This window comes from Sphingobium sp. GW456-12-10-14-TSB1 (genome assembly GCF_059424385.1).
In genome coordinates this window covers 1,919,334-1,975,489 of sequence record NZ_JBWKZI010000001.1, presented here as the reverse complement: position 1 = coordinate 1,975,489, position 56,156 = coordinate 1,919,334, and the positions used below count along the sequence as shown (strand labels likewise).

Below are 56,156 nucleotides of genomic sequence, written 5' to 3'. Positions count from 1 at the left end.
CGCAATGCAGGACAGACTGGAACGAATGCTGAAATATAAGGAACCCGATTTTCAGGAACGCAGGGCACTCGCCACACAGGCGCGTGACAAGGCACTTGCCAAGTTGCGGGCCAAGCCCCCGGTTGATCCGGAGCTGGCGGCCCAGCGGGCTGCCGCGGCACAAGCCAAGGCGGCTGCCGAACTGGAAAAGCGTCAGCAGGCCAAGCTCGCCCGCGAAGAAGAACGCGCCGCCAAGGCGGAACGCGCTCGTCTGGAGGCGGAAGCTGCCGCTGCTGCGATCAAGCCGGTATTGACCGACGAAGAGCGCAAGGCCGCGCGCGATGCGCGCTATCAGGCGCGCAAGAGCCGTAAAGGCGCGCGGTGACGGCCTGGCCCGGTCGCGCCCCTCGCGCGGCCGACACCCTATATGATCGCTTGGTCCGGCATGGTGCCGGGCGCGATCCAACTCATATGTTACGCGGCACTGGCCGCAAGGAATCATTTTGCATACCCATTCAAACAAGACTCAACGCCGTACCCTTTCGATGTTCGACAGGAAGCGGCCCTTTCATCCCGGCCTGACGCCGGGTGGCACCCTGTCCACGGTTCAGCTCAAGCAGATCGTTGCGGATATGGTGGGCTGATATTGGAATTGTCGGGGGAGCGCCGATTGGCGCTCCCTTTTTTCTGTCATTCACAAAGGAGGCCCTATGAGCCGTACAGCAATCCGTCCCTTCCTGATCAGCAAGGATGAAGAAGGTCATTTCCGCCTCACCGTGCGCGAAACCCGCTATAATTCGCAAGGCTATCCGCTGACCTCGTCGCTGCTTCAGGACGAGAAGTTCAAGACTGCCGCCGCCGTCCGCGCCTTTGCACGCGACGCGTTCCGGGCAGAAGCCGGTCAGTTCGCGACGAAATAATCGGCGGTTTTCAGGGTTGCTGGGCGTCGCTTGGCGGCGTTCCCGGCGCTGGCGCAATCTTCACCGTTTCAAAACGGTCCATGCGCCGCACCCCGGCCAGTCCGGTCGGCGCTGGCGGTGCAGGCATGGCGACCGGCACCCGCCGACGCATACAGTCACGCTTGTCGGCGCGCGGGGTCTGGTCGCAATTCCACAAGGCCCGCTGCAACCCACTCTGCGTGTCGTGAATGTAGGAAAACCGCATCGCGGCCAGATTGGCCAGCGTCAACGGCAACTCCTTCGGCGCGTCATTTGCCGTCCACCCCATGATCCGGCATTGGGATCGCCCGGCGCAAAAGGTGCGGGCGCTTTCGGGCCAGCTGTCGGGTTTGCTGCCGCGTGGTAACTCCACCAGGAAACTCCGCATGTCAGCCAGGGCGATCAGCCTGACGCCGCCCACGCTCTTGCCGATCTGATCAAGACCGATCGCCTGCCGTGCCTGCGCGGCGATCGCGTCGGCGCTGTCGGCCATCGGCGTGATGGCGCCCGGCAGCAGCCGGGTCGCCATGCTGTGCGCAGGGGACAGGCGCGCAATCCGGCCGATCAGCGGCTCACCGCCATCGATGGTGCGCGTGCGAAAGGCTGGCGGTGTCCCCCACCAGCCGCGCCACCGGAAAAAAAGATGCGTCCCCACCCGCGTCAGCTTGTCCAGGCTGCCGCTCCAATAGGGCACCACCCAATCGGTATGATAATGGGTGGCATAGCCCACCGGCTTGAACACGTCGCCTGCCAGCGCGCCGCGCGCAATGGCGCGCGCCCTGTCCCATGCGGCCGGGGAGGGGGTGCGGGCCAGCGCGCCGTCGCAGCTGAAGGTGAACTGGCAACCCGTGGTGCGTTCCTGCCCCTGAAAGACGACGCCGCACACCGTCTTGGGAAAGGCGGGATGGCGCACGCGATTGAGGACGACCTGCGCGACGGCGCGCTCGCCCACGGCATCGTCGCCCGCTTCATAGATTTGCGCCGCGGCCAGGCAATCCACGGCGCGGGCCAGATCCGTCTCGGACCCTTCGAACCGGAATGGCCGCGCCGCCGGGTTGGCCAGCCGGGAAAAGGGGATGGCGGCATTGAGCGCCCGCGCGCGGTCGGCGGGCAGGGCATAGACCGCCACTGGCTCCACCGGCGGCGGCGGGCTGGGTGGCCGCACCCCGTGGGATAGACCCCTCCGGGCAAAATGCGCTTCGCCCGCCTCGCGCGGCGCGCGCGCTTCCCACCCCGCCACAGCGGCAGGCAGGCCAGCGAACAGCGCCAGCCAGACGATCCACATCCAAGGACGCGGCTCGCTGGAAACAGAGTCACCCGTCATTGCGTGATGATCATTCCGGCAGGAAATCGGGCACCGACAGATAGCGTTCGCCGGTGTCGTAGTTGAAGCCCAGCACCCGGCTGCCCGCTGGCAAATCCTTCAGCTTCTGCGCGATCGCCGCCAGCGTCGCGCCCGAAGAAATGCCCACCAATATGCCTTCCTCGCTGGCCGACCGCCGCGCATATTCCTTGGCGTCGGCGGGATCGACCTGGATCACCCCGTCCAGCAATTGCGTGTGCAGGTTCGCCGGAATGAAGCCCGCGCCAATGCCCTGAATGGGGTGGGGGCCGGGCTGGCCGCCGCTGATGACATGCGACAGGGTCGGCTCGACCGCATAGATCTTGATCCCCGGCCAGGCCTTTTTCAGCACTTCGGCCGTGCCGGTGATATGCCCGCCTGTGCCGACGCCGGTGATCAGCACGTCGATCGGCGCGTCGGCGAAATCGGCCAGTATCTCCTGCGCCGTAGTGCGGGCGTGGACCGCGATATTGGCCGGGTTTTCAAACTGCTGCGGCATCCAGCTACCGGGCGTCTGCGCCACCAGTTCCAGCGCGCGCTCGATCGCGCCCTTCATCCCCTTTTCGCGCGGGGTCAGGTCGAAACTGGCGCCATAGGCCAGCATCAGCCGCCGCCTCTCGATCGACATGCTTTCGGGCATGACGAGCACCAGCTTGTAGCCCTTGACCGCCGCGACCATGGCCAGGCCAACGCCGGTATTGCCCGATGTCGGTTCGATGATGGTGCCGCCCGGTTGCAACTCGCCAGACGCTTCGGCGGCCTCGATCATGGCCAGCGCGATCCGGTCCTTGATCGACCCGCCCGGATTGGAGCGTTCCGACTTGATCCAGACTTCCGTGCCTTCGGGCGCATCGCCAAACAGCCGGTTCACCCGGACATGCGGGGTGTTGCCGATGGTTTCGAGTATCGTGGCAGCTTTCATGGGGCTTTCTCCTGGCTGAGGTCCGCCGCCCTTATGTCGGGTGGGTCGAAGGTGCGTGCAAGGCGCAATTCGGGAAAGAGACGCGCCCAGAACAGCGTGATGACGATAGCACCGATACCGCCACCAATGACAGCGGCAACCGGCCCGACCAGCGCGGCCAGAAATCCGCTTTCCGCCTCGCCCAGTTCGTTGGAGGCGGAAATGGTCAGTTGCGACAGGCTCGATACCCGCCCGCGCATCGCGTCCGGCGTGTGAAGCTGGACCAGCGACTGCCGCACGAACACCGAAATCATGTCCGCCGCGCCCAATATCACCAGCGCGCCGATGCCGAATTCCATCGCGATGCTGCGCGGCAGGAAGGCGGTGCAGCCAAATGCGATCGTGGCGATGCCGAACAGGATGACCGCGCCCAGCATCTTGATGCCGACTTCATTCCTCAATGGCCGGAACGAAAACCACAGCGCCATCAACCCCGCGCCGACCCCCGGCGCTGCGGCCAGATGGCCCAGGCCCGCCGATCCCACATGCAATATGTCGCGCGCATAGACCGGCAACAGCGCAGTCGCCCCCGCCAGCAGCACCGCGAACAGGTCCAGCGTGATGGTCGCCAGCACCAGCCGGTTGGAACGCACATAGCTCAGCCCGTCGATCATCTGGCGGATCGGGTGGCGGGTGACGTCGCGCGCGGCCTGCGGCACCGGGCCGATCAGCATCATCGCGCCGAGCGCCACCCCATAGAGTATCGCAGCCAGCGCATAGGCGCCCCAGGGCGTCGCTGCATAGGCATAGCCGCCCAGCGCTGGCCCCACGATCGACCCGGCCTGCCACACCACGCCCGATATGGCGATGGCGTTGGGCAACACCTCGCGCGGCACCAGATTGGGGGCCAGCGCGCCATAGGCCGGGCCGTTGAACGCGCGGGCGATGCCGACGATGACGGCGATGCCGAATATCAGCGGCAGCCCGACCCATCCCTCGAACGTCGCGAAAGCCAGCAATCCGGCCGCTGCGGTCAGCATCGTCAGCGTCAGCCGGGTGATCATCCGCCGGTCATAATGGTCCGCGACCCATCCGGTCAGCGGCGTCAGGAAAAACAGCGGCAAAAATTGCGCCAGGCCGATCAGCCCCAACTGCGCCGAAGCCCCCGCCGTCGTCATGGTCTCGCGCGCGATATTATAGGCCTGCCAGCCCAGCACGATCATCATGCTATATTGCGCCAGCACCGCGGTCATCCGACCGATCAGATAGGCCCGGAAATCGCCGAAATGCAGCGGATGGCGATGCGGGGAGGGGGCTGTCATGCCACCGGCTTTAGCCGCTGTGCGGGCAAACAGGCAACCATGGCGCGGGGCGATGGGCGCAGCTTTTCTTGGCCGCGCCATGCCATGGCTTTTGCCGTCTCCCTCCATCGTCCGTTCGCCCTGAGCTTGCCGAAGGGTTGAAAAGGACAAGGCTTCGACAGGCTCAGCCCGAACGGCGGCTGGCAGGCTATGTCAATGACCTTACTTGAACAGGCTGCCCAAAATTCCGCGCACCAGCCGACCCGCAATCCCGCCGCTCGACGATTTGCGGCTCGATCCGCCGAACACCGCGCGGCCCAGTTCGTTGGCGACCTGCCGCCCGACCGATGAGCCAGCCGCGCGCGTCGCCGACTGGATCGCCTTGTCCAGCGCGGACGGCTTGGCCGCCTCGCGCGCGGCAGCGGCGTCGGCGCGGGCCTGCGCCTTGATCTCCTGTTCGCGCTGCTTGGCCTCCGCCTTGGCCTGCACGGCGGCGGTCCGCTCGGCTTCGTCCTGCGCCTTCTTCGCGGCGGCGGCGGCAGCGGCGGCATTGCCGCGCGCGGCCAGTATCTCCTCCGCCGATTCGCGGTCGATCGCCTCGTCATATTTGCCCGCAACCGGGGAAATCGACTGGATGATCGCCCGCTCCTTGGGGCTTACCGGGCCAAGCCGCGATCGCGGCGGCGCGATCAGCGTGCGCTGAACGATGCCGGGCGATCCATCCTCCTGCAACAGCGACACCAGCGCCTCGCCGACCTTCAATTCGGTAATCGCCGTCTCGACATTCAGGTCGGGATTGATGCGGAACGTCTCTGCCGCCGCCTTGATCGCGCGCTGGTCGCGCGGCGTGAAGGCGCGCAGCGCGTGCTGTACCCGGTTGCCCAATTGCCCGGCGACATCCTCTGGTATGTCTATCGGGTTCTGGGTCACGAAATAGACGCCCACGCCCTTGGACCGGATCAGCCGCACCACCTGCTCGATCTTGTCGGTCAGTGCCTTGGGCGCATCGTCGAACAGCAGATGCGCCTCGTCGAAGAAGAAGACCAGCACCGGCTTGTCCGGGTCGCCCACTTCGGGCAGCGTCTCGAACAATTCGCTCAGCAGCCACAACAGGAACGTCGCATAGAGTTTCGGGCTCTGCATCAGCTTGTCGGCGGCCAATATGTTCACATAACCGCGCCCTTGCTCATCCACCTTGATCATGTCGTGGATGTCGAGCGCTGGTTCGCCAAAGAAATGCGCGCCGCCCTGGCTTTCGAGCTGGAGCAATTGCCGCTGGATCGCGCCGACGCTGGCCTTGGTGACATTGCCATAACGCGCCGACAGCGTGTCGGCATTTTCCGCGCAAAAGCTGAGCATCGCCTGCAAATCGCCCAGGTCCAGCAGCAGCAGCCCTTCCTCGTCGGCATATTTGAACGCGATCGACAGCACGCCTTCTTGCGTTTCATTAAGGCCCATCAGCCGCGCCAGCAGCAACGGCCCCATTTCGCTGATGGTCGTGCGGATCGGATGGCCCTGTTCGCCATACAGATCCCAGAAGATCGCCGGATTGTCGGCATAGCTATAATCGGAAAGGCCGATCTCGGCCGCCCGCGCGACCAGCTTGTCGGCATTTTTGGCCGTCGGGGAACCGGCCATGGCGATGCCTGACAGGTCGCCCTTCACGTCGGACAGGAACACCGGCACGCCCAGCGCGGAAAAACTCTCGGCAATGCCCTGCAACGTCACCGTCTTGCCAGTGCCCGTCGCCCCGGCGATCAGGCCATGGCGATTGGCCCGGCGCAGGTTGAGCAACTGGCGGACGCCGCCATCCTTGTCCGGCGCGCCAAGACCAATGAAAATGCCGTCGCTCATCCCCGTTCCTTCCCCATAAAAAAGCCGTCATTCCCGCCTGCGCGGGAATGACGGAAACATTTTCACTATCCTCCAGCCGTCAAGGAAAGAGGAATGTTCATAAGGCGCTTATTTATCGCGCAGACGCACCGGCAGGAAAATCGGCTGCTGGCCGCGGCGCAACACCTGGAGCAGGATGGCGTTGCGGTTCTGCGCCGCCACCGCTTTCACTTGCGCGTCCAGTTCGGCCTGGCTGGTGATCGGGCGATTATTCGCGCTGATGATCACGTCGCCACGCCGCAGCCCCTTGGCCCCGGCATCGGTCGATCCGTCAACGGCAGTAATCACCACGCCGCGCGTATCGGCGGCCACGCCCAGCTGACGAATGATGCCGGGCGTCAGCGGGATCGCCGAAATGCCCAGCGACTGCTGCGCTGCCTGGCCCGGATTGGAATCCTGCTGGCTGAAATCCTCATCCTGCTGCGGGGCGAAGCTGGACAGCTCCTCTTCCGACGGACGTTCGCCCACAACGGCGGTCACCGTCTGGCGCTGGCCATTGCGCATCAGGACGATCGGCACCTTGCTGCCGATCGGCTGGTTGGCGACGATGGAGGACAGGTTCTGGTCCGGGTTAACTTCCTGACCATTGACCGACACGATGACGTCGCCCGCCTTGATCCCGGCCTTGTCTGCGCCCTTGCCCGGCTCGACGCCCTGGACGAATTCGCCGCGATTCTTGGCCAGGCCCAGCGAATCGGCCAGATCCTCGCCCAGCGGGCTGATCTGGACGCCCAGATAGCCGCGCTTGACGCTCTGGCCCTGGCGCAGGGTCGCGACGATCGGCGCGGCCTGTTCGGACGGAATGGCAAAGCCGATGCCGACATTGCCGCCCGACGGCGACAGGATCTGGCTGTTGATGCCGATCACATTGCCGCGCATGTCGAACATCGGGCCGCCGCTATTGCCCTGGTTGATCGACGCATCGGTCTGGATGAACTTCTCGTAACCGCCTCCCGTGCTGCGATGCACGGCGGAGATGATGCCAGCCGTCACCGTGCCCGACAGGGCGAAGGGGTTGCCGATCGCAACCACCCAATCGCCGACCCGCGCCTTGGTGCTGTCGCCGAACTTGACGAAGGGCAGGGGCTTTTTCGCGTCGATCTTCAGCACCGCCAGGTCGGTCGCGGGATCGCGGCCCACCAGCTTGGCGGTATATTCTTCCTTGTTGGTCAGCGTGACCGTGATCGAATCGACGGTCGCGCCTTCCGCGCCTGCCGACACGACGTGGTTGTTGGTGACGATATAGCCATCAGCCGAAATCAGGAAACCCGAACCCAGCGACTGGGCCTGCCGGGTCTGGGGGCGTCCGCCCGGCGCCTGGCCGAACAGGTCGCCAAAGGGGGTGCCGGCAAAGGGATTTTGCACCGCGACCCGCTGCTTGGTCGAAATATTGACGACCGCCGGTTGCAGCTTTTCGACCATATCAGCCAGGCTCGCGGGCGCGCCCGCCGGGGCAGCAGCCTGCAATCCTTCATTCTGCGCGGTCTGCGCCCCGACATTGGGGGACGTGATGGCAATGGCGGTGCCGCCCAGCAACAGGGCGCCGGTAATGGCATAAGCGTAACGCACTCGTGACGGTCCTCTCATGATCTTCAGGAAATGGAAGGCGGGACTCTCAAACAGAGAGCCGGTCATGCGCCGCCTTGCCTTAACCCTCATTGAATGATGCTGGTTCCGAAATGATCCGCAGCATCGGTGAACCCTTATTTGCGTCCCTGAAACTGTTGCAGAAACTCGTTATTGGGCGACAGGATGATATTGGTCTGTCCGGTCCGGTCGGGTGAGAAAGTATAGCGATAGCTCTGCATCGCCCGATAGAAATCATAGAAGGACGGGTCTTTGCCGAAACTTTCGGCATAGATGCGCGCGGCATTGGCGTCCGCCTCGGCGCGGATGATCTGCGCCTGCTTGGCACCCTGCGCCCGGATCGTCAGCGCTTCCTGCTCGCGCGCGGTGCGCATCCGCGTAAAGGCGCTTTCCAGCGGCGTGCCGTCGGGCAGGTCGGCGCGCTTGATCCGCACGTCGACAATCTCGGCCCCATATTGGCGCGCGACCCGGTCCAGCCCGGCCTCGATATTCTGCATCACCTGGCCGCGTTCGGGGCTGAGCAGCGCGGCGAAAGGCCGCTTGCCCAGTTCGTTGCGCAACGCGGAACCCAGGATCGGGCGCAGCGCGTCCGACACCCGTTCCTCATTGCCAGCGGCAATATACATGCGCAGCGGATCGACGATGCGATACCGGGCAAAGGCATCCACCTGCAAGCGCAGCTGGTCGGTGGACAGCACCTGCTGTCGCTCCATCTCGACCGAAAGCACCCGCTTGTCGATCCACACGATCTGGTCGATGAACGGCCAGCGCCAGATAATGCCAGCGCCGGTATTCCCGAACGTCTCGTTGGGCTGATAGCGGTTGATGATGTCCTTGGGATCGCCAAAGCGCACGATCACGCCCTGCCGGGTTTCCGGTACGATCGTCACCGTGCTGCCGACCAGGATCAGCAGGAACAGCGCGATCAGCGCAATCGCGATGGGTTGGCGCAATATGCCCCGCATCACTGGCCTCCCGTGCTGGCGGCAGAGCCGGTGGCCGGGGTCGCCTGCGCGCGGCGCTTGATTTCAGGCAATGGCAGATAGGGAGTCACATTGCCGCCTTCGACGATGGTCTTGTCGACGTTCGACAACACGCCCTCCATGGTTTCATAATACATGCGGCGGCGGGTCACGTCGGGCGACAGGCGATATTGTTCATAGACCTTGTCGAACGACGCGGCCTCGCCCTGCGCCTTGGCCGTCACCTGCTGGGCGGCGGCGCGCGCTTCGTTCAGATAGGTTTGCGCGGTCTGCTGCGCTGCCGACACGGCCTTGAACGCATCGTTCACCGCGCTTGGCGGATCGGCCTGCTTGATCGCGACGCCCTGAATGCGGATGCCCGAACGATAACCGTCCAATATTTCCTGCATCCGCTGCTCGACCTGCTGCTCGATCGCGGTGCGCCCAGCGCCCAGCGCATCGTCCAGGCTGACGCTCGCCAGCACGGCCCGCATCGCGCTTTCGGCGACTTCGCGCACGGCTGCGTCCGGGTCCGACAACTGGAACAGATAGAGTTCGGGGTTGCGGATGTTCCAGCGCACGGAATAGGCCAGATCGATGATATTCTGGTCGCCCGTCAGCACCAGATTCTCGCTTTCCGCGCTGGTCGATCCGACGTCGATGGTGCGGATTTCCTCCACATCCACGATCGACACCGTCTCGAACGGCGCAGGCAGGGTCAGGCTGATGCCCGGCGACAGGGTGCGGCTATATTTGCCAAGCAGGGTGACGACGCCCCGTTCCTGCGGGCCGACGCGATGAAAGCTGGTCAGCACCAGCCATAATATCACCAGCAGCGCGATCGCGGCGGGCCACAACGCCTTGCCATTGGCACGCGGGGGCAGGCCGCCAAAGCCGCCGCCACCGCCGCCCTGGCCAAAGCTTTCGCGACCACGGCGCAGCAATTCGTCGATGGCCGACGGGCCTTTCTGGCCGGTGGGTCGATTGGGCTGGGTCCATGGGTTGCGCGGGCCGCCGTCGCCGCCCGACCCCTTACCGTCATTGCCGTCCGGCCCGTCGCTCTTACCGCCCCAAGGCCCTTGAGCCATGCTCATGATGCCGGGCATCCACCCGAAAATTCTTTTCATGGCCCTTCTATAGGAAGGCTTATCCACGAAAAACAGTGCCAATGGCTGCGATTATTTCCTACAGGGCGTCGCCATGACCGATATCGCCGATTTTACCGCCCGCCTGACCGCCCTGACCGATGGCCGCGCCAGCGCCCCGCGCGTCAGGGACGGCGTCATGACCCTTGCGCTCGACGTGGGCGGGCTTGGCCCCGACCAGCGGGACGCGATCCTTGCCGCGATCCGCGAGGGCGGGCTGACCGTGCCGGGCGTCACGGACGTCCGCATCGCCCAGACCGCCGAGCGCCGCCCGCTGCGTATCATCGCGGTGGCATCGGGCAAGGGCGGGGTGGGCAAATCCACCCTGTCGGCCAATCTGGCGGTGGCGCTGCATCGGCTGGGCCACAAGGTCGGTCTCGTCGACGCCGACATTTACGGCCCGTCCCAGGCGCGTCTGATGGGCAGCGAGGACCAGAAGCCCCAGGCGCGCGAAAAAAAGCTGATCCCCGTCACCGGCGTTGCGGGTATTCCGATGCTGTCGATGGCGCATCTGGTCGAACCGGGCAAGGCGCTGGCATGGCGCGGGCCGATGGTGGGCAATGCCCTGTCGCAACTGATCGACGCCGACTGGGGCGACACGCAATTGCTGGTGGTGGACATGCCGCCCGGCACTGGCGACATTCAATTGACCATGGTGCAAAAGCATAAGCCGGCGGGCGCGGTCATCGTGTCCACGCCGCAGGATCTGGCCCTGATCGACGCGACCCGCGCCGTCAGCCTGTTCGCGCAGGTCGGGGTGCCGATGATCGGCCTTGTCGAAAATATGGCGGGCTATGCCTGTCCCCATTGCGGCGAAATTTCCGACCCGTTCGGGCAGGGCGGGGCGGAAGCGGCGGCGAGCGAAATGGACATGCCCTTTCTGGGCCGCGTCCCGCTCGCCATCGACATCCGCCGCCAGTCGGACGCGGGCGATCCCCCGGCCGCTGGCGAAGGCATTCATGCCGACGCCTTCCGCACCATTGCGCAGAGGGTGGCCGACTGGCTCGGCCGCACGGTTTGACTGTCCTACAGCGGGGCCAGGCTGTATGATCGGACTGGCATTGCGATAGGATCAGGCGCGCGCAACATTATGTCGCATTTGCCGGGAAATATGCGAAGCTAAGCGATAATCCTCCGTCCCCGGGAACGCCCCTGCCGCCTGCTTCGTCATAGCCGCAAAGGAGAATAGCCATGCCGCTGACCGCCCCTCAGGATATTGCCGACCTGCTCAACGCAACCCGCACCATCGCCCTGGTCGGCATATCCGACCGGCCCGACCGCGCCAGCAATCATGTCATGCAAGTCCTTCAGGACCATGGCTATCGCGTCCTGCCGGTCAACCCGCAGATTGCGGGCGAGCATGTTCATGGCGAATTTGTCTGGGCGCGCCTGTCGGACATTGGCGTGCCGATCGACATGGTCGACATCTTCCGCAACAGCGCGGCTGCTGGCGAAGTCGTGGACGAAGCCTTCGCCGCCGGGGCCAAAGCGGTCTGGATGCAGTTGGGTGTCATCAATGAAGCCGCCGCCGCCCGCGCCGAAGCCGCTGGGCTGAAGGTCGTGATGGACCATTGCCCGGCGATCGAAATCCCGCGCCTGGGCATCGCGCCGATCGCGGCGGAATAACGCTTTCCAGCCTGCGCTGCCCTCTCTATCAGGCGGCTATGGCGCGCTTCCCGCGAAAGAAAACAGGCCCGATCAAGGGCATTGACCGGCGCACGCTGCTGGTCGGCGGCGGCGCGGCGGCCGGGCTGCTCATCGCCTGGGCTGCCTGGCCGCGCCGCTATGCCCCTAACCTCAATGCCGCGCCCGGCGAAACGATCATCAATGCCTTCCTGAAGATCGATCGGTCGGGCCAGATCATCGTCATCGTGCCGCAGACCGAAACGGGGCAGGGCGTCACCACCCTCCTGCCCCAGATCGTCGCGGACGAACTGGGCGCGGACTGGCGCACCGTCGCGGTGCAAAGCGCGCCGGTCAGCCCTCTCTACGCCAACAGCCTGCTGGCCCGCGAATGGCTGGCGAATGACTGGACCCGGTTGCTGGGCGACGCGGGGGATTGGGCGCTGGGCCAATATGCCACCCGCAACGCGCTGATGCTGACGGGCGGCGGCACCTCCGTCCCGATGTTCCACGACGCCTGCCGCGACGCCGGGGCCGCTGCCCGCATCCTGTTGTGCAAGGCGGCGGCGGCGAACTGGGACATCCCCTGGGAAAGCTGCGACATCCAGAACGGCCTCATATCCGATGGCGGCGACCGGCGGATGAAGATCGGCGATGTGGTCGAACAGGCGGTCGGCTTCGACCTGCCCGCCATCCTGCCGCTGCGGCAGGGGCAGGACGGGCGCCTGTCGGGACAGGATCTGCCCCGGCTCGATACCCCGTCAAAGATTGACGGCAGCCATAATTTCGCCGCCGACATCCGCCTGCCCGACATGGTCTATGCCTCGATCCGGCAGGGGCCGATCGGCGACGCGATCCTTGCCGGGCTGGACGAACGGTCCGCCAGCGGCGTCACCGGCTTTATCAAGCTCATCCGTCAGGATCGCTGGCTGGCCGCCGTCGCCACCAACTGGTGGGCGGCGAACAAGGCGCTGGATCTGGCCGATCCCATATTCACCCTGCGCGGCACGCCGGTCAGCAGCGCAACCATCGACGACGCGCTGGAGGCCGCCTTTTCCGGCGCATCGGGCCGCCGCCTCTATGCGCAGGGCGACCTGCTGCCGGTGTTCGAAGGCGCGACGATCCTGGCCAGCGAATATCAGGTCGACGCCGGGTTGCATCTCGCTCTCGAACCGCTTTGCGCCACCGCTCGTGTTAGCGATGACGGCGCGGAAGTCTGGCTGGCGACCCAGGCGCCCGGCCTTGCCCGCGCCGCCATCGCCGATGCGCTGGGCCTGCCCGAAACCGCCGTCGCCCTCTATCCGCTCCATGCCGGCGGCAGCTTCGGGCGCAAGATGGATTGGGACGCCGGGGTTCAGGCCGCGCTGATCGCCCGCGATTTGGGTCGCCCGGTACAACTGCTCTGGTCGCGGCTGGAAGATGTGATTCAGGATCGCCCCGCTGCGCCAGCCCATGCCCGCATGGCGGCAAAGCTTGGCCGCAACGGCGCGATAGAAGGCTGGCTGGCCAAGGTTGCGGCCCCCTGCGCCATGACGCAGACCTGGGCGCGCATTGCCGATGGCGCGCCGCCGCACGAAGCGGCCGCTGCATCGGCGGACAAGGCCAGCCGTCTGGCTGTCGCGGGCATGGTGCCGCCCTATGCCATCCCCAACTGGGCGGTGGATCATTATCCTTGCGATGTCGGCCTTCCGCTCGGCTTCACCCGCAGCAACGCGCATCTGCACAGCGCCTTCTTCACCGAAAGCTTCGTGGACGAACTCGCCCATCTGGCGGGGATGGAGGCCATGTCCTTCCGCATCCAGATGCTGGGCGGCAACCCGCGCCTCGCCCATTGCCTTTCCACCGCTGCGGCCATGGGCGGATGGCAGGGCGGCATCGCGGGCAGCGGGCAGGGGATCGCCACCCATATGATGAACGGCGCCTATGCCGCCGTGATGGTGGAGGCCGCCGTGCGCGGCAACCGGCTGAGCGTGGGCCGCATCATCGCCGCCGTCGATGTCGGTGATCAGGTCAATCCCGACATTGCCCGGCAACAGATAGAAGGCGGGCTGATCTATGGCCTTGCCTATGCCATGGGCGCATCCGTCCCCTATGAACGGGGCCTGCCGACCCGCGCGATACTGGGCCGCATGAACCTGCCGCGCCTTTCCGACATTGGCGAGGTGACGGTGGAACTGATCCGCAGCACCGCGCCGCCCGCTGGCGTGACGGATCTTGCCGCGCCGCTGGTCGCGCCTGCCATCGCCAACGCCCTGTACACATGGACAGGTCAGCGTTTGCGCAGCCTGCCGCTACTGGGAACGACATGACCCTGCCACCGGACCATCCCGCCATCCCCGCGCCCAAAGTCGGCGTCCTCCTCATCAATCTCGGCACGCCCGACGCCCCCGACGCGAAATCGGTGCGGCGCTATCTCGCCCAATTCCTGTCCGACCGCCGCGTGGTGGAAATCCCGCCCTTGATCTGGCAACCGATCCTGCGCGGCGTCATCCTCACGACCCGGCCCAAAAAATCCGCCCATGCCTACAGCCAGGTCTGGACCGATCAGGGATCGCCGCTCGCCTTCCACACCCGCGATACCGCCCATGCGATGCAGGCGGCGATGGGTGAGGGCGTGGTCGTCGACTGGGCGATGCGCTACGGCAATCCGTCGATCGCCTCGCGTCTTGCCGCCATGAAATCGGCCGGATGCGATCGCATTCTGCTCGGCCCGCTCTATCCGCAATATAGCGGCGCGACCACCGCGACCGCCAACGACGCCGCCTTTGCCGCGCTCCGGGCCATGCGCTGGCAACCGGCCATCCGCACCCTGCCGCCCTATCATGACGACCCGGCCTATATCGCCGCGCTCAAAATCTCGATCGAAGACAGCATCGCAAAACTCGACTTCTCCCCCGACGCCTTGCTCGCCAGCTTCCATGGCATGCCCGAACGCACCCTGCATCTGGGCGATCCCTATCATTGCCAGTCGGTCAAGACCGTCCGCCTGCTGCGCGAAGCCCTTTCGCTGCCCGTGCATATGAGCTTTCAGTCGCGTTTCGGGCGGGCCAAATGGCTGGAGCCGGAGACCGAATCCACCCTCGCCAAATTGGTACAGGACGGTGTCCGAAACATTGCTGTGGCAACACCGGGATTTTCGGCGGATTGCCTTGAAACTCTAGAGGAAATCGCCCTGCGCGCGAAAGAGGTTTTTTTGTCCGTAGGGGGTGAAAATTTTGCCTATTTGCCCTGTCTAAACGCGTCTGCCCCGGCTATCACTTTGTATCAGAGGCTGTTGGGCCGTGAGCTTTCGGGCTGGATAAACCAGGCCGGTTAAGTAGGGAAGGATGCGCATATGTCGAGAGTAGCGATCGTGACGGGCGGGACACGCGGCATTGGCGAGGCGATCAGCCTGGCGCTGCGTGACATGGGCTATACTGTGGCCGCCAATTATGCCGGCAATGAAGCCAAGGCGCAGGCCTTTACCGAAGCCACCGGCATCGCAGCCTTCAAATGGGACGTCGGCGATCATCAGGCCTGCCTGGATGGCTGCGCGGCGGTAACTGATGCACTTGGGCCGATCGATATCGTCGTCAACAATGCAGGCATCACCCGCGACGGCGTGCTGGCCAAGATGAGCTTTGACGACTGGAATGAAGTCATGCGCATCAATCTGGGCGGTTGCTTCAACATGGCCAAGGCGACCTTTGCCGGCATGCGTGAGCGCGGCTGGGGCCGGATCGTCAATATCGGGTCGATCAACGGGCAGGCGGGCCAATATGGCCAGGTCAATTATGCCGCCGCCAAATCGGGCATCCACGGCTTTACCAAGGCGCTGGCGCAGGAAGGGGCGAAAGTCGGCGTGACCGTCAACGCCATCGCGCCGGGCTATATCGACACGGACATGGTTGCCGCGGTGCCGCCTGCCGTGCTGGAAAAGATCGTGGCGAAAATCCCGGTCGGACGTCTGGGCCAGGCGCATGAAATCGCGCGCGGCGTCGCCTTCTTCTGCAGTGAGGATGGCGGCTTTGTGACCGGCAGCACGCTGTCGATCAATGGCGGCCAGCACATGTATTGATGATGACGGGCGACGCCTCGGATGGGCCGGATGATGGTCCCTTGGCGTCGCCCTTTGCCCCGCCGGTCAAGCGCAGCGTGACCATTGCCGGGCACCAGACCGCGATCAGTCTGGAACCCATATTCTGGGACGCCTTGCGCGATCATGCGCAGCGCGACGGCCTACCGCTCAACGCCCTTATCGCCCGCATAGACCTGGCCCGCATGGGCGCGCCTGATCCGCCCAATCTGGCGAGCGCGATCCGTTGCTGGCTGTTCGCGCGGGCGATTTGCGACAAAGATAATAATTATTCGCAATAGCGTTGACTCTGAGAAAGGTTCGCAATAGCAGCATCCCAACTTCAAAGGGGATTTGCTGCATATGTCCAACTCACTGTCACGCTCGTCCTTCCTGGCCCTTGGCTGCGTCAGCGCCATGGCCTTCGCGACGGGCGCCCACGCCCAGGAAGCGCCCGCCCCAAAGCTGGGCGGCATGACCGTCACCGACACGGCGATCGATGAATCCCAGGTCAAGGTCGAGAAGGCGGAATCACCCAAATATGTCCGCCCGCTGCTAGACACGCCCCAGACGATCACGGTGATCGGCAACCAGACAATTCAGAAGCAAAATCTGCTGACGCTGCGCGACGTTCTGTCCACCATTCCGGGCATCACCTTTGGCGCCGGCGAAGGTGGCGGCGGCTACGGCGACAGTATCAACCTGCGTGGTCAGAGCGCCAATACCGACATCAGCATCGATGGCGTCCGCGACAGCGCGCAATATAGCCGCACCGATCCCTTCAATGTCGAACAGATCGAAGTCACCAACGGCTCCAACTCCGTATTTGGCGGTTCCGGTGCGATCGGCGGCAATATCAACATCGTGACCAAGCGGCCCAAGGGCTATGACGAAACGCTGGTTCAGGCAGGCGTCGGCACGTCCGACTATTATCGGGCGACCATCGACAGCAATGTCCGCGCGTCCGATTTCATCGCCGTGCGCCTGAACGCCATGTATCATGAAAATGACGTGCCGGCCCGCAATGTCGATCGCTACAAGCGCTGGGGCGTCGCGCCGTCGGTCAAGCTTGGCGTCGATGGCCCGACCTCGCTGACATTGCTCTACACGCATCAGGAAGACAAGAATACGCCGCTCTACGGCGTGCCTTATTACAAGAACGCGCTCTATGACGGCATCCTCCCCGGCGCGCGCTATAGCGGCTATTATGGCTACAGGAATCTGGATCGTCAGGATCAGACGATTGATCAGGCGACCGCCATCTTCGACCATCGTTTCAGTGATCTCCTGGCCGTTCGCAACCTGTCGCGCTGGCAGCGGGTCGAACAGAAGCTGATCGTCAATCCGCCACAGGGCACCTATTGCCTTGCCAACGGCCAGACCCAGACCGGCGTGGCCTGCGCTGCGGGACAGGTGCCCGGCACCTATTATCCCAGCGGCCCGCGCGGCGGATTCCGCAACTCCGTCAACGACACGCTCTATAACCAGCTCGATCTGACCTTCACCATTCCCGGCGGCCATTCGCTCGTGCTCGGCACGTCGATGCTGCAGGAAGACTATGCGCTGGATAACGGCAACGTCCTGCGCAATGCTGGCGGCGCGCTGCCCAACCCGGTGCTCGATCCGATCAGCATCAGCAATCCAAACGCCATCTATACCGGCCCTGTCAACGCGATCCGTTCCGGTCATCAGGATGGCGACCTGTTCAACATCGCGGCCTATGCTTTCGCCGCGGTCAAGATCGTCGATCAGCTCGAAATCAACGGCGGCGTCCGCTACGAACATAATCGCGCCCGCTTCCGTGCGGATACGATTGCCACACCGGCAGCAGGTGGCGCCTATACCACTGGCCGGTCGCAGAACGCGACCGACAACCTCTTCTCCTACCGTATCGGGCTGGTCTACAAACCGGCGGAAAATGCCAGCCTTTACGTCGCTTACGGGAACAGCAAGAACCCCACGGCAACGACCGTCCGTGCTGGCTGCGGGCTGGCGGCGGAGGCCAACCTGTTCAACGACCCATGCGAGGCAAAGCCCGAACAGGCCGTCAATTACGAGGTTGGCGGCAAGATCGACCTGTTCGATGCAAAGCTGCAACTGACCGCCGCGGTGTTCCGCAACGAACGGACCAATTACCGCGTCGCCAGCAACGATCCGCTAATCGGGAACCTGCCGGTCAACGACGGCCGCAACCGGGTGAACGGCATCACCTTGGGCGCAACCGGGAACATCACCGACGCCTGGACGATCTTCGCCAACTACACCTATCTCGACACCAAGGTGATCCAGAGCATTTCGGACTATCAGAAATCGCAGGGCGTGGTGGATACCCAGGCGGGTAATCCGATGACCAACAATCCGAAACATTCGGGCAGCCTGTTCACCACCTATACGCTGCCCTTCGGCCTCGAACTTGGCTATGGCCTGACCTATCAGGGCAGCTGGTATCTCTCGAACATCACTGGCGCGACGATGTACAAGTCGGACGATTATCTGGTCCATCGCGCGATGTTGTCCTACCCCATCACGGAAAAGCTGAGCGCGCAGCTCAATGTCCAGAACTTCACCAACGAAAAATATTATACCAGCATCCGCAACAATGGCTGGGCCAATCCCGGCGAAGGCCGTTCGTGGGTGCTGACGCTGGGTTATAAATTGTAAACTCCGTTCCCCCGGCATTTGTCCCTTGCCGGGGGCGAGCGGGCGGGCGGCGATACACTCCATCCTCCTCGGGTCGCCGCCCGTCCGCCAATAAGTAAATAACGCAATTGATTCGCATTATGGTTCGCGTTATCGAGATAGGCATCGGATCAAGGGAAGGAAGGCGCTGCCATGCTCCATGCTGCAAGTCGGCCAGCCGACGATTTCCCGACCGACCTGTCGCATGATTTTGATCGCCCGTCCGCCATCGGCCTTGCCCGATCGCAACCGGAGGAACGGCCAGCGCCCGGTCGCTATGGCGCAGGCTCGCGCCCCAATATTCCGGTCATCGCGGCCATCCTGATCTTCCATGTCCTGCTGATCGCCGCGCTGGTCCAGGTCCGCAGCCATGTCCAGCGGATGCAGGAAGCCAAGCTGACGGTGGTCAATCTTTCGCCACCCCCGCCACCGCCGTCCGCCGAAACACCGCCACCGCCGCCGTCGACTCCGGAAATCGTGACGCCGCCGCCGATCGTTCAGACGCCGGTGCCGCCGGTCCAGACTGTGCAGACCACGCCCGATCCGGTGCCGGTGCCCACGCCCCAACGCGCTGTCGTGGCCGTGCCCACTCCATCACCGGCTGCCGTTTCGCCAGCCCCGCCCAGCCTGATCCAGGGCGGTGACCTGAGCGCCCAGATGATCGCGGGCAAGCCGCCGCGCTATCCCATCGAAAGCCGTCGCAAGCGGGAGCAAGGGACGGTCGTGCTGACCCTGACACTTGGGATCGACGGCGCGGTCGACAGCATCGCCATATCGCAGAGCAGCGGCTTTGCCCGGCTGGACGAAGCGGCGCGCGACGCGGTGCGCAAATGGCGCTGGTCGCCGGTCGTCCGCAACGGTCAACCGATGCGGGTCAAGGGCGTGGTCGAAATTCCCTTCGTCCTGCGCAGCGAAGCAGCCTGAAACGCGGCCCCAGTCATGCTCATTGCCATTCCCGACCTGATCGACGCCGCTGGTGTCGCCGCGATCCGCGCCCTGATCGACGGCGCGGAATGGGTGGACGGTAACGTCACGTCCGGCCCGCAATCCGCTTTGGCCAAGCATAATCTGCAATTGCCGGAAGACGCGCCCGCCGCCAAGCAGGCCGGGCAGATGGTGCTCGATGCGCTGGGCCGATCGCCCCTGTTCATAGCTGCCGCGCTGCCGCTCAAGATTTTCCCGCCCTTGTTCAACAGCTATGCGGGCGGGCAGGCGTTCGGCGTCCATGTCGACAATGCGGTGCGCATTCAGGCCGGGACCGGCTTTCGCGTCCGGTCCGACCTGTCGATGACTGTCTTTCTGGAAGAGCCGGACGCCTATGATGGCGGCGAACTGACGATCGAAACCAATTTCGGGGTGCAGAGCGTCAAGCTGCCTGCGGGCCACGCCGTCCTCTATCCTTCATCGTCGCTGCACCGGGTCGAGCCGGTCACGCGCGGGCGGCGCGTGGCCAGCTTCTTCTGGCTCCAGTCGATGATCCGTGACGATGCCGCGCGGCAAATCCTGTTCGATCTGGATCGCAGCGTACAGGAACTGGGCGGGACGCTTGGGCAGGAGCATGGGGAGGTGATCCGCCTGACCGGCGTTTATCACAATCTGCTGCGCCGCTGGGCCGAAAGCTGACGCTTAATTGCCGTCCGCGTCGACGGTGAATATCATCGGCTTGCCGCGCGATGCAGGCTCCCATCCCGCCAGCAAGGCGGCGCGGATGCCCCTGGTGACAATGGCGTCGTTGATCTGGAGGCGGCCGCGCTGCAAGCCTTTGAGCAGGCGTTTGGGCGGCGGAAATTCCAGCACCGCGCCGCGCTGGCAATCCTGCTGTGACAGGGCGATGGTCATGCCCTTCCAGCCCTCGGCATCGCTCCATTGCGGCTCGCGCCGGAGTTCCCATTCATATATGTCGCCATCGACGGAGACGGTTCCGGAAAGATTGTGCATGGGCGTCCGCATAGCAGCCTTGGCGTCAGGCACCACCCTTCATTCCAGCATCCTGGTGAGCGCGGGGGTCATATATTCCTGCGCGCCATCGTCTGTCCGCAGCACCAGCCGGGCGGGCAGGGCGTGGCGCGTGGCCAACGCCATGCCCTGCGCCGGGCCCATAACGGTGATCGTAGTGGCCCATGCGTCCGCCAGCATCGCATGTTCATGCAATACCGTAACGGATGCCACCCCCTGGGGGATCGGGGCGCCACGCGCCGGGTCGATACTGTGCGACAGGCGCGCATCGCCTTCCATGCGGAAGCGGCGATAGTCGCCCGATGTCGCGACCGAGAGGCCACATAGCGCGATGCGCAGCACGGGTATCGCCAGACCCGGCGGAGGCTCCACATCGACCCACCAGGGCTGCATGTCGGGCTTCACGCCGTCGCCGCGCAACTCGCCGCCGATTTCGATGAGGAAATTGGCGACCCCCAATGCCCGCAACCCAGCCGCCATGGCATCGACCGCAAAACCCTTGGCAATGCCGGAAAAATCAAGCGCGACATGGGCGATGCGGCGGGCCTCGTCGCCATCCAGTTCGATCGCCTGCCATGGCGCGCTATCGATCAAGGGGGCGGGGCGCGGACGGGCGGCGGGACCAAAGCCCCATTGATCAACCAGCGCGCCGATCGCCGGATCGAAGGCGCCGTTCGACAGCCGCGCCATGCCCAGCCCGGCCCGCAGCACCGTCAGCATGTCCGGCGGCAGGGTCATCCAATCGCCCACCGGCGTTCGGTTGAACCGGCTGATCGCGGAGTCTGCCTCCCAATTGCTCATCTGGTCGATGATGCGGGCCAGACCATCCTCGATCGCGGCCTGGCAATTGGCGGGCGGATCGACCAGCATGGCGGACCAGCTGGTCCCCATGGTCGGTCCGCCCAACGTCACGATACGGCCCGCCCGCGCTCGCCCGGCAAGCTGGTCGGGCGACAGGTCGGGCGGGATCGCGGTTCGGACTGCGTGGGTCAGGGCGCCAGCACTTCCAGCGTGCTGACATAGGATGCCCGCCGCTGCGGCGGACCGGCGGGGCGCGCAGGCGCAGGCGATGCGCCCGGTGCGCCGGCACCAGGGCCGCCGGGGCCATCACCCTCGCGCCCGCCACCGACACTGGCATTCAGCCAGTACATGCCCGGCTGCGGCCATGTGATCGCGACCTTGCCATCCTGATCGGCGACCAGGTCCATCTGGCCCAGCGCATCGCGATAACGGATGCCGCCGGGGATAACGGTGACCTTCAGGCCTGCCGCCGGCTTGCCGTCGAGCAGAAACTGGAAGCTGGCGGTTTCGCCCGACACCAGATCGTTGGGATGGGTCACGGGCACCAGTTCGATGCCCGATCCGGTCGGCTTGAACACCCCGGTGGTGGGCGCGCCCAGCGTCACGAAAATCTCGTTGCGATTGGACGCTTCAGCGACCTGCACGTCGGTCGCGCCCGCCGGAATGACACTGGCCAGCTTGTCCTTGGTCGTGCCGCGCGGCAGCCGTTCCTGCTTGCCGTTCAGCCTATAGCTGCCCATCATATTGGTCGACACGCTGCCGATGCGGTAGGTGCCCGGCTGGGTCAGATGCACGTCGAAGGTCGACCGATATTTGCCGGTCGCGGCATTTTCGATCTTCCCGATGCTGCCGTCCGGCTGGGTTACGACGATGCCGTCGGTCCGCATCGGCACATGCTCGAAATAGAAAAGATCGTTGGACACGGCAGCATCGACCGTCACCCAGCTTTCGCTGCCCGACAGGGTGGTCGAGGATGGCATCATCCACTGGCGGTGCGCCTGCGCCGCGGCGGGGAGCATAAGGGCGGCCAAGGCGCCCGCGATCATCAGTCTGGCTTTCATCATCTTATCCCCTATTTGCCGAAATTCAGGGCGACGGTGCCCAGTTCCGCATTGCCCTGCGCCTTGACGGTGCTGCCGGGCTTTGCCGGCCAGGCGAAGGGCAGGCGGACGACTTCGCGACCACCCACTTCGCGTGCCGCTTCCACGATCAGCGTGTAATTGCCGGGGCTGAGCGCGCCGAGCGGACCCTTGCCCGCGACAAAAGCGATCTTGTTGTCGCCGGGTGCGCGGGTTGCACCCGTCACGCCATCGGCTGGAAAGCTCATCGTCCGCCCCGAAGCGCGCCACCATTGCCGCACGTCGCGCAGCCATTTGGTGCCTTCCCCCTTTTTCATGTCATAATCATACCAGACCGACAGGGTGCGCGGCGTCGCCCCCTGTTTTTCGATCCAGATCGCGACATAGGGGCGGTGATATTCAGCCACCGACAGGCGCGGTATGCCGACCGAGAGGTTCAGCGTCTGCGCGGTGGCTGGCGCTGCAATCGTGCCTAGCGCGGCGGTGCCGGTCAGCAGCAGGCGATGGCTGATCTGCATGAAAATTCCCCTTAATGGATGAAGATGATGGCCAGCACTGCCGGCAGGGCCAGGCCGATGGCGACGAGCGGCCAGGTGCTGGGGCGCTTCTTCGCGTGCAACTGGAGCAGCAGCAGTCCGGTCAGCGCGAACAGGAAACAGGCGACCGAGAAAATGTCGATAAACCATTTCCACACCGTGCCGGTATTGCGGCCCTTGTGCAGATCATTGAGATAGCTGACCCAGCCCCGGCTGGTTGCTTCGCTGGTCACCGTCCCGTCGTTCCGGTCGATCGAGACCCATCCATCGCCGCCGGGGCGGGGCAACGCGAGATAGATTTCGTCGGCAGACCATTCCGCCTCGCCACCGCCGCGCTGCCCGGTCGTCTTTTCAACCCAGGCCGCGACCGGCGCAGGCAGCGGCTTTTTGGCATCGGGCGCATCATCTGGCGCAATCAGCTTGCGCAGATCGGTGGGCAAAGTCGCACTTTTCTCGATCGTCTGGGGCGATCCTTCGACATCGGCGGCATGGTTGAGCGTGATGCCGGTGAAAGCGAAAAGCAGCAGCCCGATCAGGCTGATCGCCGAACTGATCCAGTGCCAGCTATGCAGCTGCTTGAGCCAGAAGGATTTGGCGGACTTCTTCTTCTGCTGCTGCTTAAGGCGGGCGGTTCCGTGCATCGGATGGGTGACTGGTCCTGCGAGGATGGATGTCGACCGCATACCGCGAACGATTCGCAATTGCAAATGAGTCGCAGGAAGAATTTTGTATCAAAATGTATGGTGAGTGGCGGGGGACTGCTTAGCCTTCGCCGTTCGGTTCCACCAGCGCAATGTCCATGTCAGCGAGCGCCAGCCGCAGCAATTCGGCCATGCCCGCCCGCGCCGCTGCCGTGTCGCGCGCGGCGATCGCCTGAAACACGGCGCGGTGATCGGGCAGGGGATCGCGCGGCAACAATTTCTTGCGATGCTTGAAGGTCGTGGTCCAGCTCACCGCTGCGCCTACGGAACTGGCCAGCGCCTCCAGCGCGTCATTGCGGGTCGCGGCCAGGATCATATTGTGGAAGCGCTGATCAGCAGCGCGGCCTTCCGGGGTGGAAAGGCCATAGCGCCCCATATCGTCGAGCGCCGTTTCCATCACCGCCAGTTGCTCGTCGGTGCGGCGGCGTGCGGCAAATTCCGCTGCGGCTGGTTCGATCACGCCGCGCAGTTCGAACAGGTCGCGGATGAACCGAGAATCCGGTTCGCCCGCGAACATCCAGGCGAGCATTTCGGGGTCCAGCACATTCCAGCGATTGCGCGGCAGGACGCGGGTACCGGCCTTGGGGCGGCTTTCCAGCATTCCCTTGGCGATCAGGATGCGGACCGCCTCGCGATAGGCGGTGCGCGAAACGCCCAGGCGGTCGGACGCCTCAATCTCGCCTTCGAACAATTCGCCGGGCTGGTAGCGGCCAGTCAGGATAGCGGTGCCCAGATCGCGCGCGATCGTCTGGTGGATACGCAGCCCGCTCTCTTCCGATCCGACCTTGCGCCCGCTAGCCACTATATTCTCTCCCGTTTCAGTCCTCGAATATCGCCGTAGGACAATGCCGTCCACAAAGGAAGGCATCAGCTACCAGCCGCAGCGGCACGATGTCAGCATCAATCGTGCGCGTGGCGACCAAATCGACGAACCGGCGATACATGGCGGGATATTCCTCGTCCGGGGCTTTCATCTGAACTTCCCCGTCCAACCGCAGCATATTGCCGCCTTCGGACAGAAGCAGGCTGCCATTATCGGTATCGACCGCAATGTCCCATGTCTGCGGCCCGGTTTGCCGCCAGTCGAACACAGTGTCGATCGGGGCGCCCGATGCGGTCGCCATCGCCAGCGTCGCGCCGATGGGAGCGTCCTTGTTGGATGGCACTTCCAGGCTGGCTGACAGCAGGGTGACGGGTTCGGGCACGATTTCGGTCAGGATCGACAGCGCATTGATGCTTGGATCGAACACGCCGAAGCCGCCGGCCTCCCATATCCAGGGTTGGCCGGGATGCCAGTGACGGACATCTTCGCGCCACTGGATCGAAATGCGCTCTATCCTGCGCTGCGCTATCCACGCCTTCGCCTGCGCCACGGCGGCGGCATAGCGGCTGTGCCAACTGGCATAGAGGGTGACATTCTGCGCCTTGGCCAGCGCGATCAGCGCCTCCACTTCGGACACGGTCGCGCCCGGTGGCTTTTCCAGAAACACATGCTTGCCCGCCAGCAGCGCCTGCCGCGCGGCATGATAGCGGGCCTGGGGCGGCTGGCACAGGATGACAGCGTCCAGATCCGGCTCGCCCGCCAGCATCGCGCCGAGGTCGGGATAATTATGCACCCCGTCCCCTTGCGCGTTGCGGCTGGCGATGGCGACCAGATCGATGCCAGCCGTCCTGGCCATTGCGGGCAGGTGCTGGTCGCGCGCGATTTTGCCCAGCCCCACCAGACCTGCCCTGATAGTCATGCCGCGACCACCAGCTTGCCGTCGATCCGGCGATTGAGGCCGAGCGGATTGGACGCCTGCAAGGCCGCGGGCAGCAGCGCGTCCGGCACGTCCTGATAGCAGACAGGCCGCAGGAAACGCATCATCGCCAGCGTGCCGACCGATGTGGAGCGGCCATCGGCGGTCGATGGGAAGGGGCCGCCATGGACCATGGCATGGGTCACTTCGACGCCGGTGGGCCAGCCATTGGTCAGGATACGCCCAACCTTGCGCGACAGCACGGGCAGGAGCCGGGCTGCGTCGGCGCTGTCCGCGTCCGTCAGTTGCAGCGTTGCGGTCAACTGGCCTTCAAGGCCCGCGATCGTGGCGATGACTTCATCGATGCTGCTGCACCGGATCAGCACCGACGAAGACCCGAACACTTCTTCCGCCAGCAGCGGGTTCGCGCCGAAGGTCGCCGAATCGGTTGCAAAGAAAGCGGCCTTGCCGCGATTGCAGCCTTCCGCTTCCGTGCCGCGCGCGATGGTGGTGACGCCCTCCGCGCTTTCCAGAGCTGCAACGCCCTTTTCATAGGCGTCGTAGATGCCGGGGGTCAGCATGACCTGCGGCGCAGCACCGGACAAGGCTTCCGCCGCCGCCGCAACGAATGTGTCGAGGTCCGGCCCGTCCAGCGCGATGACCAGTCCGGGGTTGGTGCAGAACTGCCCCGACCCCATGGTCAGCGACCCGACAAAGGCCGTCCCCATCGCCGCGGCCCGGTCGGCCAGCGCACCGGGCAGCAGGACGACGGGATTGATCGAGGACATTTCGGCATAGACCGGGATCGGCTCCGCCCGTTCGGCCGCGATCTTCATCAGCGCGACACCGCCGCCGCGCGATCCGGTGAAGCCCACCGCCTTGACGCGCGGATCGGCAACCAGCGCGCCGCCCAGCGCCCGGTTGTTGCCGGGCAGGTAGGAAAACACGCCTTCATGCAGGCCGCACGCCTTGACCGCCGCCTGGATGGCGCGGGCGACCAGCTCGCCCGTGCCGGGATGGGCGCTATGCCCCTTCACGATGACAGGCGACCCTGCGGCGAAGGCCGAAGCGGTGTCACCGCCCGCGACCGAGAAGGCGAGCGGGAAGTTGGACGCGCCGAACACCGCGACCGGGCCGACCGAATGGTTGACGCGGCGCAGGTCCGCACGCGGCAGCGGCGCACGGTCGGGCATGGCGGGGTCGATCGTTGCGTCAAGCCAGTCACCCAGCCGCACATAGCTGGCGAACAGGCGCAACTGGCCTACGGTGCGGCCGCGCTCGCCTTCCAGCCGCGCCCGCGGCAGGCCGGATTCGGCCATCGCGGTTTCGATCAGCAGGTCGCCAATGGCGACGATCTGGTCAGCGACGGTTTCCAGGAAAGTGGCGCGGGCGTCGGGGGCCAGCGTCGAAAAACTGTCAAACGCCGCGTCGGCAAGCGCGGCGGCTTCCGCGACATCGTCCGGCATGGCGCTGGAAAAGGCGACGCTGCCCTTTTCGCCGGTGGCCGGGTGGATCGCATGGAATGGATCGCCGCCCTGACGCTCGCCTGCACCGACGAGAATGGCTCCGTTGAACATAATAGTCTCCATATTCATGAAATAGGGGGTCAGTGATTGTCGCGTGGCAGGCCCATGGTCTGGGCAATGCGCTGATATTTCTCCGCCCCTTCAAGGATCGCACCCGTATTCATCTGCCCCACGACGGCGCGCTGGATTTCCTGCCAAGGGGTTTGCGATGCGGGATATTTATAGCCGCCTGCGGCCACCAGCGCTGCACGCCGCGCTTCCAGTTCCTCTTCGGAAATCAGCACGTTAACGGTACCGGCGTTCAGGTCCATCCGCACCCGGTCCCCCGTTTCCAGCAGCGCGAGGCCACCCATAGCCGCCGCTTCGGGCGATGCGTTCAGGATCGACGGGCTGCCCGACGTGCCGGACTGGCGCCCATCGCCGATGCAGGGCAGGGCCGATACGCCCTCGGTAATCAGATAGGCAGGCGGGCGCATGTTGACGACTTCGGCTGCGCCGGGATAGCCGATCGGCCCCGCGCCGCGCATGAACAACAATGTCTGGTCGGTGATGCCGACCGACGGATCGTCGATGCGGCGATGATAATCCTCCGGCCCGTCAAACACGACTGCCAGCCCTTCAAAGGCGTTGGGATCGTCCGGGTTGGACAGATAACGGTCGCGGAATTCGGCGCTGATGACGCTGGTTTTCATGACGGCTGCGTCGAACAGGTTGCCCGACAGCACCAGGAAGCCTGCATCCTCGACCAGCGGCTGGTCATAAGGGCGGATGACCTTCTCATCCTCTATTTCCACGCCCCGGCAATTGTCGCCCATGGTCTTGCCGTTGACGGTCATCGCGCCTTCATGGATCAGCCCTTGCGCGATCAACTGCGCCACCACAGCGGGAACGCCCCCGGCGCGATAATAATCCTCGCCCAGATATTCGCCTGCAGGCTGGAGATTGACCAGCAAGGGAATCTTGTGCCCGACGCTCTCCCAATCCTTGAGCGGCAGGTCGACGCCGATATGGCGGGCAATCGCCGCCAGATGAATGGGCGCGTTGGTCGATCCGCCGATGGCGCTGTTGACCATGATGGCGTTGTGGAACGCATCTCTGGTCAGAATGTCGGATGGCTTGAGATCCTCATGCACCATCTCGACGATGCGCTTGCCGGTCAGATAGGCGGCTTCCTGGCGATCGCGATAAGGGGCGGGAATAGCGGCCGAACCCGGCAGCATCATGCCCAGCGCCTCGGCAAGCGAGTTCATGGTCGATGCCGTCCCCATGGTGTTGCAATAGCCGGTCGATGGCGCGGACGACGCGACGAGCTTGATAAAGCCTTCATCGTCGATCTTGCCCGCCGCCAGCAATTGCCGCGCTTTCCATACGATGGTGCCGGACCCGGTGCGCTCGCCCTTGTGCCAGCCATTCAGCATCGGGCCGACGGACAGGGCGATGGCGGGAATGTTGACGGTCGCAGCCGCCATCAGCAGCGCAGGCGTGGTCTTGTCGCAGCCGGTGGTCAGGATCACCCCGTCGAGCGGATAGCCGTACATCGCTTCGACCAGCCCCAGATAGGCAAGGTTGCGGTCCAGGCCCGCCGTCGGGCGCTTGCCGGTTTCCTGAATCGGGTGGACCGGAAATTCCAGCGCGATCCCGCCCATTTCGCGAATACCGTCGCGCATGCGTTCGGCCAGCACCATATGATGGCGGTTGCAGGGCGAAAGGTCGCTGCCGGTCTGGGCAATGCCGATGATCGGCTTGCCGCTGCGCAATTCCTCCAGGCTCAGCCCGAAATTCAGATAGCGTTCCAGATAGAGCGCTGTCATGTCGATATTGTCGGGGTTGTCGAACCAGGCGCGACTGCGCAATTTGAAGGCTGGCTTGGACGAATCACTCATTGGGCATCCTGACACTTGATGGACTATGGCACGTTGACGCGCTTGGCCTCCTGATATACTCAGACAAATAGGAATTCAAGAAGCTGTGTCGAGAACAAGTGAGGCGGATCGAGATTTTTACGAAAGCCGGTCCGCGATGAGCGCGTATCGGGTCATCGGCGATTGGGGAACGAGCAATCTGCGCCTGTTCCGGGTCGAGGACGGACGGATCGTCGCGCGCCGCGACGGGCCGGGCATCGCTGTCGCCGGGCGGAATGCGGAAGCCGCCTTTGTCGATACGGTCGCCCCCTGGCTGGCCGATGCCATGCCGCTTTCCGTCACCCTGTGCGGCATGGTTGGCGCGCGCGATGGCTGGGTAGAGGCTCCCTATGCTGATTGCCCGTCCGATGTGGAAGCCTGGCGCGCAGCCGCCACAGGCTTTGACTGGCGTGGCGTGCCGATCGCGATCATGGCGGGACTGGCCTGTACCGGCGCGGATGGCGTCCCCGACGTCATGCGTGGCGAGGAAGCGCAGATTTTCGGCGCCTGCGTGCGTGATCCGGCACTGGCGCAGGGCCGTCGCCTGATCGTGCTGCCGGGCACCCACAGCAAATGGGCCTTGGTAGAGGATGGCCGGGTGCTGGCGTTCCGCACCGTGCCCACCGGCGAACTGTTCGCCTTGCTGCGGGACGGATCGACTTTGGGGCCAAAGGATAGCGTCGGCGATGCCGCCGAAGAGGCTGCGGGCTTTGCCGAAGGGCTGGCGCGGGCGGGGGAGGGGGCTGTGCTGGCCGGACTGTTCGCCGCGCGGGCGATGCGGCTGCGTGCCGGGCGATCCGCCGATTGGGCGCTGGGCTATTTGTCGGGCCTGCTGATCGGGGGCGAAATAGCCGAAGCGCGTGCATTGCTGCGCGCGGACCATGGCGTGACGCTGATCGGCGATGCGCGCCTGTCGGATCGCTATGCCCGCGCGCTGGCCGTGCAGGGCGTGGAATCGCACCGTCTGGATGGCGACGCCTGCGCGCTGGCCGGACTGGGTTATGCTGGAGATATGTTGGTATGACGATGGACGATCTGTTGGCCGATGGCGCCCCGCCGATCGCCGCCATCCTGCGCGGCATCCGCCCGGACGAGGCGCTGGACGTAGCCGCGGCGCTGGTGGAGGCGGGCATCCGCATCCTTGAAGTCCCGTTCAACTCGCCCGACCCCCTCGTCAGCATCGGCGCAATGCAACAGGCCTTTGGCGACCGCGCGATCATTGGCGGGGGCACGGTGCTGAGCGTCGAGGCGCTGGAACAACTGCATGGTGTGGGCGGGCGCATCATGGTGACGCCCAACACCAACCCCGCCGTCATTGCGCGCGGTGCAGAACTGGGCCTTGACCTGCTGCCCGGCTTCATGACCCCCAGCGAAGCCTTTGCCGCGATCGCCGCGGGCGCGCGCCGGATCAAACTCTTCCCCGCCGCCCGGCTCGGCCCGGCCTATGTGAAGGCGATCAAGGATGTGCTCCCCAAACATATCGGCGTCTGGGCCGTGGGCGGCACCGGCGCGGACACGATCGGCGAGTGGCTGACGGGCGGCTGCGAAGGGATCGGCGTGGGTGGTGCGCTCTACCGCCCCGGCGACGATGCGGCGCTGGTTCGCGCGCGCGGGCGCGATCTGGTCGCGGCCTGGAAAGCCTGTCTTTGACGTCTGGGACAATCTGTCCCGATCGTCCGGCTTGAAACGCCATCGGCTTGGGGGCATGGACCGGCTATGGCCAATCCCTCTCCCCGCCCGGTGGCGATCGCCCGCTGGTTGCTGTTCGTCGCTGCGCTGGTGTTCTTCATGGTCGTGGTCGGCGGCATCACCCGCCTGACCGAATCGGGCCTGTCGATCACCCAGTGGAAGCCGATCACCGGCGCCATACCGCCGCTGACCCATGACCAGTGGATGGAGGCCTTCCGCCTCTATCAGCAAATCCCCGAATATCAGCAGATCAACCGGGGCATGAGCCTGTCCGATTTCCAGTTCATCTTCTTCTGGGAATGGCTGCACCGGCTGCTGGGGCGGCTGATCGGGATCGCCTTCGCCTTGCCGCTGGCATGGTTTGCGTGGAAACGCGCCATTCCGGCGGGTTACGGCCCCCGGCTGGTGGCGCTCCTGGCGCTCGGCGGATTGCAGGGGGCAATTGGTTGGTGGATGGTCAAGTCGGGCCTGACGTTGCGCACCGATGTCAGCCATTACCGGCTGGCGGTACATTTGCTGACGGCGCTTTTCATCATCGGCGGATTGATCTGGACCGCGCTCGATCTGCTGGCATTGTCGCGCAACAGCGGCGCCCGTCCGGCACGATTGCGGCCGCTGGCGCTCGTCGCGCTGCTGGCGCTGTTCGTGCAACTCATGTTGGGCGCTTTCACGGCCGGTCTGGATGCGGGCTATGTATCCAGCACTTGGCCGCTGATGAACGATCATCTGGTGCCGGAAGGGATCAGCTGGATGGGTTCGCTTTGGGCCACCGTCTCCAGTGATCCCTATCTCGTCCATTTTCTCCATCGCTGGTGGGCCTGGGGCGCTGCCGTTGCGCTCATCCTGCTGGCCCGGCAGGCCAGGCGCGCCGGACAGCGCGCACCCTCGATCGCGATCAATGCGGCGGTCGGTACGCAGATCGTGCTGGGCATCGCGACCGTGCTGAGCGGCATCGCCCTGCCGCTCGCCGTGCTGCACCAGGCGGTCGGCGCTCTGGTCGTGGCGTCGGCAGCCTGGGGCGCGCATGCCATTGGCACCCGACGCATATGATGGCGATGCGTGCAGCGGCGCTCTCGCTGGCGCTGCTGGTGCCAGGGGTGGCGCAGGCCGAAGCGATTGCCATCCCCTTCGCGCCGCCGGTCGATCGCAATCTCACCTATCGGATCGAGCAACACCGCCCCGTCGAAGGCAAGGTCAGCCGGTTCACCGCGACCCGCGACCTGCGGTTCGACAAGGTTGCGGACGGCTATATCCTCCACGCCACCTTGCGCACTATCGACAGCGATGCGCCTGCTTCGGGCGCTGAACCCTATGCCGCCGCGCTGACGCCGCTGATCGGGGTGGAGCATCGCTTTCATGTCGATGCCAGGGGACAGATTACAGCGCTCGACAATATGGATGCGGTCTGGGGCGCGGTAGAGGCCGGGTTGGCAAAGATGCAGGCGAGCTTTGCGCCAGACACCCCGCGGCACAAGGCCGTGCTGTCCGTACAGGCCTTGCTGTCGGGCCTGTCGCCGGAAGGGCGGCTGGCGTTGCTGGCGGGCGAGTTGCGACCGATCTTCCTGTTTGCTGGCGACACGGTGGAGGATGGCGCGGGGCGCGGCGTGCGGACGGTCGCTGGCGCGCCGCTTGGCCGTCCGGTCCCGGTCGAAGGCGTGCTGCGGGTGACGGCGCGGTCGGATGCCGCGCTCGATCTGGATGAACAATTGGCTGGGCAGGGGATCGTTGTCGGCGTTACTTACCACCTGTCGCGGCGCACCGGCCTGATCGAGCAGCAGCAACGCAATCTGGCGCTGGGAACGCGCGCGGTGACCGAAAAGCGGGATTTAACGCCTGCCGATTAGCAACGGGTATTATTTTACCCGTCAGCAAAGCCGCCGAATCTCTTGACTTACAGCCTGCCACCCGTCATTAGCGCCCCACTTCCGGGCGTCGGCAACGGCGTCCGGTTTCCTTTTTCATTCTGGAGAATTGGCACCATGAAGGCGCTGATGAAGACCACCAAGTCGGCGACGCCGGCGACGGTCGAAAAAAAATGGGTCCTGATCGACGCGGAAGGCCTTGTGGTCGGCCGTCTCGCTTCGACCGTGGCGAATATCCTGCGCGGCAAGCACAAGCCCAGCTTCACGCCCCATGTCGATTGTGGTGACAATGTCATCATCATCAATGCTGGCAAGGTGAAGTTCACCGGCAAGAAGCTGACCGACAAGGTTTATTACAAGCACACCGGCTATGCCGGCGGCATCAAGGAAACCACCCCGGCCAAGATTCTGGAAGGTCGTTTCCCTGAGCGCGTGCTGGAAAAGGCGATCGAACGCATGATCCCGCGTGGCCCGCTGGGTCGCCAGCAGATGCGCAACCTGCGCGTGTTCGGCGGCGCCGAGCATCCGCATGAAGCCCAGAACCCCGAAGTGCTCGACTTCGCGTCGCGCAACCGCAAGAACAAGGTGGGTGCATAATGTCCGATAACCGCCAGTCCCTGTCCGATCTCGCACAGATCGCTGCCGAAGCCGCCGCGGCTCCGGCTGCCGCGCCTGCCGCTGCGCAAGCGCCTGCTGCGGACGTTGCCGCCGACGCGCCCATCGCGCCGCCTGTGTCGACCATGCCGCTGCGCCAGCAGGAAATCGACAATCTTGGCCGCGCCTATGCGACTGGCCGTCGTAAGGACGCCGTTGCCCGCGTCTGGGTAAAGCCCGGCACCGGCAAGATCACGGTCAATGGCCGCGATCAGGAAATCTATTTCGCCCGTCCGACCCTGCGTTTGGTGATCAACCAGCCGTTCGGCGTCACCGACCGCACTGGTCAGTATGACGTGATCTGCACCGTCAAGGGTGGTGGCCTTTCGGGTCAGGCCGGCGCGGTCAAGCATGGCATCGCCCAGGCGCTGACCAAGTACGAACCGGCGCTGCGCAGCGCGGTCAAGGCCGAAGGCTTCCTGACTCGCGACAGCCGCGTTGTCGAACGTAAGAAGTACGGCAAGGCGAAGGCCCGCAAGAGCTTCCAGTTCTCGAAGCGCTAAGCGTTTCAGCTACTGTCAGACGATCGAGAAGGGGCCGGATTTCCGGCCCCTTTTTTGTTGGGCGTCGTGAGCGGGGGGGACGGAACAGGAGCGGGGTGTCATCTTCCCCCCGCCGTTCGTTTCGAGCGCAGTCGAGAAACCGCGGGCCACGTTTCTCGACTGCACTCCAAACGAACGGCGGAAGGTGAAGCTACGCCCAGCCGCCCGCTCACCCCTGCGCGCGAACAGCCTTGCGGCTGGCCAGGCCCATCATCACGAAGCCGGCGATGGCCGCGACGATATTGGCGCTGGCTGCGCCCATCGTGCCGTAAAGCGGCAACAGCGCGGCCTGCATCCCCAGCAACAGCGCGGTCGAGATGAAGGTGATGCGCAGCGACAGGCCCGCCCGGTCGGTCGCCATCAGCAGCGGGCGATAGCTGACCCCGATCAGGTCGATGCAGGCGGCGATGCCCAACAGCAGCAGCAGCGGATAGGCGGGCAGAAATTCCCGCCCGGCGATCAGCCCCAGCAGCGGATGGCCGATGGTCAGGATCAGCGCGATGATCACCGCGCCAGCGACCAGCGCCAGCCGGTTGGTACGGCGGAACAGCGCGCCCAGCGCCTCGCCCCCCTGACTGCCGCTGCGTGACAGCTCGACGAAGATGCTGCGCGACAGCAGGCTGGAAATCTTCGTCAGCGAATTGGCAAGCTGGTTGGCGAGGCGATACAGGCCCGCGCCGACTGGCCCGACGAACAGCCCGACCACCAGCACTGCGACCTGCTGTCCCATGGACGACAGGCTGGTCTGGAGGTTGGTGGCGGTCAGGAAGCCGACAATGCCGGGATTCTCCACCCGCGCATCCAGCGCCCGTCCCGCGCGCCACGCGCCGATCCGCCCGCGCCCTTCGCGCAAAGCGAGCCACCAATAGGCGAGCGCACATAATAGTTCCGCCGCGCCCCAGGCGATCAGAAAGCCGGTGATCGTCGGCATCAGCCAAAGCGCGGCGACGGCGCCGATCATCCGTCCGACCGGGATCATGGTTTCGGCGAGCGCGGCGGAATCGAACCGGTCGAACAGGCGCAATATGCCGGTGGGGCTGGACCGGATCGTGATCATCATCACCATGCAGAACAGCCATGCCTGCCACCCCATGCCCGGCGGCAGTTCCAGCAGGCCGCCAAAGGCCAGGATGATGACGGCGGCAATCGCCCCGCCGACCGCGGCGGAGGCAAGGTCGATCATAATGCAGAAACGCAGCACCCGGTTGAGCGCGTCGCCATTGTCCGCTGCCAGATGGGTCTGGCCATAGCGCACGACGATCTGCCAGCTGTCGAAACTGATGATCGTCTTGATGACGGTGGCCGCACTCAGCACCAGCGCGAACTGCCCGAAATCGGCCACGCCCAGCGTGCGAGTGACGATGGCGAGATAGGCCAGGCTCAAGACCGCGCCCACGCCCTTGCCCCCCAGCAGCCAGCCGGTATTGGCCAATATGCGGGAAAAGCCGTCCTGTGCTGCGCCGGGCTTGAACATCAACCAACCAGGTCCTTCAAACTGACCGCGACGTGCTCCTGCGCAGGCAGGAGCCCAGTTCCTCGCTCCGATCTGGGCTCCTGCCTGCGCAGGAGCACGCTGCGCTTTAAGCGCCCACTGAACCGAGTGCAAACGCCGCCTTTTTTTCGGCCAATTTCCCTTCTAAAGACCCGCCCCATGACCATCACCAAAGCCATCATCCTGTCCGCCGGGCAAGGATCGCGCCTGTTGCCGCTGACCCGCGACGTGCCCAAATGCATGATCGACTTTAACGGCCGCACCCTGATCAGCTGGCAGATCGCCGCGCTGGTCGCCAATGGCGTGACCGACATCGTGGTGGTGACGGGGTTCCGCACGGAACGGGTCGAGGATCATGCGCTGCAATTGTATCGCGAGACCGGCGCGCGCATCCGCTGCGTGTTCAACCCCTTCTTTCAGGTGGCCGATAACCTTGGCACCTGCTGGATCGTGCGGGAGGAGATGGACCGGGACTTCATCATCCTGAACGGCGATACTATCGTGTCGGACGAGATCGTCGCGAAGCTCATAGCCGGGACGCAGGATGCGATCACCGTGACAGTCGATGTGAAGCCCGACTATGACGATGACGATATGAAGGTGAATCGCGACGAGAGTGGTCGGCTGCACCATATCGGCAAGCGGCTGCTGCCGCCCGACACCAACGCCGAGTCGATCGGTATGCTGGCCTTCACCGGCGAAGGCCCGGCAATCTTCCGCAACCAGATCGACCAGATGATGCGTACCCCCGAAGGCGTCGAGCGCTGGTATCTGCGCGCGATCGACATCATCGCCAAGGGCAACCGGGTCGGCACCGTCTCGATCGAGGGGCTGGAATGGCAGGAGGTCGACTTCCATCAGGATGTCGAGGCGGCGACGGCATTGACCGCGAAATGGGTCGCCGAGGGGCGCTACGGGCGATAGAAGCGGCAGTCGTCAAAGAGGCTGCCGGTTACTTCATTTCGGTATCGAAATGAATTTGCAGCCACGTTTTTACCTTGTCCAGCTCACTGTCGAGCTTGACCGCAGACCCAAGGTCCGGCTGTCCCGGCCAGCCTGAATCCGCCACACGCACACCCGCCGCGCTGCGTGTCCCTTCATAGCGGGGGATGACGTGGAAATGGACGTGGGGGTCAACCATCATCAGCATCAGATAGTTGATCTTCGCATAGCCCACCGCCTTGGTCAGCGCCGCCTCGATCGCTACGGTGACGGTCTTGAGTTCGGCATGGGTGTCGTCAGGCAGGTCGCCAAAGGCCGTCGCGTCGCTTTTGGCCGCCAGGATCAGCGACCCCAGCGTCGGCTGGGCCGGGCGGAGCAGCACGACCCAGTGGGTGAACTCCGCGATCAGCGTGGCGGGCCAGCCGAATTTCTCGATCGTGGGGTTCATGGCCGGGCTTGCTCCATCCAGCTGACAATTGGCTGCCCGGACCGCTTGACGGCATAGGCTTGCGCCAGCCGCACGGCATGGACGATCAGGGAAATGACCGTCCACCAGGCCAGTGCGATCAGGCCGATGTCGGGCCGCCCGAACAGCAGCGACACGAACAGGATGACCATATTGGGGTTGCGCCGCGCGGTGATGAGGCGGAACTGGCTGTCGAAGCGCTGCCAGACATGGATGTCCATGCCGAAATCCTTGAGGAACATCCCCTCGATCAGCCGTTGCAGCACATAGCCTGCGATCACCGCCGCCATCACCAGCGCGAAGGTCTGGGTCGACAGCGCCAGCCCCCAATAGGCCAGCCCCGTCCCCCAGAAATACCACCAGAAGGGCGGGTGGACCAGATCGACGCCATGGTCGATCACATTGCCCCATTTGGACGAGGTGATGGTGCAGCGGGCAAGCTTGCCGTCCACCGTGTCTAGCACCATGAAGATGGAGCCGGACAGGAAGCCGGTCCAGTACATGCCCTGCGCGAACAACCATGTCGCAAGCAGGCACAGGGTCACGCCGATGACCGAAACCATATTCGGGGTCATGCGCAGCTGCGCCGCGATCCGGGTCAGCACCAGCGCCAGTTCGGGCCAGAGATATTTGGTCAGCAGGTCGGTCACGCCCTTATAGGCGCCGAAATAGCTGCGCCGCTCAATCTCGCGCCGGGTTGCCGGGGTCAGCCGCTGGATGAAGGGGCAGTCGAGTTTGCGCAGTTGACGGTTGTAGATCAGCGGGCCGTCCCGATAATCGATGATGGTCAGCGTGGCCCGGTGCACGGCGATCTGATCGGCGGATGGCGCAATCGACCGGTGGAGGTGCGCCATGACAAGCGCGTCGCCGTCCATGACGACCATCCCCGGCGAAGCCAGAACATGGCGCAGCCAAACCGGATCGAACACATAGTCCAGATTGACATGAAGGCGCGCGTCGGTCGCTTCGGGATCAGCCGTCATGCCCTCTGCGCGCGCCAGTCTTGCCAGCCGTTCGGCATTGGTCATACCCCACAACAGGGCAGGATTGGCGCCGATCAGCGACAGGCTGGGGGGCGACGATGCAAGGGGGGTGGTCATATTTCGCTCTTACCGGCTGGGCCGTCATTTTCAAGGAAGGCGGCGATGGCGTCTGCACCGCGTCGTGCCGCACCGGTTGGATCGCCCCCAACCGATTCCGCGAGGCGCTGGCGCTGTGCATCGATATAGTGGGGGTGCCGCGTTGCCGCCCGGTCCAGCGCCTGTTGCAGGTCTGACAGATCGTCCAGCACGTCGCCCAGCGTCCAAAACAGATAATCCGCATCGCCCTGCCACTGCACGCCATGGGCATTCAGGAACAGGCAGGGGCGCGGTATGGCCAGAAATTCATACACCTGACTGCTGACGTCACCCAGATAAATGTCCGCTCCGATCATATAGCTCATGTCGAACAGGCGATCCGAATCGAGATCGATCATGACCTTGCCAGGGATAGCGAGCGCGGTGATGGCGTCCCTTGCCGATTGCGGCGCATCGGCAAACAGGCGGACATGCGGCGCGACAACCAGATTGTAGCGATCCTGCGCGCTGAACCAGGCGATGACATCCTGCCCGAACCGATCCCAGGAGGATAGGGAGCGACGGAAATGCGGGGCGTAGACCACAGTTGGTTGATCATTGTCGAACAGCGGCACCCGCCGTCGCTGCATCTGCGCCATCAGGTCCAGTTTGACATAGCCGTTGGTCGCATAATGGCCGGGGCGGATCGTCCCAGCCTCCAGCAACCGCTGCTCGCTCTTTTCCCCGCACACCAGCACGAAATCGAAATGCCGGTCGCGCGGGTCCAGCATGATGGCCCGGTCGCCTGCGCCATGGGGCGTGAAGATCAGGCTGGTGTGGCGCGGCAGCAGGTGGCGGATCAAGGTGGTGGTACGTTCCGGCACGACAATCGCATCGAACCCGCGCAGAAAGGGAAGCGCGCTCAGCAGGGTGAGCAAGCGCGAATGACGGCCGATGCCGATCGCGCGCAGCAAACGGGTGATCCGGCCCCGACCCAGCAAATGCACATCCGGCGCGAACGCCGGGTAAATATCGGCCAGGCGTTGCATGACGCGCACATGCGCTTCGCTGGCCAGCGCGATGGTCGGGCGATGACCCGCGGCTGCCATTTCTGCTGCAATCGGCAGGGCATGAAACAGGTGATGGGGTTCGCCAATGAACAGGAAAAGGACGCGCATGAATGGCCGTATCAGGGGGTGGCGCCCTCTTGCCACGGGCGGCCTGGATTGACCAGATGCAAGCGAACCTGGCGTGCGAACTCGTGCGCAAACACAATGGTGCAGCTTGACTAAGCGGTCCCTATATTGTTCAGGGGCGTGGAAACGGGATAGCAGGACTTATTCAGATGGCCGAATTTGCGTTGCCCAAGAACAGCAAGATCAGCGGCAAGGGTGTGACCCACCCCGCACCCGCAGGCGCGACGAAGGTGCGCAGCTTCAAGGTGTATCGCTACGATCCCGACTCCGGGCAGAACCCGCGTTACGACACCTATGAGATTGATCTCGACAATTGCGGCCCGATGGTTCTGGACGCGCTGATCAAGATCAAGAATGAATATGATCCGACGCTGACCTTTCGCCGGTCCTGCCGTGAAGGGATTTGCGGTTCCTGTTCGATGAACATGAACGGCAAGAACGGGCTGGCCTGCACCACCGCGATCGAGGAATGTTCGGGCAAGGACGTGCGGATCACGCCGCTGCCGCATATGGATGTGATCAAGGATCTGGTTCCTGATTTCACCCATTTCTACGCGCAGTATAATTCGATCCAGCCCTGGCTCAAGACCGTGTCGCCGCCGCCATCGGGCAAGGAGCGGCTCCAGTCGCCCGCCGATCGCGAGAAGCTGGACGGCCTTTACGAATGCATCCTGTGCGCCTGCTGCTCGACCAGCTGCCCATCCTACTGGTGGAATTCGGACAAGTTCCTCGGCCCGGCCATCCTGTTGCAGGCCTATCGCTGGCTGGCGGACAGCCGCGATGAATATACCGGCGATCGTCTCGACGAACTGGAAGATCCCTTCCGCCTGTATCGCTGCCACACCATCATGAACTGCGCGAATGTCTGCCCCAAGGGTCTGTCTCCGGCCAAGGCGATCGCCGAAACCAAGAAGATGATGGTCGAGCGGCAGCTCTGATTGTCGTGAGTAAGACCGAGGCGATGGTTGCCGCCGCACCGGCGGAGGATTGGAGCGGTTGGCGGCGCTGGGGCGATTCGGACAGCGTCGATTTCCCCTCGGTCATCGGCAGCGGTTATGCGCGCAGCGACGCGCCGGGCAAGGCGCGGGTCGCGCTGGAGGTGCGACCGCAGCACATGAACCGCTTTGGCAATATGCACGGCGGTTTTGCCGCAGGCTTTGCCGATCACGCCTATTTCATCGCGCTCTGGGCGATGGGGCGTGAGGATCAGATGGCTGCGCTCACCATTGACCTGTCGATGCAATATCTGGGCCTGGGCAAGCGCGGTCTGACGATGATCGCCGATGTCGAACTGCTCAAGGAAACGGGCAAGATGCTGTTCCTGCGCATGACGATCGCGCAGGGCGATGGCCTGATCGCGGCCTCTACCGCTACATTGCGCAAGGTCATTGTGGCCAAGTGACAGGTGTGGTTACCCGATATGAGGCGCTGATCGCGGCTGGCGAATTGCGCGCCGATCCCGATCAGCGCGCGGCGGCGTTGCGACTCGACACTTTGCAGCAGCAATTGGAGGCGGTTCCCGCACGCGGTTCGACGCTGTGGAAGCTGCTGCGCAAAATGCCTGAGCCGCCGCGCGGCCTCTACATGTGGGGTGGGGTCGGTCGCGGCAAGTCGATGCTGATGGACCTGTTCTTCGACACGGTGAAGATCCAGCGCAAGAAGCGCGCGCATTTCCATGAATTCATGCTCGACGTCCATGCGCGGCTGGCGGAAGCCCGCAAGTCGGAGAAGGGCGATCCGATCCCGCCGGTCGTGGAGTCGCTGGCCGATGAAGCGCGCTTGCTCTGCTTTGACGAAATGGTCGTCAATAATATGGCTGATGCCGCGATCATGTCCCGTCTGTTTACCGGACTGCTGGAAAAGCGGGTGACGATCGTCACGACGTCCAACCGCGAACCCGATGAACTTTACAAAAATGGACTTAACCGTCAGCTTTTCCTGCCCTTCATCGACCTGATCAAGGATCGTCTGGACGTCCTGACGCTGAACGGCCCGACCGACTATCGCCGCGACCGGCTGGGCGACGCGACCTTATGGCACTGCCCCAATGGCGATGCGGCGACGGTCGCGCTCAGCACAGCATTTTTCCGCCTGACCGATTATCCCCCGTCAGACCGCGCCCATGTGCCCTCGGAGGACATAAAGGTGCAGGGCGGGCGGACGCTCCATGTGCCAAAGAGCCTGAAGGGCGTGGCGGTCTTTTCGTTCAAGCGGTTGTGCGCGGAGGCGCGCGGCGCGCCCGACTATCTGGCGATCGCCCGGAAATATCATACGGTGATCATCGTCGGCATCCCGGTCCTGGGGCCGGAGAAGCGCAATGAGGCCGCGCGCTTCGTGACGCTGATCGACTCGCTCTACGAGTATAAGGTGAAGTTGCTGGCGTCGGCGGACGCGGAACCGGCGCGGCTCTACCCGGAGGGAGACGGCGCGTTCGAATTTGAACGGACGGTATCGCGACTGATGGAAATGCAGTCGGACGATTATCTGGCGCTGGGCCACGGTCCCAAATAGGTACCGCAGCGGGCACGGCCCGCCGTGTGCTGCCGTCATCATGACGCAATCTTCTTGCTGAAAACGGGGAAAAACAGACCGGATGCTCTCCGTCGGGAAAGCATCCGGCAGGATACCGCTGCAGGGACAGCTCGACGGCCAGGGTGGGAGCCGGGAGCGACAGGGTGTTGCTGCTCTTATCGCAATTGCGAATGAGTTGCAAAGATAATTTGCGCTTACGGCCTTTGTTAGTTGAAACCCCTGCATTATCGGCTTAAGCGGGCCATCAATTCCAGAGTTTACGTCTTGGAGGATGACAGACATATGGCCCGTAACAAGATCGCGCTCATCGGCGCTGGTAACATTGGCGGCACGCTCGCGCATCTCGCGGCCCTGAAGGGGCTGGGCGATATCGTCCTGTTCGACGTCGTGGAAGGCGTGCCCCAGGGCAAGGCGCTCGACCTGTCCCAGTGCGCATCGGTCGAAGGCTTCGACGCCAAGATCACCGGCAGCAACGATTATGCCGATATTGCTGGCGCCGATGTCATCATCGTGACCGCCGGTGTCGCGCGCAAGCCGGGCATGAGCCGCGACGACCTGCTGGGCATCAACCTGAAAGTCATGAAGGCGGTGGGCGAAGGCATTGCCGCCAACGCGCCCGACGCCTTCGTCATCTGCATCACCAACCCGCTCGACGCGATGGTTTGGGCGCTGCGCGAATTTTCGGGCCTGCCGCACAACAAGGTCGTCGGCATGGCCGGCGTGCTGGACAGCTCGCGCTTCAACCACTTCCTGGCCGAAGAATTCAACGTGTCGGCCAAGGACGTCACCAGCTTCGTGCTGGGCGGCCATGGCGATACCATGGTGCCGGTGATCGAATATTCGACCGTTGCGGGCATCCCCGTGCCTGACCTCATCAAGCAGGGCCGCTCCACCCAGGAGCGTATCGACGCCATCGTTCAGCGCACCCGTTCGGGCGGCGGCGAAATCGTCGCGCTGCTCAAGACCGGCTCTGCCTTCTACGCGCCCGCCACCAGCGCGATCGCGATGGCGGAATCCTATCTGGGCGACAAGAAGCGCCTGCTGCCCTGCGCGGCCAACCTGACCGGCCAATATGGCGTCGACAATCTCTATGTCGGCGTGCCTGTCATCATCGGCAAGGATGGTGTCGAGCAGGTCATCGAAATCGAACTCAACGACGAAGCCAAAGCCAATCTTCAGGTTTCGGTCGACGCCGTCAAGGAACTGCTGGAAGCGTGCAAGGGTATTGATCCCTCGCTCGCCTGACACTTCAGAGCTGCACCATCCCGTTTCAGGTAAGTGCGCAGCCTGGAACGGGATGCATTCGACCAAGTGCCACGTCCACAGAATGTAAAGGGACACGCATGTCCATTCTGGTGAACAAGAACACCAAGGTCATCACCCAGGGGATGACCGGTGCCACCGGCACCTTCCACACCGAACAGGCGCTCGCCTATGGCACCCAGATGGTTGCCGGGGTCACGCCGGGCAAAGGTGGTTCGACCCATATCGGCCTGCCCATGTTCGACACGGTGCTGGAAGCCAAGACCAAGACCGGCGCGGATGCGTCGGTCGTTTACGTGCCGCCGCCATTTGCGGCCGATTCGATCCTGGAAGCGATCGACGCGGAAATTCCGCTGATCATCTGCATCACCGAAGGCATCCCCGTCCTCGACATGGTCCGCGTGAAGCGCGCACTGTCGGGCAGCAAGTCGCGCCTGATCGGCCCGAACTGCCCCGGCGTGCTGACCCCCAATGAATGCAAGATCGGCATCATGCCCGGCAGCATTTTCAAGGCGGGCAGCGTCGGCGTCGTGTCGCGTTCGGGCACCTTGACCTATGAAGCGGTGTTCCAGACGTCGAACGCTGGCCTGGGTCAGACCACGGCGGTCGGCATTGGCGGCGATCCGGTCAATGGCACCAACTTCATCGACGTGCTGGAACTGTTCCTGGCCGACGGCGCCACCGAATCGATCATCATGATCGGTGAAATCGGCGGTGACGCGGAAGAGCAGGCGGCGCAGTTCCTGATCGACGAAGCCAAGAAGGGCCGCAAGAAGCCGATGGCTGGCTTCATCGCCGGTCGCACGGCCCCTCCGGGCCGTCGCATGGGCCACGCTGGCGCGATCGTGTCGGGTGGCAAGGGCGACGCGGAAAGCAAGATCGCCGCGATGGAAGCGGCGGGCATCAAGGTTGCGGCCAGCCCGTCCGAACTGGGCACGACCCTGCTGGAAGTGCTGAAGGGCTGATCAGGCCTGTAAGGCGGTCGGGCTGCACCCCGGCCGTCCTTTGCCCGACCGCGACTGCACGCGGCACGGATGGGATATGATGATGGGTTACGAAAACCAGGATTTTGAAGTCGAGCAAGGTCCAAGCTGGGCGCGACCCAACTGGCCGCTGGCGGATACGGACGACCTGACTGGGGCGATGGACCCGACCCAGATGCAGGTGGCCGTAAAGGCCGCCGCCAAGTCTGCGGGCAAGTCTGTGTCGGACGCCGACATAGCGCAGGCGGCAGAGGACGCCATTCGCGCGCAGATGTTGATCCGCACCTATCGCGTGCGCGGTCATCTCGCCGCCAATCTCGATCCGCTTGGGCTGACCCAGCGCGACTTGCCGGCCGATCTGACGCCGGAATATCATGGCCTGACCGATCCGGCGAAAAAGATATTCCTGGGCGGCACGCTGGGCCTGCAATTTGCGACCGTGACCGAAATCGTCGCGATCCTGCGCGCCAATTATTGCGGCAATGTCGGCCTGGAATATATGCACATCGCCGATGTGGAGGAACGCCGTTTCCTTCAGGAGCGGATGGAAGGCAAGGACAAGGAAATCATCTTCACGCCAGAGGGCAAGAAGGCGATCCTGGCCAAGGTCATCCAGGGCGAACAATATGAAAAGTTCCTGGGCCGCAAATATGTCGGGACCAAGCGCTTTGGTCTGGACGGCGGCGAATCGATGATTCCCGCGCTCGAAGCGGTCATCAAATATGGCGGCCAGTCGGGCATCCGTGAAATCGTCTATGGAATGGCCCATCGTGGCCGCCTGAACGTGCTGGCCAATGTGATGGCCAAGGGCTTTCGCGTTATCTTCCACGAATTTTCCGGTGGCACCGCGAACCCGGAAGATGTCGGTGGTTCGGGCGACGTCAAATATCATCTGGGCACATCGACCGACCGCGAATTTGACGGGGTCAAGGTCCACATGTCGCTGGTCCCCAACCCCTCGCACCTGGAAACCGTCGATCCGGTGGTGCTCGGCAAGGTGCGTGCGCAGCAGACGTTCCGCGACGATCTGGCCAAGCATGAGCAGGTTTTGCCGGTGCTCATCCATGGCGACGCGGCCTTTGCGGGTCAGGGTATCGTCTGGGAATGTCTCGGCTTTTCCGGGGTTGCGGGTTACAATACCGGCGGCTGCATCCATTTCATCGTCAACAATCAGGTCGGTTTCACCACCAGCCCGCAATTTTCGCGCGGCTCGCCCTATCCGTCCGACGTGGCGAAGGGTGTGCAGGCGCCGATCCTGCATGTGAATGGCGACGATCCCGAAGCGGTGACTTTCGCCTGCAAGCTGGCGGTCGAATATCGCCAGACCTTCCATCGCGACATCGTGATCGACATGTGGTGCTATCGCCGCTTCGGCCATAATGAAGGCGACGAACCCTCGTTCACCCAGCCGCTGATGTATGCGAAGATCCGCCAGCATCCGCCGGTCAGTGAAGTCTACGCCACTCGCCTGAAGGCGCAGGGCGTGGTCGACGATGATTATGTCACCAAGACGACGGGCGACTTCGTCAACCATCTGGAAGACGAGTTCGAGGCGTCCAAAAGCTATAAGGCCAACAAGGCCGACTGGTTTGCGGGTCGCTGGTCGGGACTGCACAAGCCAGCCGATGCTGAAACCGCGCGCCAGAGCGTTGAATCGGCGATCAGCCCCAAGCTGTTCGACAGCCTGGGCAAGACGCTGACCACCGTGCCGCAGGGCCACACCGTCCACAAGACGCTTCAGCGCGTGCTGGATGCCAAGGCGGAGATGTTCAAGTCAGGCGCGAATTTCGACTGGGCGACGGGCGAGGCGCTGGCCTTCGGCTCGCTCCTGTCGGAAGGCTATGGCGTGCGATTGTCGGGACAGGATTCCGGTCGTGGCACGTTCAGCCAGCGCCACTCGGTCTGGGTCGACCAGAATACCGAGAAGAAATATATCCCGCTGTCGACCGTGCCCCATGGCCGGTTCGAGGTGCTGGATAGCCCCTTGTCCGAATATGGCGTGCTGGGCTTTGAATATGGCTATGCGCTGGCCGACCCCAAGAGCCTGGTGCTGTGGGAAGCGCAGTTTGGCGACTTCGCCAATGGCGCGCAGATCATCTTCGACCAGTATATCGCATCGTCGGAAACCAAATGGCTGCGCTCCAACGGGCTCGTCTGCCTGTTGCCGCATGGCTATGAAGGGCAGGGGCCGGAACATAGTTCGGCGCGTCTGGAGCGCTTCCTGCAACTGTGTGCGGAAGGCAATATCCAGGTCGCCAACATCACGACGCCAGCCAATTATTTCCATGTCCTGCGTCGCCAGATGTTGCGCCCGTTCCGCAAGCCGTTGATCATCATGACGCCCAAGTCGCTGCTGCGGCACAAGCTGGCGGTAAGTCAGGCGCAGGACTTCCAGGGCGATACGCACTTCATGCGCATCCTTTCGGATACCAACCCGGCGCCGGACGCGGAAACGGAGCGTCTGGTCCTGTGTTCGGGCAAGGTCGCCTATGACCTGATTGAGGCGCGCGATGCGGCGGGTGACAAGAATACCCAGATCGTGCGTATCGAACAGCTCTATCCCTTCCCGACCGATGCGCTGGCCATCCGTATCAAGCGGATGACCAATCTGACGGAAGTGATCTGGTGCCAGGAAGAACCGCGCAACAATGGTGCATGGTTCCATGTGGAGCCTTATATCGAGGAAGCGCTGGCGAGTGCCGGCAAGGCGCCGATGCGCGCCCGCTATGCCGGTCGCAAGGCATCGGCGTCGCCCGCCACGGGCCTCGCCAAGCGCCATGTCGCCGAACAGGGCGCCCTCGTCGCCGATGCGCTGGGTCACAGCGTTCGTGAAGAAATCCGTCGCCAGAAGAAAGGCTGAACAAGCTCATGGCCACCGAAGTCAAAGTCCCTACTCTGGGCGAATCCGTTACCGAAGCAACCGTGGGCCAGTGGCTCAAAAAGCCCGGTGAAGCCGTCGCGCTCGATGAGCCTATCGTCAGCCTGGAAACCGACAAGGTCGCGGTCGACGTGCCCGCGCCGGTCGCAGGCACTCTGGGCGACATCATCGCCAAGGAAGGCGAGACGGTGAATGTCGGCGCATTGCTGGCGCTGATCAATGAAGGCGCGGCTGCTGCTGCCGCGCCTGCCGCTGCGCCCGCCGCCAAGGCGGAGGCCGCCGCGCCTGCACCGGCCGCTTCGGCCCCTGCACCTGCTGCATCGGACGATGAGGAGGGCGGCAATCTGACCCTGTCGCCCGCCGTGCGCCGTCTGGTGCTGGAGCATGGGCTGGACCCCAGCAAGATCAAGGGCACCGGCAAGGATGGCCGCCTGACCAAGGATGATGTGACGGCGGCTGTAGCGGCTGGCACGGCGAAGGCGGCGGCCGCGACGGCGGCGGATTCGGCCCCTGCGGCTGCGGCACCGGCGTCCGGTCCCGGTCGCGCGCAGGAACGGGTCAAGATGACCCGCCTGCGCCAGACCGTCGCCAAGCGCCTGAAGGAAGCGCAGAATAATGCCGCGCTGCTGACCACTTTCAACGATGTCGACATGAGTGCGGTGATCGAGGCGCGGGCCAAGTATAAGGACCTGTTCGAAAAGAAGCATGGCGTCCGTCTGGGCTTCATGGGCTTCTTCACCAAGGCCGTCTGCATGGCGCTGAAGGACATTCCGGGCGTCAACGCGCAGATCGAGGGCGACGAGATCGTCTATAACGATTTCTGCGACATTTCGGTCGCGGTGTCGGCGCCGACCGGTCTGGTCGTTCCGGTCATCCGCAACGCCGAAAGCATGAGCGTGGCGACGATCGAAAAGACGATTGGCGACTTTGGCCGCAAGGCGAAGGAAGGCAAGCTGACTATGGAAGATATGAAGGGCGGCACCTTCACCATCTCCAATGGCGGCGTGTTCGGCAGCCTGATGTCCACCCCGATCATCAACCCGCCCCAGTCGGCAGTGCTTGGCCTCCACCGCATCGAGGATCGTCCAGTGGTGCGCGATGGTCAGGTCGTGGTGCGTCCGATGATGTATCTGGCGCTGTCCTATGACCATCGTCTGATCGACGGTCGCGAGGCGGTGACCTTCCTGGTCGCGGTAAAGAATGCGATTGAAGATCCGACCCGTCTGCTGATCGACCTGTAAGGCTTATTTCCCACGTGCTCCTGCGAACGCAGGAGCCCAGGGCGGAGAAATGCAACGAAAGCGGGATATGTCTATCTGATGGCCAGCCGACGCAATGGCACCCTCTATCTGGGTGTTACAAGCGATTTGGCTGGCCGGGCATATCAGCATCGAAACGCTTTGGTTGAAGGCTTTACGAAGCGACATGGCTGCACCATGTTGGTGTGGTTTGAGGCATATGATGAGTTGCAGGAAGCGAGGCTTCGCGAACTGCAGATGAAGAAATGGAAGCGCGCCTGGAAGATCGAGTTGATCGAACGGGAAAATCCGCAGTGGCGGGATTTGTTCGAGACGCTGTTCTGACGACGCCCTGGGTTCCTGCGTTCGCAGGAACACTATGAGGAAGAAGAACGATGGCCGAGTATGATTATGACGTTCTGGTGATCGGCGCTGGCCCAGGCGGCTATGTGGCCGCGATCCGGGCGGCGCAGCTGGGCCTGAAGGTCGCGTGCGCGGAAAGCCGTGAGACGCTGGGCGGCACCTGCCTTAATGTGGGCTGCATCCCGTCCAAGGCATTGCTTCATGCGTCGGAACTCTATGACGAAGCGGCCAACGGCACGCTCGCCAAGCTGGGCGTCAAGATCGACAAGATGAGCCTCGACCTGTCGACCATGCAGGGGCAGCGGGTCGACGCGGTCAAGGGTCTGACCGGCGGCATCGAATTTCTGTTCAAGAAGAACAAGGTGACCTGGCTCAAGGGGCTGGCGAGCTTCACCGGCGCAAACACGGTTACAGTGGGCGGCGAAACGGTGACGGCGAAGAATATCGTTATCGCCACCGGATCGTCGGTCATGCCGCTGCCGGGTGTCGAGGTGGACAATGCCGGCGGCCAGATCGTCGATTCGACCGGTGCGCTGGAACTGGACAAGGTGCCGGGGCATCTGGTCGTTGTCGGCGGCGGCGTCATCGGCCTGGAACTGGGCAGCGTGTGGCGTCGGCTGGGGTCCAAGGTCACGGTCGTGGAATATCTGGACCAGATCCTGCCCGGCATGGACGGCGAAATCCGCAAGGAAGCCAACAAGATCTTCAAGAAGCAGGGCTTCGAATATCGGCTCGGCACCAAGGTGACCGGCGCGAAGGCGGGCAAGAAGGGCGTGACCCTGACCGTCGAGCCTGCTGCGGGCGGCGCGGCCGAAACGATCGAGGCGGATGTGGTTCTGGTGTCGATCGGCCGTCGCCCCAATACGGATGGACTGGGCCTCGACAAGATCGGGCTGGAACTGAACAAGCGCGGCCAGATCGAAACCGATCATGAATTCGCCACCAAGGTGCCCGGCGTCTGGGCGATCGGCGACGTGATCCCCGGCCCCATGCTGGCCCACAAGGCCGAGGATGAGGGCATTGCCGTTGCCGAGAATATCGCGGGCCTGACCGGCATCGTGAACCATGACCTGATCCCCGGTGTCGTGTACACCAAGCCTGAAATTGCAGGCGTCGGCTTGACCGAGGAACAGGCCAAGGAAAAGGGCCCGATCAAGGTCGGCAAATTCCCGATGATGGCCAACAGCCGCGCCAAGACCAATCATGAACCGGACGGCTTCGTGAAGGTCATTGCCGACGCTGAGACCGATAAGGTGCTCGGCGTGTGGATCATCGCCGTACCGGCAGGCACCATGATCGCGCAGGTCGTGCAGGCGATGGAATTTGGCGCATCGAGCGAGGATATCGCCTATACCTGCCACGCCCATCCGACGCATAGCGAGGCGATCAAGGAAGCGGCGATGGCGGTGACCGGCAAGCCGATCCATATGTGATTGCACAGCAGATCAGGACAAAGAAGGGCCTCCGGTTTCGGGGGCCTTTTTTGTTGGTGATTATGCCCATTGCAAACTCGCTACCCAAATCCTCCCCTTTAAGGGGAGGGGGACCGGCGAAGCCGGTGGAGGGGTGTCATGCTATCGAGAGGGCGACACCCCTCCGTCTGGCCTACGGCCATCCACCTCCCCTAGCAGGGGAGGATTTTATGTTTGACGGCCGTGGTCAGAAATCAGGTCGCTTCTTCGCCTGAAACGCAGCCACGCCCTCGGCAAAATCGGGCAGGGTGAAGGCGTCGCGGAACATCGCCAGCGTCACCTCGTCATCATCGGCCTGACCGTCCAATATGCGACGGATAATCGCCTTGGACGCGCGCACGCTGTGCTGCGCATTGGCGGCGATGGTGCGGGCCAAAGCCGTTGCGGCGGCCAAGGGATCGACGGCGATCTCGTCGATCAGGCCGATGGCGAGGGCATCGTTCGCGCCGTGCAGCGCGCCGGTGAAAAGGATGCGTCTGGCACGCGCCGGTCCCACCAGATCGACCAGCAATTTGGTGTCGAACAGCGAATAGACGATGCCGAGTTTCGCGGGCGTGATGCCCAGCCGGGCGGTAGGGGCGGCGATGCGCAGGTCGCAGGCGATGGCGAGGCCACAACCGCCGCCAACACAATCGCCGTCAATGGCCGCGATCACCGGCTTTGGCGCATGGGCGAGCGCATATTGGCTGGCGCGGATGGCGGCCTGATTGGCTATGCGCCAGGCTTCGTCGATGCTGTGCCGGGCAAATTCGCCGATGTCCGCCCCGGCGCAGAAAATGCCGGGCGTGGCGGAGCCGAGGATCAGGACGCGGACGGCGTCGTCGGCCATCGCCTGCGCCACCAGCACGGGCAGCTCTTCCCACATCGCCTGCGTCATGGCGTTACGACGCGCCGGGCGGTCAATCAGCAGGCGGGCGATGGTCCCGTCCCGCTCCAGCCGCAAGCTCATGTGGGCCAGCTTTGCAGGAGGGGAACGAGATCGTCGAAATGGTCGATGACGGCGTCGGCCGCCAGATCCTCGACCGGGCCGTCGAGGAAACCGAAGCTGACCGCGACGCTGGGGATGCCCGCATTGCGCGCGCCCGCTATGTCGTTGATCGTGTCGCCGATGAAGATTGTCCGGCCACCACCCGCGCGCTCGATCATGGCGCGGATGGGGGCGGGATCGGGCTTGGCGACGCCCACCGTGTCGCCGCCCACGATGCTGGCGAAACGCGGCGTCAGGCCAAGCTGATCGATCAACGGGATGGTGAAGCGCTCTGCCTTGTTGGTGCAGATGGCCAGCTTGACGCCTGCCGCGGCCAGCGCGTCCATCGCGGCGATCAGGCCGGGATAGGGGACGGAACGGGCGCTGAGATTATCCTGATAATAGTCGAGCAGGACGGGCAGCAGCCGGGCGAGCGTCGCGTCGTCATAGCCGCCCGAAGCGTCGAGCGCGCGTTCGAGCATGACCTTCGCGCCCTTGCCGACAAAGGGGCGGATGGCCTCCACCGGGAAAGGCGGTCGGTCGATCGTCGCGATGGCGTGGTTGACGGCGGCGGCAAGGTCGCCGCTCGTGTCGATCAACGTGCCGTCCAGGTCGAAACCAACAATATCGAAATTTATGTTTGCCATGGCCGCGCCATGCCGCGAGCGCGGTGGCAAAGGCAAGCCAAACATGGCAGAGCCGAAGGCCACAGACCCATTTTCGAGGGACAGAGATATCGTGACCGCCAGCCGTCCAGTCGCCCGCCCATTGGCCGTCATCATCCTGGCCGCCGGGCAGGGCACACGCATGAAATCGTCGTTGCACAAGGTGTTGCACCCGGTTGCGGGACGCCCGATGCTGCTGCACCTGCTGGCGAGCGTCGCGGCGCTGGAGCCGGAGCGGCAGGTCGTGGTGGTCGGCGCTGGTCGGGAGCAGGTCGAGGCAGCGGTGGCGGGCACCGGCGCGGTGATTGCGGTGCAGGACCAGCAGCTGGGCACCGGCCATGCCGTTGCACAGGCGCATGATGCGCTGGCCGGATTCGCGGGCGATGTGTTGATCCTCTATGGCGACGTACCGCTCGTGAGCGGAGCGACGATGCGGGCGATGCTCGATCGGTTGAACCGGGGGGACGATCCGCGCGCGGTCGTGCTGGGGTTCCGACCGGACGACGCTGCCGCCTATGGCCGGATCATTGCCGATGGGCAGGGTATCATCGGGAAGATGGTGGAATATAAGGACGCCAGTGAGGCCGAACGGGCAGTCACTTTGTGCAATAGCGGGCTGATGGCGGTGCGATCGACCGATCTCTTCGTCCTGCTGGACCAGATCGGTAACGATAATGCCGCTGGCGAATATTATCTGCCCGACATCATCATGCTGCCCGGTGCGCCCAGTGCGGTGATCGAGACGGACGCGTGGGAAGTGGCGGGCGTCAACAGCCGGGTCGAACTGGCGGGCGTGGAGGCGATGTGGCAGGCGCGCCGCCGGGTAGAGGCGATGCGCGAAGGAGCGACGCTGGTGGCGCCGGAGACAGTGTTCTTCGCCCATGACACGATATTGGGCCGCGACGTGGTGGTGGAACCGAACGTCGTGTTCGGGCCGGGCGTGCGGGTGGCGGACGGGGTGGTCATCCACGCTTTTTCCCATCTGGAAGGGGCCAGCATTGAAAGCGGCGCGGTTGTCGGACCCTATGCACGGCTGCGGCCCGGTGCGCAGATCGGCGTCAAGGCCAAGGTCGGCAATTTCGTCGAGATCAAGAAGGCCGTGCTGGGCGAAGGAGCCAAGGTCAATCACCTGTCCTATATTGGCGATGCCAGCGTGGGTGCGGGGGCCAATATCGGCGCGGGGACGATCACCTGCAACTATGATGGGTTCTTCAAATATAAGACCGAGATCGGCGCGGGCGCCTTTGTCGGGTCGAACAGCGCGCTGGTCGCGCCGGTGACGATCGGCGATGGCGCGATCGTGGCGGCGGGAAGCGTGGTGACGCGGAATGTGGAGGCCGACGCGCTGTGTCTGGTCCGACCCGCGCAGGAGGCAAAGCCGGGCTGGGCCAAGCGGTTTCGTGCGCGGATGATGGCAAAGAAGGCGGCGAAGTGAGAAAAGGCTGCGTGCTCCCGCGCAGGCGGGAGCCTAGATCGGAGCGTGGGACTGGGCTCCCGCCTGCGCGGGAGCACGTTGTGGGATGAAGCTGGTCCAGCGGCATCCCCGGTTGGCGGGACTGGTCTGTACGCTGATCCTGATTCTGGCAGGGGCTGGCTGGCTGATCCGGAACGCCAGCGCCATGCCACAGGTTCGGCTGGCCGAGATTGCGCTGCCCTTCCCGGCCGACGCGGCGCGCGATCCTGTTACCGTCGCGCTGCTGACCGATACGCATATGTCCGGGCCGGACAACAGCCCGGCGCGGATGGCGCGGATCGTGGCGCAGATCAACGCGCTGCGCCCGGATCTTATCCTGCTGGGCGGTGACTATATTGGCGATGACAAAGGCGGGGCGACCTATGACGCGCGGGCAAGCATCGCGCCACTCGCCGGGCTGCGCGCGCCGCTGGGCGTGGTGGCGGTGCTGGGCAATCATGACAGCCGCAGCGCATTGAACCGCGTTGCGTTGAGCAGTCGGGACTGGGTGGTGGCTTTCTCGCGGATCGGCATCACCCTGTTGCAGGATGGCGTGGTGCGGCGCGGGCCGCTGGTGATCGGCGGGCTGAAGGATATTTATACGCGAAAGCCCGACCTGCCCGATACGATGACAGCGATGGCGCGAATGGGTGGCGCGCGGCTGATCCTGTCGCACGGGCCGGATGTGTTTCCCGCTCTGCCGAACACGCCGTCGTTGACACTGGTGGGGCACACCCATTGCGGGCAGGTGGCTTTGCCCTTTGCCGGGATCGTCTATGTGCCGTCGAAATATGGGACGCGCTATGGCTGCGGCCTGTATCGCGACGGGGCCAAGACGATGATCGTCGCGGCCGGGATCGGCACCAGCGGATTGCCGTTCCGGTTGCTCGCCCCGCCCGACATCTGGCTGATCACGATAAAGCCGACACCGAACTGAACATATTAAACTGAACGCCCCCCACCTTGACGGGAGTGGCCATTGCCGTGACACGCAATACTAACGATTATCCGGCACAGACGCCGGGCATCCGCGTCCCTTATCAACTCTGAAAGGCTCCCCCGGCTCATGTGCGGCATCATTGGCATCATCAGCAACAGCGACGTGGCGGAGCGGCTGGTCGATGGGCTAAAGCGGCTGGAATATCGCGGTTATGACAGCGCGGGGGTCGCCACCATTCATGACGGAGCGATCGAGCGGCGACGGGCGGAGGGGAAGCTCGCCAATCTGGTGACCGAGTTACGCGACGAGCCGCTGCCCGGCACGACCGGCATCGCGCATACACGATGGGCCACGCACGGCGCGCCGACGACCAGCAACGCACACCCCCATGCGACGCGCGAAGTGGCGCTGGTCCACAATGGCATTATCGAGAATTTCAAGCCGCTGCGCGCGGAACTGATGGCGCGGGGCCGCATCTTCGACAGCCAGACCGATACCGAGGTGGTCGCCCATCTGGTGAGCGAACTGGTGGAGCAGGGAGCGTCGCCCAAGGAAGCCGTGGCCCAGGTGCTGCCGCGCCTGCACGGGGCGTTCGCGTTGGCGATATTGTTCCGCAGCCATCCCGACATGCTGATCGGCGCGCGGCTGGGATCGCCTCTGGTGGTCGGCTATGGCGATGGTGAGACCTATCTGGGGTCGGATGCCTTGGCGCTGGCGCCGCTGACGCAGAAGATCGCCTATCTGGAAGAGGGCGACTGGGTCGTCATCACGAAAAATGGCGCCGAGATTTTCGACAAGGATGATGTGCCGGTCGAGCGGGCCGTGACGGTCTCCGGCGTGTCGGGGGCGATGATCGACAAGGGCAATCATCGCCACTTCATGCAGAAGGAGATTTACGAGCAGCCGGTCGTCGTCGCCCAGACGCTGCGCGCCTATCTGCGCCGGATGGAGAATGAGGTCGCCATGCCGGACATGGATTTCGATCTGGGGGCGGTGAAGCGCATCACCATCGTCGCCTGCGGCACCAGCTTCTATGCCGGGATGGTCGCCAAATATTGGTTCGAGAAATTTGCCCGCGTGCCTGTCGACATCGATGTCGCGAGCGAGTTCCGCTATCGCGACCCGGTGCTGGAACCCGGCGGCCTGGCGCTGTTCATCAGCCAGTCGGGCGAGACGGCCGATACGCTGGCGGCGCTGCGCCACGCCAGGGCGGCGGACCAGATCATCGCTGTGGTGGTGAACGTCCCGACCAGTTCGATGGCGCGCGAGGCTGACCTGTTGCTGCCGACCCATGCCGGGCCGGAAATCGGCGTGGCGTCGACAAAGGCCTTTACCTGCCAGCTGGCGGTGCTGGCTGCGCTGGCCGCCAATCTGGCGCGGGCCAAGGGGCTGCTGACCCCGGCAGAAGAAGCCGAGATCGTCTGGCACCTGTCCGAAGCCCCTGCCGCAATGAACGAGGCGCTGGGCCATGATGGCGACATAGAGGCGATGGCGCACCTGATCGCCCCGGCGCGTGACGTGCTGTATCTGGGGCGCGGGCCGGATTATCCGATGGCGCTGGAAGGGGCGCTCAAGCTCAAGGAAATCAGCTATATCCATGCCGAGGGCTATGCGGCGGGCGAGATGAAGCATGGCCCGATCGCCCTGATCGACGAAGCGGTGCCGGTGATCGTGATCGCGCCGTCAGGCCCGCTGTTCGAGAAAACCGTGAGCAATATGCAGGAAGTGCAGGCGCGCGGCGGCAAGGTGGTGCTGATTTCGGACGCGGAAGGGATCGCACTGGCAGGCGAGGGCTGCATGGCGACGATCGAGATGCCCAACGTCCACCCGCTGATCGCGCCGCTGGTCTATGCGGTGCCGGTGCAATTGCTCGCCTATCATGTCGCGGTGGCCAAGGGGACGGATGTGGATCAGCCCCGGAATCTGGCGAAGAGTGTTACGGTGGAGTGAGCGGGGGATGCGGGTCCGGGTCAGTTTACGATCGGGAGTGCCACCCACTAGCGTTCGGGCTGAGCTTGTCGAAGCCCTGTTCTTTCTTGCAGTGGGTAAGAATGCACGGAGAAAGTGCGGCCCTTCGACAGGCTCAGGGCGAACGGGGTTGCGGGGGTGGAAATTGCCCAGAAGCGCCCGCAAATTCCTCCCCTGCAAGGGGAGGGGGACCACGAAGTGGTGGAGGGGTCTCACCCTATCGCGAGGGGGGCACCCCTCCGTCTGGCCTACGGCCATCCACCTCCCCTTACAGGGGAGGATGACCGGGAACGACCAAAAGCCGGTCAATCAATTGCAAATAAATCTGGCCCAGAGCCGGACTAAGTAGGGACTGTCAGGAATTTCGTGTGCGGCGAGGCGGTTGACCATCAGGCCGTCATGGCCCTGATGAAACGTTCGCCGAAGAGCACGGCAAATTGCGCCTTCGCCATGTTCCACTCACGCGGTGGCATTTTCCACTCTTTCTCCGATCGGTTCAAGATCAGATAGAGCAGCTTTGTCGCCGCCTCATCGTTGGGGAAATGGCCCCGCGCCCGGACAGCGCGGCGGAGCTTGGAATTGAGGGCCTCGATTGAATTGGTCGTATAGACGATCCGCCTGACCTCGTCGGGGAAGGCGAAAAATGGGATGACCTCAGGCCATGCCCGGCGCCAGCTCTGGCCGATAGCGGGATAGCGCTGGCCCCAGAAGCTGGCTTCGAAGGCGGTCAGCGCCTCCTCGGCGGCTGCGGCATCGACGGCACGATAGATGGCCTTCAGGGCTGTTCCGAGCGCCTTGCGATCCTTCCATGCCACGAAATCCATCGAGTTCCTCAGGAGATGGACGATGCAGGTCTGGACCATCGCTTCGGGGAAGACGGCGGTGATGGC

At 64.1% G+C, this 56,156-nt stretch carries 54 protein-coding genes (1 of these 54 only partly in view); 31 read left to right on the top strand and 23 right to left on the bottom strand.

Annotation, left to right across the window (positions count from 1 at the left end; genetic code table 11):
* Positions 1 to 25: 25 nt before the first annotated feature.
* The 3 genes from AC07X9_RS09620 to AC07X9_RS09610 all read left to right on the top strand — a co-directional run bounded on the left by AC07X9_RS09620 (position 26) and on the right by AC07X9_RS09610 (position 899).
* A complete protein-coding gene (locus AC07X9_RS09620; protein ID WP_026002296.1) occupies positions 26 to 364 on the top strand; it encodes a DUF6481 family protein in 339 nt (112 codons plus the stop codon).
* A 118-nt stretch (positions 365 to 482) separates the two neighbouring features.
* Positions 483 to 623: a hypothetical protein gene (locus AC07X9_RS09615; RefSeq protein ID WP_157742265.1), complete on the top strand. Its 141-nt coding sequence runs from the start codon at positions 483 to 485 to the stop codon at positions 621 to 623.
* A gap of 66 nt (positions 624 to 689) precedes the next feature.
* On the top strand, positions 690 to 899 hold the full coding sequence (locus AC07X9_RS09610; RefSeq protein ID WP_017182613.1) for a hypothetical protein: 210 nt from the start codon (positions 690 to 692) through the stop codon (positions 897 to 899).
* A 10-nt stretch (positions 900 to 909) separates the two neighbouring features.
* Here AC07X9_RS09610 and AC07X9_RS09605 read toward each other — a convergent pair whose 3' ends face one another.
* The 7 genes from AC07X9_RS09605 to hflK form a co-directional block, all read right to left on the bottom strand.
* The gene (locus AC07X9_RS09605) at positions 910 to 2,241 is read right to left on the bottom strand and encodes a cell wall hydrolase (protein ID WP_241763622.1); all 1,332 of its coding nucleotides are present in this window, start codon (positions 2,239 to 2,241) and stop codon (positions 910 to 912) included.
* A 10-nt stretch (positions 2,242 to 2,251) separates the two neighbouring features.
* A complete protein-coding gene (gene cysK / locus AC07X9_RS09600; RefSeq protein WP_086485755.1) occupies positions 2,252 to 3,181 on the bottom strand; it encodes a cysteine synthase A in 930 nt (309 codons plus the stop codon).
* Positions 3,178 to 4,482, bottom strand: coding sequence for an MFS transporter (locus AC07X9_RS09595; protein WP_026002297.1), 1,305 nt, complete (start codon positions 4,480 to 4,482; stop codon positions 3,178 to 3,180). The genes cysK and AC07X9_RS09595 overlap by 4 nt, the downstream gene beginning before the upstream one ends.
* 201 nt (positions 4,483 to 4,683) lie before the next feature.
* Entirely contained in the window at positions 4,684 to 6,315 is a 1,632-nt protein-coding gene (locus AC07X9_RS09590) for a helicase HerA-like domain-containing protein (RefSeq protein ID WP_017182617.1), read from the bottom strand.
* 108 nt (positions 6,316 to 6,423) lie between these two features.
* A complete protein-coding gene (locus tag AC07X9_RS09585; protein ID WP_017182618.1) occupies positions 6,424 to 7,923 on the bottom strand; it encodes a Do family serine endopeptidase in 1,500 nt (499 codons plus the stop codon).
* 134 nt (positions 7,924 to 8,057) lie between these two features.
* Positions 8,058 to 8,906 carry a protease modulator HflC gene (gene hflC, locus AC07X9_RS09580; protein WP_017182619.1) on the bottom strand — a complete coding sequence of 283 codons (849 nt, stop codon included), beginning with the start codon at positions 8,904 to 8,906 and terminating at the stop codon, positions 8,058 to 8,060.
* The gene (gene hflK, locus AC07X9_RS09575) at positions 8,906 to 10,030 is read right to left on the bottom strand and encodes an FtsH protease activity modulator HflK (RefSeq protein ID WP_174302219.1); all 1,125 of its coding nucleotides are present in this window, start codon (positions 10,028 to 10,030) and stop codon (positions 8,906 to 8,908) included. The genes hflC and hflK overlap by 1 nt, the downstream gene beginning before the upstream one ends.
* A 73-nt stretch (positions 10,031 to 10,103) precedes the next feature.
* On the opposite strand from hflK, the gene AC07X9_RS09570 reads away from it, so the two are divergent.
* The 9 genes from AC07X9_RS09570 (at position 10,104) to AC07X9_RS09530 (ending at position 20,027) form a co-directional block, all read left to right on the top strand.
* On the top strand, positions 10,104 to 11,069 hold the full coding sequence (locus AC07X9_RS09570; RefSeq protein WP_017182621.1) for an Mrp/NBP35 family ATP-binding protein: 966 nt from the start codon (positions 10,104 to 10,106) through the stop codon (positions 11,067 to 11,069).
* A gap of 170 nt (positions 11,070 to 11,239) precedes the next feature.
* Entirely contained in the window at positions 11,240 to 11,674 is a 435-nt protein-coding gene (locus AC07X9_RS09565; RefSeq protein ID WP_017182622.1) for a CoA-binding protein, read from the top strand.
* Between the two features lie 38 nt (positions 11,675 to 11,712).
* Entirely contained in the window at positions 11,713 to 13,980 is a 2,268-nt protein-coding gene (locus AC07X9_RS09560) for a molybdopterin cofactor-binding domain-containing protein (protein WP_086485754.1), read from the top strand.
* Positions 13,977 to 14,987: a ferrochelatase gene (hemH, locus tag AC07X9_RS09555; RefSeq protein ID WP_017182624.1), complete on the top strand. Its 1,011-nt coding sequence runs from the start codon at positions 13,977 to 13,979 to the stop codon at positions 14,985 to 14,987. Before AC07X9_RS09560 ends, hemH begins: the two co-directional genes overlap by 4 nt.
* An 18-nt stretch (positions 14,988 to 15,005) precedes the next feature.
* Positions 15,006 to 15,728: an acetoacetyl-CoA reductase gene (gene phbB / locus AC07X9_RS09550; RefSeq protein WP_017182625.1), complete on the top strand. Its 723-nt coding sequence runs from the start codon at positions 15,006 to 15,008 to the stop codon at positions 15,726 to 15,728.
* Positions 15,728 to 16,027 (top strand): ribbon-helix-helix domain-containing protein, encoded by a 300-nt coding sequence (locus tag AC07X9_RS09545; protein ID WP_017182626.1) that lies wholly within the window; start codon positions 15,728 to 15,730, stop codon positions 16,025 to 16,027. The genes phbB and AC07X9_RS09545 overlap by 1 nt, the downstream gene beginning before the upstream one ends.
* A 61-nt stretch (positions 16,028 to 16,088) precedes the next feature.
* Positions 16,089 to 18,386: a TonB-dependent receptor gene (locus AC07X9_RS09540; RefSeq protein ID WP_086485753.1), complete on the top strand. Its 2,298-nt coding sequence runs from the start codon at positions 16,089 to 16,091 to the stop codon at positions 18,384 to 18,386.
* A 171-nt stretch (positions 18,387 to 18,557) separates the two neighbouring features.
* Entirely contained in the window at positions 18,558 to 19,328 is a 771-nt protein-coding gene (locus AC07X9_RS09535) for an energy transducer TonB (protein WP_017182628.1), read from the top strand.
* A 15-nt stretch (positions 19,329 to 19,343) separates the two neighbouring features.
* Positions 19,344 to 20,027 (top strand): Fe2+-dependent dioxygenase, encoded by a 684-nt coding sequence (locus AC07X9_RS09530; RefSeq protein WP_017182629.1) that lies wholly within the window; start codon positions 19,344 to 19,346, stop codon positions 20,025 to 20,027.
* A 3-nt stretch (positions 20,028 to 20,030) separates the two neighbouring features.
* Here the strand turns inward: AC07X9_RS09530 and AC07X9_RS09525 are convergent, their stop codons facing one another.
* From AC07X9_RS09525 to AC07X9_RS09485, 9 genes are all read right to left on the bottom strand, one after another.
* Positions 20,031 to 20,354, bottom strand: coding sequence for a hypothetical protein (locus tag AC07X9_RS09525; RefSeq protein WP_017182630.1), 324 nt, complete (start codon positions 20,352 to 20,354; stop codon positions 20,031 to 20,033).
* A 27-nt stretch (positions 20,355 to 20,381) separates the two neighbouring features.
* A complete protein-coding gene (locus tag AC07X9_RS09520) occupies positions 20,382 to 21,251 on the bottom strand; it encodes an FAD:protein FMN transferase (protein ID WP_017182631.1) in 870 nt (289 codons plus the stop codon).
* A gap of 98 nt (positions 21,252 to 21,349) precedes the next feature.
* On the bottom strand, positions 21,350 to 22,222 hold the full coding sequence (locus tag AC07X9_RS09515; RefSeq protein WP_026002298.1) for a DUF4198 domain-containing protein: 873 nt from the start codon (positions 22,220 to 22,222) through the stop codon (positions 21,350 to 21,352).
* An 11-nt stretch (positions 22,223 to 22,233) separates the two neighbouring features.
* Entirely contained in the window at positions 22,234 to 22,758 is a 525-nt protein-coding gene (locus tag AC07X9_RS09510) for a DUF2271 domain-containing protein (RefSeq protein ID WP_017182633.1), read from the bottom strand.
* Positions 22,759 to 22,769: 11 nt separating this feature from the next.
* Complete coding sequence (locus AC07X9_RS09505; RefSeq protein ID WP_017182634.1) at positions 22,770 to 23,459, bottom strand: PepSY-associated TM helix domain-containing protein; 690 nt, start codon at positions 23,457 to 23,459, stop codon at positions 22,770 to 22,772.
* Positions 23,460 to 23,538: 79 nt separating this feature from the next.
* A complete protein-coding gene (locus AC07X9_RS09500; RefSeq protein ID WP_017182635.1) occupies positions 23,539 to 24,279 on the bottom strand; it encodes a FadR/GntR family transcriptional regulator in 741 nt (246 codons plus the stop codon).
* A 16-nt stretch (positions 24,280 to 24,295) separates the two neighbouring features.
* Positions 24,296 to 25,219: a Gfo/Idh/MocA family protein gene (locus tag AC07X9_RS09495; protein WP_017182636.1), complete on the bottom strand. Its 924-nt coding sequence runs from the start codon at positions 25,217 to 25,219 to the stop codon at positions 24,296 to 24,298.
* The gene (locus tag AC07X9_RS09490; RefSeq protein WP_017182637.1) at positions 25,216 to 26,793 is read right to left on the bottom strand and encodes an aldehyde dehydrogenase (NADP(+)); all 1,578 of its coding nucleotides are present in this window, start codon (positions 26,791 to 26,793) and stop codon (positions 25,216 to 25,218) included. Before AC07X9_RS09490 ends, AC07X9_RS09495 begins: the two co-directional genes overlap by 4 nt.
* Positions 26,794 to 26,822: 29 nt before the next feature.
* Entirely contained in the window at positions 26,823 to 28,625 is a 1,803-nt protein-coding gene (locus AC07X9_RS09485; protein ID WP_017182638.1) for an IlvD/Edd family dehydratase, read from the bottom strand.
* A gap of 136 nt (positions 28,626 to 28,761) precedes the next feature.
* Between AC07X9_RS09485 and AC07X9_RS09480 the strand changes: the two genes are divergently transcribed.
* The 6 genes from AC07X9_RS09480 to rpsI all read left to right on the top strand — a co-directional run bounded on the left by AC07X9_RS09480 (position 28,762) and on the right by rpsI (position 33,351).
* Positions 28,762 to 29,667 carry a 2-dehydro-3-deoxygalactonokinase gene (locus tag AC07X9_RS09480; RefSeq protein ID WP_017182639.1) on the top strand — a complete coding sequence of 302 codons (906 nt, stop codon included), beginning with the start codon at positions 28,762 to 28,764 and terminating at the stop codon, positions 29,665 to 29,667.
* Positions 29,664 to 30,293, top strand: a complete 630-nt coding sequence (locus AC07X9_RS09475; protein WP_026002300.1) for a 2-dehydro-3-deoxy-6-phosphogalactonate aldolase — start codon at positions 29,664 to 29,666, stop codon at positions 30,291 to 30,293. Before AC07X9_RS09480 ends, AC07X9_RS09475 begins: the two co-directional genes overlap by 4 nt.
* Before the next feature lie 66 nt (positions 30,294 to 30,359).
* Complete coding sequence (locus tag AC07X9_RS09470; RefSeq protein WP_017182641.1) at positions 30,360 to 31,382, top strand: COX15/CtaA family protein; 1,023 nt, start codon at positions 30,360 to 30,362, stop codon at positions 31,380 to 31,382.
* A complete protein-coding gene (locus AC07X9_RS09465) occupies positions 31,379 to 32,176 on the top strand; it encodes a hypothetical protein (RefSeq protein WP_017182642.1) in 798 nt (265 codons plus the stop codon). Before AC07X9_RS09470 ends, AC07X9_RS09465 begins: the two co-directional genes overlap by 4 nt.
* Positions 32,177 to 32,311: 135 nt before the next feature.
* On the top strand, positions 32,312 to 32,791 hold the full coding sequence (rplM, locus tag AC07X9_RS09460; RefSeq protein WP_017182643.1) for a 50S ribosomal protein L13: 480 nt from the start codon (positions 32,312 to 32,314) through the stop codon (positions 32,789 to 32,791).
* Positions 32,791 to 33,351: a 30S ribosomal protein S9 gene (gene rpsI, locus AC07X9_RS09455; protein WP_017182644.1), complete on the top strand. Its 561-nt coding sequence runs from the start codon at positions 32,791 to 32,793 to the stop codon at positions 33,349 to 33,351. The genes rplM and rpsI overlap by 1 nt, the downstream gene beginning before the upstream one ends.
* A gap of 208 nt (positions 33,352 to 33,559) precedes the next feature.
* Here the strand turns inward: rpsI and AC07X9_RS09450 are convergent, their stop codons facing one another.
* Positions 33,560 to 34,864, bottom strand: coding sequence for a lipopolysaccharide biosynthesis protein (locus AC07X9_RS09450; protein WP_017182645.1), 1,305 nt, complete (start codon positions 34,862 to 34,864; stop codon positions 33,560 to 33,562).
* Between the two features lie 177 nt (positions 34,865 to 35,041).
* Between AC07X9_RS09450 and AC07X9_RS09445 the strand changes: the two genes are divergently transcribed.
* The gene (locus tag AC07X9_RS09445; protein ID WP_017182646.1) at positions 35,042 to 35,806 is read left to right on the top strand and encodes a phosphocholine cytidylyltransferase family protein; all 765 of its coding nucleotides are present in this window, start codon (positions 35,042 to 35,044) and stop codon (positions 35,804 to 35,806) included.
* Positions 35,807 to 35,834: 28 nt separating this feature from the next.
* Here AC07X9_RS09445 and AC07X9_RS09440 read toward each other — a convergent pair whose 3' ends face one another.
* The 3 genes from AC07X9_RS09440 to AC07X9_RS09430 are packed head-to-tail and all read right to left on the bottom strand — an operon-like array spanning position 35,835 to position 38,526.
* Positions 35,835 to 36,272: an HIT family protein gene (locus AC07X9_RS09440; protein WP_017182647.1), complete on the bottom strand. Its 438-nt coding sequence runs from the start codon at positions 36,270 to 36,272 to the stop codon at positions 35,835 to 35,837.
* Positions 36,269 to 37,390 carry a CDP-alcohol phosphatidyltransferase family protein gene (locus tag AC07X9_RS09435; protein WP_017182648.1) on the bottom strand — a complete coding sequence of 374 codons (1,122 nt, stop codon included), beginning with the start codon at positions 37,388 to 37,390 and terminating at the stop codon, positions 36,269 to 36,271. Before AC07X9_RS09435 ends, AC07X9_RS09440 begins: the two co-directional genes overlap by 4 nt.
* Positions 37,387 to 38,526: a CDP-glycerol glycerophosphotransferase family protein gene (locus tag AC07X9_RS09430; protein ID WP_086485752.1), complete on the bottom strand. Its 1,140-nt coding sequence runs from the start codon at positions 38,524 to 38,526 to the stop codon at positions 37,387 to 37,389. The genes AC07X9_RS09435 and AC07X9_RS09430 overlap by 4 nt, the downstream gene beginning before the upstream one ends.
* A gap of 167 nt (positions 38,527 to 38,693) precedes the next feature.
* On the opposite strand from AC07X9_RS09430, the gene AC07X9_RS09425 reads away from it, so the two are divergent.
* The 9 genes from AC07X9_RS09425 to lpdA all read left to right on the top strand — a co-directional run bounded on the left by AC07X9_RS09425 (position 38,694) and on the right by lpdA (position 49,234).
* Positions 38,694 to 39,482, top strand: a complete 789-nt coding sequence (locus AC07X9_RS09425) for a succinate dehydrogenase iron-sulfur subunit (RefSeq protein ID WP_017182650.1) — start codon at positions 38,694 to 38,696, stop codon at positions 39,480 to 39,482.
* A gap of 23 nt (positions 39,483 to 39,505) precedes the next feature.
* A complete protein-coding gene (locus AC07X9_RS09420; RefSeq protein WP_017182651.1) occupies positions 39,506 to 39,946 on the top strand; it encodes a PaaI family thioesterase in 441 nt (146 codons plus the stop codon).
* The gene (zapE, locus tag AC07X9_RS09415; RefSeq protein ID WP_026002303.1) at positions 39,943 to 41,055 is read left to right on the top strand and encodes a cell division protein ZapE; all 1,113 of its coding nucleotides are present in this window, start codon (positions 39,943 to 39,945) and stop codon (positions 41,053 to 41,055) included. Before AC07X9_RS09420 ends, zapE begins: the two co-directional genes overlap by 4 nt.
* A gap of 303 nt (positions 41,056 to 41,358) precedes the next feature.
* Entirely contained in the window at positions 41,359 to 42,321 is a 963-nt protein-coding gene (mdh, locus tag AC07X9_RS09410) for a malate dehydrogenase (RefSeq protein WP_017182653.1), read from the top strand.
* Positions 42,322 to 42,419: 98 nt separating this feature from the next.
* Positions 42,420 to 43,304 (top strand): succinate--CoA ligase subunit alpha, encoded by an 885-nt coding sequence (sucD, locus tag AC07X9_RS09405; RefSeq protein ID WP_017182654.1) that lies wholly within the window; start codon positions 42,420 to 42,422, stop codon positions 43,302 to 43,304.
* Between the two features lie 82 nt (positions 43,305 to 43,386).
* On the top strand, positions 43,387 to 46,182 hold the full coding sequence (locus AC07X9_RS09400; RefSeq protein ID WP_026002304.1) for a 2-oxoglutarate dehydrogenase E1 component: 2,796 nt from the start codon (positions 43,387 to 43,389) through the stop codon (positions 46,180 to 46,182).
* Positions 46,183 to 46,190: 8 nt separating this feature from the next.
* Positions 46,191 to 47,441 (top strand): 2-oxoglutarate dehydrogenase complex dihydrolipoyllysine-residue succinyltransferase, encoded by a 1,251-nt coding sequence (odhB, locus tag AC07X9_RS09395; RefSeq protein WP_017182656.1) that lies wholly within the window; start codon positions 46,191 to 46,193, stop codon positions 47,439 to 47,441.
* A gap of 78 nt (positions 47,442 to 47,519) precedes the next feature.
* Positions 47,520 to 47,783, top strand: a complete 264-nt coding sequence (locus AC07X9_RS09390) for a GIY-YIG nuclease family protein (protein ID WP_017182657.1) — start codon at positions 47,520 to 47,522, stop codon at positions 47,781 to 47,783.
* 50 nt (positions 47,784 to 47,833) lie between these two features.
* The gene (gene lpdA / locus AC07X9_RS09385) at positions 47,834 to 49,234 is read left to right on the top strand and encodes a dihydrolipoyl dehydrogenase (RefSeq protein ID WP_017182658.1); all 1,401 of its coding nucleotides are present in this window, start codon (positions 47,834 to 47,836) and stop codon (positions 49,232 to 49,234) included.
* Positions 49,235 to 49,460: 226 nt separating this feature from the next.
* Here the strand turns inward: lpdA and AC07X9_RS09380 are convergent, their stop codons facing one another.
* Positions 49,461 to 50,222, bottom strand: coding sequence for an enoyl-CoA hydratase/isomerase family protein (locus AC07X9_RS09380; RefSeq protein ID WP_017182782.1), 762 nt, complete (start codon positions 50,220 to 50,222; stop codon positions 49,461 to 49,463).
* Positions 50,219 to 50,887: a phosphoglycolate phosphatase gene (gene gph, locus AC07X9_RS09375; protein ID WP_017182783.1), complete on the bottom strand. Its 669-nt coding sequence runs from the start codon at positions 50,885 to 50,887 to the stop codon at positions 50,219 to 50,221. Before gph ends, AC07X9_RS09380 begins: the two co-directional genes overlap by 4 nt.
* 160 nt (positions 50,888 to 51,047) lie before the next feature.
* On the opposite strand from gph, the gene glmU reads away from it, so the two are divergent.
* The 3 genes from glmU to glmS all read left to right on the top strand — a co-directional run bounded on the left by glmU (position 51,048) and on the right by glmS (position 55,248).
* Positions 51,048 to 52,340 carry a bifunctional UDP-N-acetylglucosamine diphosphorylase/glucosamine-1-phosphate N-acetyltransferase GlmU gene (gene glmU, locus AC07X9_RS09370; RefSeq protein ID WP_026002323.1) on the top strand — a complete coding sequence of 431 codons (1,293 nt, stop codon included), beginning with the start codon at positions 51,048 to 51,050 and terminating at the stop codon, positions 52,338 to 52,340.
* An 85-nt stretch (positions 52,341 to 52,425) separates the two neighbouring features.
* A complete protein-coding gene (locus AC07X9_RS09365; protein WP_017182785.1) occupies positions 52,426 to 53,295 on the top strand; it encodes a metallophosphoesterase in 870 nt (289 codons plus the stop codon).
* A 129-nt stretch (positions 53,296 to 53,424) separates the two neighbouring features.
* Positions 53,425 to 55,248 (top strand): glutamine--fructose-6-phosphate transaminase (isomerizing), encoded by a 1,824-nt coding sequence (gene glmS, locus AC07X9_RS09360; RefSeq protein WP_017182786.1) that lies wholly within the window; start codon positions 53,425 to 53,427, stop codon positions 55,246 to 55,248.
* A gap of 407 nt (positions 55,249 to 55,655) precedes the next feature.
* On the opposite strand, the gene AC07X9_RS09355 is transcribed toward glmS, so the two are convergent.
* On the bottom strand, positions 55,656 to 56,156 hold the 3' portion of the coding sequence (locus tag AC07X9_RS09355; RefSeq protein ID WP_026002694.1) for an IS256 family transposase. 723 nt of this gene lie beyond the right edge of the window; only the last 501 of its 1,224 coding nucleotides appear in the window; the start codon falls outside the window, past its right edge; the stop codon is at positions 55,656 to 55,658.

What these genes read in the sequence shown, in the direction of transcription:
- AC07X9_RS09435 (WP_017182648.1), bottom strand. Translation starts at nt 37,390, where the DNA reads ATGACCACCCCCCTTGCATCGTCGCCCCCCAGCCTGTCGCTGATCGGC.
- AC07X9_RS09565 (WP_017182622.1), top strand. Translation starts at nt 11,240, where the DNA reads ATGCCGCTGACCGCCCCTCAGGATATTGCCGACCTGCTCAACGCAACC.
- AC07X9_RS09510 (WP_017182633.1), bottom strand. Translation starts at nt 22,758, where the DNA reads ATGCAGATCAGCCATCGCCTGCTGCTGACCGGCACCGCCGCGCTAGGC.
- sucD (WP_017182654.1), top strand. Translation starts at nt 42,420, where the DNA reads ATGTCCATTCTGGTGAACAAGAACACCAAGGTCATCACCCAGGGGATG.
- AC07X9_RS09560 (WP_086485754.1), top strand. Translation starts at nt 11,713, where the DNA reads ATGGCGCGCTTCCCGCGAAAGAAAACAGGCCCGATCAAGGGCATTGAC.
- AC07X9_RS09490 (WP_017182637.1), bottom strand. Translation starts at nt 26,793, where the DNA reads ATGTTCAACGGAGCCATTCTCGTCGGTGCAGGCGAGCGTCAGGGCGGC.
- AC07X9_RS09525 (WP_017182630.1), bottom strand. Translation starts at nt 20,354, where the DNA reads ATGCGGACGCCCATGCACAATCTTTCCGGAACCGTCTCCGTCGATGGC.
- AC07X9_RS09390 (WP_017182657.1), top strand. Translation starts at nt 47,520, where the DNA reads ATGGCCAGCCGACGCAATGGCACCCTCTATCTGGGTGTTACAAGCGAT.
- odhB (WP_017182656.1), top strand. Translation starts at nt 46,191, where the DNA reads ATGGCCACCGAAGTCAAAGTCCCTACTCTGGGCGAATCCGTTACCGAA.
- AC07X9_RS09530 (WP_017182629.1), top strand. Translation starts at nt 19,344, where the DNA reads ATGCTCATTGCCATTCCCGACCTGATCGACGCCGCTGGTGTCGCCGCG.
- mdh (WP_017182653.1), top strand. Translation starts at nt 41,359, where the DNA reads ATGGCCCGTAACAAGATCGCGCTCATCGGCGCTGGTAACATTGGCGGC.
- AC07X9_RS09515 (WP_026002298.1), bottom strand. Translation starts at nt 22,222, where the DNA reads ATGAAAGCCAGACTGATGATCGCGGGCGCCTTGGCCGCCCTTATGCTC.
- AC07X9_RS09430 (WP_086485752.1), bottom strand. Translation starts at nt 38,526, where the DNA reads ATGCGCGTCCTTTTCCTGTTCATTGGCGAACCCCATCACCTGTTTCAT.
- AC07X9_RS09495 (WP_017182636.1), bottom strand. Translation starts at nt 25,219, where the DNA reads ATGACTATCAGGGCAGGTCTGGTGGGGCTGGGCAAAATCGCGCGCGAC.
- gph (WP_017182783.1), bottom strand. Translation starts at nt 50,887, where the DNA reads ATGGCAAACATAAATTTCGATATTGTTGGTTTCGACCTGGACGGCACG.
- hflC (WP_017182619.1), bottom strand. Translation starts at nt 8,906, where the DNA reads ATGCGGGGCATATTGCGCCAACCCATCGCGATTGCGCTGATCGCGCTG.
- AC07X9_RS09380 (WP_017182782.1), bottom strand. Translation starts at nt 50,222, where the DNA reads ATGAGCTTGCGGCTGGAGCGGGACGGGACCATCGCCCGCCTGCTGATT.
- lpdA (WP_017182658.1), top strand. Translation starts at nt 47,834, where the DNA reads ATGGCCGAGTATGATTATGACGTTCTGGTGATCGGCGCTGGCCCAGGC.
- AC07X9_RS09540 (WP_086485753.1), top strand. Translation starts at nt 16,089, where the DNA reads ATGTCCAACTCACTGTCACGCTCGTCCTTCCTGGCCCTTGGCTGCGTC.
- rpsI (WP_017182644.1), top strand. Translation starts at nt 32,791, where the DNA reads ATGTCCGATAACCGCCAGTCCCTGTCCGATCTCGCACAGATCGCTGCC.
- hflK (WP_174302219.1), bottom strand. Translation starts at nt 10,030, where the DNA reads ATGAAAAGAATTTTCGGGTGGATGCCCGGCATCATGAGCATGGCTCAA.
- glmU (WP_026002323.1), top strand. Translation starts at nt 51,048, where the DNA reads ATGAAATCGTCGTTGCACAAGGTGTTGCACCCGGTTGCGGGACGCCCG.
- AC07X9_RS09610 (WP_017182613.1), top strand. Translation starts at nt 690, where the DNA reads ATGAGCCGTACAGCAATCCGTCCCTTCCTGATCAGCAAGGATGAAGAA.
- AC07X9_RS09520 (WP_017182631.1), bottom strand. Translation starts at nt 21,251, where the DNA reads ATGGGGACCAGCTGGTCCGCCATGCTGGTCGATCCGCCCGCCAATTGC.
- AC07X9_RS09365 (WP_017182785.1), top strand. Translation starts at nt 52,426, where the DNA reads ATGAAGCTGGTCCAGCGGCATCCCCGGTTGGCGGGACTGGTCTGTACG.
- AC07X9_RS09400 (WP_026002304.1), top strand. Translation starts at nt 43,387, where the DNA reads ATGGGTTACGAAAACCAGGATTTTGAAGTCGAGCAAGGTCCAAGCTGG.
- AC07X9_RS09595 (WP_026002297.1), bottom strand. Translation starts at nt 4,482, where the DNA reads ATGACAGCCCCCTCCCCGCATCGCCATCCGCTGCATTTCGGCGATTTC.
- AC07X9_RS09620 (WP_026002296.1), top strand. Translation starts at nt 26, where the DNA reads ATGCTGAAATATAAGGAACCCGATTTTCAGGAACGCAGGGCACTCGCC.
- phbB (WP_017182625.1), top strand. Translation starts at nt 15,006, where the DNA reads ATGTCGAGAGTAGCGATCGTGACGGGCGGGACACGCGGCATTGGCGAG.
- AC07X9_RS09440 (WP_017182647.1), bottom strand. Translation starts at nt 36,272, where the DNA reads ATGAACCCCACGATCGAGAAATTCGGCTGGCCCGCCACGCTGATCGCG.
- AC07X9_RS09485 (WP_017182638.1), bottom strand. Translation starts at nt 28,625, where the DNA reads ATGAGTGATTCGTCCAAGCCAGCCTTCAAATTGCGCAGTCGCGCCTGG.
- AC07X9_RS09545 (WP_017182626.1), top strand. Translation starts at nt 15,728, where the DNA reads ATGATGACGGGCGACGCCTCGGATGGGCCGGATGATGGTCCCTTGGCG.
- AC07X9_RS09570 (WP_017182621.1), top strand. Translation starts at nt 10,104, where the DNA reads ATGACCGATATCGCCGATTTTACCGCCCGCCTGACCGCCCTGACCGAT.
- hemH (WP_017182624.1), top strand. Translation starts at nt 13,977, where the DNA reads ATGACCCTGCCACCGGACCATCCCGCCATCCCCGCGCCCAAAGTCGGC.
- rplM (WP_017182643.1), top strand. Translation starts at nt 32,312, where the DNA reads ATGAAGGCGCTGATGAAGACCACCAAGTCGGCGACGCCGGCGACGGTC.
- AC07X9_RS09470 (WP_017182641.1), top strand. Translation starts at nt 30,360, where the DNA reads ATGGCCAATCCCTCTCCCCGCCCGGTGGCGATCGCCCGCTGGTTGCTG.
- AC07X9_RS09425 (WP_017182650.1), top strand. Translation starts at nt 38,694, where the DNA reads ATGGCCGAATTTGCGTTGCCCAAGAACAGCAAGATCAGCGGCAAGGGT.
- AC07X9_RS09420 (WP_017182651.1), top strand. Translation starts at nt 39,506, where the DNA reads ATGGTTGCCGCCGCACCGGCGGAGGATTGGAGCGGTTGGCGGCGCTGG.
- AC07X9_RS09450 (WP_017182645.1), bottom strand. Translation starts at nt 34,864, where the DNA reads ATGTTCAAGCCCGGCGCAGCACAGGACGGCTTTTCCCGCATATTGGCC.
- AC07X9_RS09480 (WP_017182639.1), top strand. Translation starts at nt 28,762, where the DNA reads ATGAGCGCGTATCGGGTCATCGGCGATTGGGGAACGAGCAATCTGCGC.
- AC07X9_RS09505 (WP_017182634.1), bottom strand. Translation starts at nt 23,459, where the DNA reads ATGCGGTCGACATCCATCCTCGCAGGACCAGTCACCCATCCGATGCAC.
- AC07X9_RS09445 (WP_017182646.1), top strand. Translation starts at nt 35,042, where the DNA reads ATGACCATCACCAAAGCCATCATCCTGTCCGCCGGGCAAGGATCGCGC.
- AC07X9_RS09590 (WP_017182617.1), bottom strand. Translation starts at nt 6,315, where the DNA reads ATGAGCGACGGCATTTTCATTGGTCTTGGCGCGCCGGACAAGGATGGC.
- AC07X9_RS09535 (WP_017182628.1), top strand. Translation starts at nt 18,558, where the DNA reads ATGCTCCATGCTGCAAGTCGGCCAGCCGACGATTTCCCGACCGACCTG.
- AC07X9_RS09605 (WP_241763622.1), bottom strand. Translation starts at nt 2,241, where the DNA reads ATGACGGGTGACTCTGTTTCCAGCGAGCCGCGTCCTTGGATGTGGATC.
- cysK (WP_086485755.1), bottom strand. Translation starts at nt 3,181, where the DNA reads ATGAAAGCTGCCACGATACTCGAAACCATCGGCAACACCCCGCATGTC.
- AC07X9_RS09465 (WP_017182642.1), top strand. Translation starts at nt 31,379, where the DNA reads ATGATGGCGATGCGTGCAGCGGCGCTCTCGCTGGCGCTGCTGGTGCCA.
- AC07X9_RS09475 (WP_026002300.1), top strand. Translation starts at nt 29,664, where the DNA reads ATGACGATGGACGATCTGTTGGCCGATGGCGCCCCGCCGATCGCCGCC.
- glmS (WP_017182786.1), top strand. Translation starts at nt 53,425, where the DNA reads ATGTGCGGCATCATTGGCATCATCAGCAACAGCGACGTGGCGGAGCGG.